The following is a 56,987-nucleotide window of genomic DNA, read 5'->3' as shown; positions in this document are numbered from 1 at the left end:
ACACGGTCCGCCAGGTACGCGAACGCAATCGGGCGCAGGCTGCGGGCCGCCGCCCTGGCACGATTTACGACCTCGTTGCGCGGCGGGATGTTCCGCTGCGCATGCTGCAATACCGACCGCATCATGACATCCTCCTTTGACGCTTGCATTCAGCGTGCGGATCGTGCGTTCGATCCGCACGCCGATCCATGAGGACAATTCTAGGTCAATCTATCTAATATTTGAATTTGATAAATTTCATCTATGCGATAGGAAAAAATAAACGGGGCCGCAAGGCCCCGTTCATCGTGCCGTCACGCATGCATGCCGCGGTGCGCTCAGTTCATCGTCGCCGGCATGTCGAGCTTCGCGACGCCCGGGAGATCGCACGCAGCGATCGCCTCGCTGATCGCATCGATCGCGGGCATCCGCGTGAAGCTCTTGCGCCACACCAGCACGACGCGGCGATCCGGCACCGGCTCGTTGAACGGCACGTACGACAGCAGCTCGGCGTCGGGGCCGTTCGCACGCGGGCCGATCTCGGCGACCGACATCCGCGGCAGCACCGTGATGCCGACGCCGCTCGCGACCATGTGGCGAATCGTCTCGAGCGACGAGCCCTCGAAGGTCTTCTGGATGCCGTCGGCCGTCTGCGAGAAGCGCATCAGCTCCGGGCACACGCCCAGCACGTGATCGCGGAAGCAGTGGCCGTTGCCGAGCAGCAGCATGGTTTCCTGCTTCAGATCCTCGGCGTCGATCTCGTCGCGCTTCTCCCACGGGTGTCCTGCCGGCAGCGCGACGACGAACGGCTCGTCGTACAGCGGCCGCACCATCAGGCCGGTTTCGGGGAACGGCAGCGCCATGATCGCGGCGTCGATCTCGCCCTGCTTCAGCAGTTCGAGCAGCTTCAGCGTGTAATTCTCCTGCAGCATCAGCGGCATCTGCGGCACGCGCTGGATCATCTGCTTGACGAGCGTCGGCAGCAGGTACGGCCCGATCGTGTAGATCACACCGAGACGGAACGGGCCGACGAGCGGGTCCTTGCCCTGCTTCGCGATCTCCTTGATCGCGAAGGTCTGCTCGAGCACGCGCTGCGCCTGCGTGACGATCTGGTCGCCGATCGGCGTCACGCTCACTTCGCTCGCGCCGCGCTCGAAAATCTGCACGTTGAGCTCGTCTTCCAGCTTCTTGATCGCCACCGACAGCGTCGGCTGGCTCACGAAGCATGCTTCGGCCGCGCGACCGAAATGCCGCTCGCGCGCGACCGCGACGATGTACTTCAGTTCAGTCAGGGTCATTGTGGGTCAATCAGGGATATGCATGCGATAGGTTTAATTTATACACCCGTTGGCACCGGTTCGCCAAGTTTCTCTGCATCGCGATACGCTGATTACGCGCTGAATGGCGGTTTTAAATCCGACCCCGAAGGCGCGAATCAAGCCTTCAGATACTGCTCCCGTGCGCCGAGCCAGCGCGCGAGATGCTGCGTGACCACCTCGGGATACGCGGCGATCAGTCGCGCCGCCGCGTCGCGGGCCGGATCGATCAGCCAGCCGTCCGTCTCGAGGTTCGCGAAGCGCAGCATCGCCGCGCCGGACTGGCGCGCGCCGAGGAATTCGCCGGGGCCGCGGATCTCGAGGTCGCGCCGCGCGATCTCGAAGCCGTCGGTTGTCTCGCGCATCGTCTTCAGCCGCTCGCGGCCGGTGAGCGACAGCGGGCCCGTGTACAGCAGCACGCACACCGACGCCGCGGTGCCGCGCCCGACGCGGCCGCGCAGCTGGTGCAGCTGCGCGAGGCCGAAACGTTCCGCGTGCTCGATCACCATCAGCGACGCGTTCGGCACGTCGACGCCGACCTCGATCACGGTCGTCGCGACGAGCAGCTGCACGTCGTTGCGCGTGAAGGCTTCCATCACGGCCGCCTTGTCGGCCGGCGCCAGCCGCCCGTGCACGAGCCCGACCTTCAGCTCGGGCAGGGCGGCGGCCAGCGTCTCGTAGGTCTCGACGGCCGTCTGCAGCTGCAGCGTCTCGCTCTCCTCGATCAGCGGACACACCCAGTACACCTGGCGGCCGGTCAGCGCGGCCTCGCGCACGCGGGCGATCACCTCCTCGCGCCGCGCGTCGCCGACGAGGCGCGTCAGCACCGGCGTGCGGCCCGGCGGCAGCTCGTCGATCGTCGACACCTCGAGATCCGCGTAATAGGTCATCGCGAGCGTGCGCGGAATCGGCGTGGCCGACATCATCAGCTGGTGCGGCTGGAAATCGCGCGCGCCGTTGGCCGCGTTCGCGGCCTTCGCGCGCAGCGCGAGACGCTGCTCGACGCCGAAGCGGTGCTGCTCGTCGACGATCACGAGGCCGAGCCGCGCGAATTCGACGGTGTCCTGGATGATCGCGTGCGTGCCGATCACGAGCTGCGCGGTGCCGAGCGCCGCGGCCTCGATCGCCGTGCGCTTCTCCTTCGCCTTCAGGCTGCCCGCCAGCCACGCCACCGTGACGCCGAGCGGCTCGAGCCACGCGCGCAGCTTGCGCGCGTGCTGTTCCGCAAGAATCTCGGTCGGCGCCATCAGCGCGGCCTGGTAGCCGGCGTCGATCGCCTGCACCGCGGCCAGCGCCGCGACGACCGTCTTGCCGCTGCCGACGTCGCCCTGCAGCAGCCGCTGCATCGGGTGCGCGAGCGTGAGGTCGTGCGCGATCTCGTCGACGACGCGCGACTGCGCGCCGGTCAGCGTGAACGGCAGCGCTGCGTAGAGGCGCGTCGTCAGCGCGTCGGCATCGGCGGCGGCGCGGCGCGGCATGGCGGGCGCCGCGCGCGTGCGGCGCTCCTCGTGCGCGCGCTTGAGCGACAGCTGCTGCGCGAGCAGTTCCTCGAACTTGATGCGCGTCCACGCCGGATGCGAGCCGTCCATCAGCGCGGCTTCGTCGGAATCGACGCGCGGGTGGTGCAGGATGCGCACCGCCTGCTCGAGCGACGGCACGTCGAGCGGCTTCAGGTAGTCACGCTGGATCTCGGGCGGCAGCAGCTCGGGCAGCGGCGTGCGCTCGACCGCGTTCTCGATCGCCTTGCGCAGATAGGCCTGCGACACGCCGGCCGTGCTCGGATAGACGGGCGTGAGCACCTGCGGCAGCGGCGCATCGGCTTCGACGACGCGCACCGCCGGATGCACCATCTCCATCCCGAAGAAGCCGCCGCGCACGTCGCCGCGCACGCGCAGCCGCTGGCCGACGGCCATCTGCTTGACCTGCGAGCCGTAGAAATTGAGAAAGCGCAGCACGAGCTGCTCGCCGTCGTCGTCCTGGATCTTCACGACGAGCTGGCGCCGCGGCCGGTACGCGACCTCGTTGTCGAACACGACGCCTTCGGTCTGCGCGATGCCGCCCGGCAGCAGTTCGCCGATCGGCGTGAGCGTGGTTTCGTCCTCGTAGCGCATCGGCAGGTGCAGCACGAGGTCGATCGAGCGCGTGAGGCCGAGCTTCGCGAGCTTGTCGACGGTCTTCACGGGTTTGTCGGCGGCCGGCTTCTTCTTGCGCTTTGCGCCGGCTGCACCCGACGCCCCTGCCGCGCCCGCTTCGTCGCCGCCCGCGCCCGTTTCGAGGTCGGGTGCGGCGGCGGCCGGCTGCGCGAGCCGCCCGTCCGCGCCGCGCTTCGGGCCCGCGCGACGCGGCGCGGCGCGCTCCACGGAACCGCGCTCTCCCGCGCTTCGCGCGGGTAACGCGGCATCGTCCGCGTCGAACGGATCGGCGGAATCGGCAACGGCGGCGGCGGAACGGCGTGGTGACACAGGCATCGGATCGTCTGGGTGCTTCGCAAGGCAAGTACAATAGCGGCTTTCACGTCGTCCGAACGAACGACGCCGGCCAGGCCGCGCATCCCGCCATCATAGCGGCTCGCGCGCCCCATTCATGCGTTTCCGCCCTGTCGGCGGCGCCCGCCGGCCGTTTCGAACCAGCCCGCATGTTCACGCTTTCCGATTTCGATTTCAATCTGCCGCCCGAGCTGATTGCGCAAACCGCGCTGCCCGACCGCACCGCGAGCCGCCTGCTCGAGGTCGATGGCACCGTCGAGCCCGCGCGCCTCGTCGACCGCCGCTTCGCCGAGCTGCCGTCGTGCATCGCGCCCGGCGACCTGCTCGTGTTCAACGATACCAAGGTGCTGAAGGCGCGGTTCTTCGGCCAGAAGGCCAGCGGCGGCAAGATCGAGGTGCTGATCGAGCGCGTGACCGGCACGCACACGGCGCTCGCGCAGATCCGCGCGAGCAAGTCGCCGGGCGCCGGCACGACGCTGCGCCTCGCCGACGCGTTCGACGTGACGGTCGGCGAGCGCGTCGAGCCGTTCTTCACGCTGCACTTCCCGGCGCCGTGCCTCACGCTGATCGAGCAGCACGGCCGCCTGCCGCTGCCGCCGTACATCGAGCACGACGCCGACGCGACCGACGAGACGCGCTACCAGACCGTCTACGCGAGCAACCCGGGCGCGGTCGCCGCGCCGACGGCCGGGCTCCATTTCGACCAGCCGCTGCTCGACAGGCTCGACGCGATGGGCGTCGAGCGCGCGACGCTGACGCTGCACGTGGGCGCCGGCACGTTCCAGCCGGTGCGCGTCGAGAACATCGCCGAGCACCGGATGCACAGCGAGTGGTACGACCTGCCGCAGTCGCTCGTCGACCGGATCGCCGCGACCCGCGCGCGCGGCGGCAACGTGATCGCGGTCGGCACGACGTCGATGCGCGCGCTCGAAGCCGCGGCGCGCAGCGCCGACGAAGCGGGCCGCCCGCTCGCGGCGGCGCAGGCCGAGACCGACATCTTCATCACGCCCGGCTACCGCTTCCGGGTCGTCGACCGGCTCGTCACGAACTTCCACCTGCCGAAGTCGACGCTGCTGATGCTGGTGTCCGCGTTCGCGGGCGTCGAGACGATCCGCGCCGCGTACCGGCACGCGATCGACGAACGCTACCGCTTCTTCAGCTACGGCGACGCGATGCTGCTCACGCGGCGCGACACGCCGGAGGCGCCGCGCGCGTAAGCGCGGCCATGCGCGGCATCGCGTACGGCCGCCGCGGCGCCGATCGGGGACGGGCTCCGCCCGGCCGCACCGCGCGCGACGATGACGCGCACTCGTTTTTTCCGTCGCCGGCACCCCGGCGGCGCTTTTCAACATGCGCCGGACTGTTTTCCGGTGGCAAGGAGCATGACGCGATGACCGAAGGTTCATCCCACGATACGCACGCCCAAGTGCAGGACCGCCCCGCCAACGGGCTCGAATTCGAACTGCTGACGACCGACGGCCATGCACGCCGCGGCCGCGTGAAGCTCAACCATGGCGTGGTCGAGACGCCGATCTTCATGCCGGTCGGCACTTACGGCACCGTGAAGGCGATCCAGCCGCGCGAGCTGCACGAGATCAAGGCCCAGATCATCCTCGGCAACACGTTCCACCTGTGGCTGCGCCCGGGCCTCGACACGATCGACGCGCACGGCGGCCTGCACGGCTTCATGGGCTGGAACAAGCCGATCCTGACCGACTCGGGCGGCTTCCAGGTGTTCTCGCTCGGCGACCTGCGCAAGATCACCGAGGACGGCGTGACGTTCGCCTCGCCGATCAACGGCGACAAGCTGTTCCTGTCGCCGGAAGTGTCGATGCAGATCCAGAAGGTGCTGAACTCCGACATCGTGATGCAGTTCGACGAATGCACGCCGTACGCGACCAACGGCGTGCCGACCACGCACAAGGAAGCGGCCGAGTCGATGCGCATGTCGCTGCGCTGGGCGAAGCGCTCGCTCGACGAGTTCGACCGGCTCGGCAACCCGAATGCCCTCTTCGGGATCGTCCAGGGCGGGATGTTCGAGGACCTGCGCGACGAATCGCTCGCGGGCCTGTCGGCGCTCGGCTTCCACGGCCTCGCGATCGGCGGGCTGTCGGTCGGCGAGCCGAAGGAAGACATGATGCGGGTGCTGCAGCACGTCGGCCCGAAGCTGCCGGCCAACAAGCCGCACTACCTGATGGGCGTCGGCACGCCGGAGGACCTGGTCGAGGGCGTCGCGAACGGCATCGACATGTTCGACTGCGTGATGCCGACCCGCAACGCGCGCAACGGCTGGCTCTTCACGCGCTTCGGCGACGTGAAGATCCGCAACGCGACGCACAAGAATGCGCTGAAGCCGCTCGACGCGAGCTGCGCCTGCTACACGTGCCGGAACTTCTCGCGCGGCTATCTGCATCACCTGCACCGCGTCGGCGAAATCCTCGGTGCGCAGCTCAACACGATCCACAACCTGCACTACTACCTGCAGCTGATGAGCGAGATTCGCGACGCGATCGAGACCCATACGTTCGACGCGTTCCGCCAGCGCTTCGCGGAGGATCGCGCGAGAGGGGTCGACTGACGGGCCGGCGGCCCGCACCGCGGCCCGTCACACAGGACGTGTACTAAATAATGCGTTCCGGGTGCCGGTCACGACCGCCAAACATTACAATTGCCTTTCCAAACGAGTCGCAATGGTGTCGTTTCGCGCTTAACGGCTTGATCCGCAAGCGCATTTGCTGCGCCGTTTGCGCATGGGGCCGGTGGTAGAATAACCGGCTTATTTTTCGATCTTCCCCTACGGAGAGACCAACGTGCCGTTCATTTCCAATGCCTTCGCGCAAGGTGCCGGTGGCGCCGAATCGAGCCTGATGAGCTTCCTGCCGCTCATCCTGATGTTCGCGGTGCTCTACTTCATCATGATTCGTCCGCAGATGAAGCGCCAGAAGGAACACCGCAACATGCTCGCGGCCATGGCGAAGGGCGACGAAGTCGTCACGAGCGGCGGCCTCGTCGGCAAGGTGACGAAGGTCACCGAAGGCTACATCGGCATCGAAATCGCCGAAGGCACCGAAATCACCGTGCAGAAGGCTGCCGTCACGACCATTCTGCCGAAGGGCACGATCAAGTCGCTGTAAGGCTTTCACCGAGCGTCCGGCTCCCCGCGCCGTGCCCGCCTGAGAGAGCGGGCCGCCGCGGCGCCGGACGCGACGCTTTCACGCCAACCACCCGTTCGGCCCCCTCATGAATCGTTACCCACTCTGGAAATATGTCGTGATGGTCGTGGCGCTCGCCATCGGCCTTCTGTACACATTGCCCAACTTCTTCGGCGAAGCGCCGGCGGTGCAGGTGTCGAGCGGCAAGGCCACGGTCAAGCTCGACTCGACCACGCTGACCCAGGTCGAATCCGCGCTCGCGTCCGCGCAGATCAAGCCGGACGACGTCACCTTCGAGAACACGGCGTCCAACGCGAACATCCGCGTGCGCCTGAAGGACACCGATACGCAGCTGCGCGTCAAGGACCTGCTGCAGAAGTCGCTGAACGCCGATCCGAACGATCCGCAGTTCGTCGTCGCACTGAACCTGCAGAGCGCGTCGCCGCGCTGGCTGACCGCGCTGCACGCACTGCCGATGTATCTCGGCCTCGACCTGCGCGGCGGTGTCCACTTCCTGCTCCAGGTCGACATGACGGGCGCGCTCACGAAGAAGCTCGACTCCGACGCGACCGACGCACGCACGCTGCTGCGTGACAAGAACATCCGCGACGGCGGCGTGAGCCGCGTCGACCAGTCCGTCGTCGTCAACTTCAGCGACGCGCAGACGGCCGAAGACGCCCGCAAGGTGCTCGCCGCGTCGGTCACCGAACTGCAATGGGCGACCCAGCCCGGCGGCGGCGGCACGCAGGTCGTCGGCACGTTCACGCCGGCCGTGCAGAAGGCCGTCGAGGACGCCGCGCTCAAGCAGAACCTGACCACCCTCCACAACCGCGTGAACGAACTCGGCGTGTCCGAGCCGATCCTGCAGCAGCAGGGCAGCGACCGCATCGTCGTCGAACTGCCTGGCGTGCAGGACACCGCGAAGGCGAAGGACATCATCGGCCGCACCGCGACGCTCGAGGCGCGCCTCGCCGATCCGATCAACACGCACCCGAACCCGAACGACCCGGTGCCGCCGGGCGAGGAGCTGTTCACGCAGGGCAACCAGGCGCCCGTGCTGCTGAAGAAGGACGTGATCTTCACCGGCGACCGCATCATCGATGCGTCGGCCGGCTTCGACGAACACCAGCGTCCGTCGGTCAACATCCGCCTCGATTCGGCGGGCGGCCGCTCGGTGCGCGCGGTGTCGCGCGAGAACATCGGCAAGCCGATGGCGATGGTGCTGTTCGAGAAGGGCAAGGGCGAAGTGCTGACGGTCGCGACGATCCAGTCCGAACTCGGCGACCGCTTCCAGATCACGGGCCAGCCGACGCCGCAGGCCGCGGCCGACCTCGCGCTGCTGCTGCGCGCCGGTTCGCTCGCCGCGCCGATGGACATCATCGAGGAACGCACGATCGGCCCGAGCCTCGGCGCCGACAACATCAAGATGGGCGTCCACTCGGTGATCTGGGGCTTCTGCGCGATCGCCGTGTTCATGATCGCGTACTACATGCTGTTCGGCGTGGTCTCGGTGATCGGCCTGTCGGTGAACCTGCTGCTGCTCGTCGCCGTGCTGTCGCTGATGCAGGCGACGCTGACGCTGCCGGGTATCGCGGCAATCGCGCTCGCGCTCGGCATGGCGATCGACTCGAACGTGCTGATCAACGAGCGCGTGCGTGAAGAACTGCGCGCGGGCCAGCCGCCGCAGCTCGCGATCCAGTCCGGTTACGCGCATGCGTGGGCGACGATTCTCGACTCGAACGTCACGACGCTGATTGCCGGCCTCGCGCTGCTCGCGTTCGGCTCGGGCCCGGTTCGCGCGTTCGCGATCGTGCACTGCCTCGGTATCCTGACGTCGATGTTCTCCGCGGTGTTCTTCTCGCGCGGGATCGTCAACCTCTGGTACGGCGGCCGCAAGAAGCTGAAGTCGCTCGCGATCGGCCAGGTGTGGAAGCCGGAAGGCGCCGCGGCCGGCGCATCGTTCGCCGATGTGGACGAATCGACCGACACCGCGCGCGCCGCGAAGCTCGCCGCGCCCGCGAAGGGCAACGCGCCGCGCACCGGCAAGCCGCAGCTGCGCAACCGCGCGCAGCAAGGCGTGTCGCCGAAGAAACCGGGCTCGACCCAATAAGGCCCCGGAGAAGATCATGGAATTTTTCCGCATCCGTAAAGACATTCCGTTCATGCGGCACGCGCTGGTGTTCAACGTGATCTCGCTGGTCACGTTCCTCGCCGCCGTGTTCTTCCTGTTCCACCGCGGGCTGCACCTGTCCGTCGAATTCACCGGCGGGACGGTGATCGAGGTGCAGTACCAGCAGGCCGCGGAACTCGAACCCGTGCGCGCGACGCTCGGCAAGCTCGGCTACGCCGACGCGCAGGTGCAGAACTTCGGCACGTCGCGCAACGTGCTGATCCGCCTGCAGTTGAAGGAAGGCCTGACGTCCGCGCAGCAGAGCGACCAGGTGATGGGCGCGCTGAAGGCGCAGAGCCCCGACGTGTCGCTGCAACGCGTCGAGTTCGTCGGCCCGCAGGTCGGCCGGGAACTCGCGACCGACGGCCTGCTCGCGCTCGCGTGCGTCGTGATCGGCATCGTGATCTACCTGTCGTTCCGCTTCGAGTGGAAATATGCAGTCGCCGGCATCATCGCCAACCTGCACGACGTCGTGATCATTCTCGGCTTCTTCGCGTTCTTCCAGTGGGAGTTCTCGCTGGCGGTGCTCGCGGCGATCCTCGCGGTGCTCGGCTACTCGGTCAACGAGTCGGTCGTCATCTTCGACCGGATCCGCGAGACGTTCCGCCGCGAACGCAGGATGAGCGTGCAGGAAGTGATCAACCATGCGATCACGACCACGATGTCGCGCACGATCATCACGCACACGTCGACGGAAATGATGGTGCTGTCGATGTTCTTCTTCGGCGGCCCGACGCTGCACTACTTCGCGCTCGCGCTGACGGTCGGCATCATGTTCGGCATCTACTCGTCGGTGTTCGTCGCGGGCTCGCTCGCGATGTGGCTCGGCATCAAGCGCGAAGACCTGATCAAGGACAAGAAGACCGCGCACGACCCGGACGATCCGAACGCGGGCGCGCAGGTTTAAGCGCCGCGCCGTTTCGGCTGATCCCGGAAGGCCGGTCCCTCGCGGACCGGCCTTTTTTCATGCGCGAGCCGCTCCCCTCTTCCCCCGGGCGCGATGGCGCGGGCCGTCGGCTACAATCGCGTCACCATCCCGCCCGCCACTCGTCGAAGCCGCGGTCCTCATGATGCCTGCCACGCGTGTCGTTCGTCGCATCGTCGCCTGGAGTACCGGTGCAGCCGCCGCGGCTGCGTTCGTTGCATGCGCATCGGCCGCCCGCGCGCAATCCGCGTCCGCGCCGACCGCCTCCCCGCCCGCCTCCCCGCCTGCCGCCGCATCGCAACCCTCGCCCTGCCCGCCCGACTGGGAACCGCAGCTCTGCGAACTGAAGGCCGCGGTCGAAGTGCTGAAGAGGCAGCACCTGACCGACGTCGACCTCGGCGCATTGCTCGACGCCACCGTGCACGACGGGATCAGGACGCTGCCGTACGCGCGCTTCTTCAACGCGAAGGAGCGCCAGCAGCAGCTCGACGACGAGCGCCGCGCGCGCGACGGCACGCCGGGCATCGGCATCGTGTTCGAGACGCGGCCCGACGGGCTGCACATCATCGACGTGATCCCCGACGCGCCCGCCGAGCAGGCCGGCGTGCGGCCCGACGATCTCGTCGTCGCGATGAACGACACGAGCGTCGTCGGCCTCGACAGCAGCGAGGTCGTGAAACTCGCGCAGGGCGACGCGGGCGTGCCGCTGAAGCTCACGGTCCGGCGCGGCCCGAACCATGCAACGCTCACCTTTGCGCCGGTCCGCGCGATCGTCAGGCCGCACCCGGCGACCGCCAGGCGGCTCGCCGGCGACATCCTGTACACGCGGCTGTCGAGCTTCCCGGAGCCGGCGGTCGGCAACACCATCGACGCGGTGCAGGCCGCGCGCCGCGCGGGGCCGCCGGTGACAGGCGTGATCCTCGACCTGCGCATCAACGGCGGCGGCGCGCTCAATGCGGCGATCGGCATCACCGCGCTGTTCGCCGGGCGCGACCGCACCGCGATGGTGACGCTCGAGCGCGACGGCACGAAGCGCCGCCGCTTCACGACCAGCTGGCCCGACTACGAACTGCCGGTCATGCACGGCCAGGATCCGCTCGCGCCGCTGCAGGCCGACGACTGGTGGCGCACCGTGCCGCTCGTCGTGCTCGTGGACGGACAGAGCGCGTCGGCCGCCGAAGCGACCGCGGCGGCCCTGAAGGATCTCGGCCGCGCGCGGCTGCTCGGGATGCCGACCTACGGGAAGGGGCTCGCGCAGACCGGCGTCGACCTGATCGACGGCACGCGCCTGAATTTCACGTTCGCGCGCAACCTGCGGCCGAACGGCTGCCCGATGGACGGCTACGGCGTCGTGCCTGACTGGCTCGTGCCGCCGCGCCGCGACTCGGACGTCGACGGCGTGCTGCTGTGGTACCGCGAAGTCGATCTCGCCCGCGCGCCATATGCGGACCGGCAGGCGCCCGATCCGTTCGCGCCGGTACGCAAGGCGCGGCAGACACTGCGCGAGCAGCGCGTGCGGGCCAAAGTCGATACGGCGAAGAGCGCGGCGCTGCCGCAGCGCGAATTCGGCACGGCTGCCGACTGGCAGCTCCGGCAGGCGCTCAATGCGCTCGCCGGCCGGCCCGTGCAGACCATCAACGCGCCCGCGCGACTGATGCCGGCGCCGCCGGTATGCGCGCGCGGCGACGACTGACGCGCCGCCGCGCGCCCGATCACCGGAACCCGAACCGCCGGCGCAACACGACCAGCGCCGCGAGGCTCAGCACGGCCGCGAACATCAGGTAGAAGCTCGGCGAGGTCTTCATCCCGGTCGCGCGGATCAGCCACGCGATGATGAACGGCCCGAAGCCGCCGAAGATCGTCACCGCGACGTTATACGCGAGCGACATCCCGGTCGTGCGCGTCTGCACCGGAAACACTTCGGACAGCAGGCCCGGCAGCGCCGCGAAATAGCCGGTCATCAGGACCGCGAGCAGCACCTGCAGCGCGATCAGCGTGCCGAAGCCCGGATGCGCGACCAGGTACGCGAACGCCGGATAGATCAGCACGAGAATACCGACCGCCGGCGCGAGCATCACGCGCACGCGGCCGTAGCGATCCGACCAGTGGCCGACGAGCGGCGCGAACGCCATCTGTATCACGCCGACGACGAGGATCGCCGCGAACGCGGCGGACGGCGCGAGGCCGAGCTGCTTCACGCCGTAGGTCGGCATGAACAGCACGAGATAGGTCGCGACGGTGCCGAGCACCACCACGCCCATCGCGGCGACGAGCCGCGCCTTGTGCGACGCGAACGTGTCGCGCAACGGGCTCGCGGTGCTTTCGGCCGCGAGGAATTCGGGCGTCTCGTCGACCTTCGAGCGGATGTAGTACGCGACGGGCCCGAGCAGCAGCCCGAAGAAGAACGGGATGCGCCAGCCCCACGCGGCCATCTGGCCGGCCGTGAGCTGCGCGTTCAGCACGGTGCCGAAGCCGGCCGCGAGCAGCGTCGTGAGGCCCTGGCTCGCGACCTGCCAGCTCGCGAAGAAGCCGCGCCGACCCGGCACGTGCTCGGCCAGGAACGCGGTCGCGCTGCCGAATTCGCCGCCGGCCGAGAAGCCCTGCATCAGCCGGGCGGCGACGAGGATCAGCGGTGCCGCGACGCCGATCGTCTGGTACGTCGGCAGCACCGCGATGACCAGCGTGCCGGCCATCATCAGCAGGATCGACAACGTGAGCGCGGCCTTGCGGCCCGCGCGGTCGGCGTACGCGCCGAGCACGATCGCGCCGAGCGGGCGCATGAAGAACGACACGCCGAACGTGCCGAGCGTGAGCAGCAGCGACACGGTGTCGTTGCCGGCCGGAAAGAACAGCTTCGAGATCGTCACCGCGAAGAAGCCGTAGACCACGAGGTCGAACCACTCGAGCGCGTTGCCGATCGACGCGGCGACCACCGCGCGCCACACGCGCGGCGACGTGGCAATGGAGCTGGACTGCGTGACGGCGTGCATCGGCGATCTCCTTGTCGTTATACGTTCTGTCCGACGCGTCCGTTCTCGCGCCGCGAGCTGTGCCGACGATTATAGGCGCGCAAAAAAAACCGCCGCGCCCCCGGAGAACGGGAGCGCGGCGGCGGACACGCGGCGACCGGCCCGGCCGGGCGCGTTACTGCTGCTTGACGGCTTCGGCCGTGATCAGCAGCTTCGTCTTCATCTTGAAGCCGTACTGCTTGCCGTAGTCGAGGCCGAAATCGTCGCGGCTGAATTCGCCGACCGCATCGACGCCGCACACTTCACGCTTGAGCATCGGATGCGGCATGCACTTGAGCGAGTCGATCTTCAGCGTGACCGGCTTCGTGATGCCATGCATCGTCAGGTTGCCGACCACCGACACCGGCTTGTCGCCGTCGAACTTGATGGTGCCCTTGTAATTCGCCTGCGGGAACTTGGCCGCGTCGAAGAACTCGGCCGTCTGCAGGTGCTCGTCGAGCTTCGCGCTGCCCGTGTGGATCGACGCGACGTCGGTCGTCACGTCGACCGTACCGGTCTTCGCCGCGCGGTCGAGCGTCACGGTGCCGCTCGACTTGTCGAACTTGCCGCGCCAGACCGACAGGCCGCCGAAGTGGTCGGCCTCGAAGCTCGGGTACGTGTGGCTCGGGTCGAACTGGTACGTCGCGCTGTCGGCGAATGCCGAGAACGACAGCGAAGCGGCCAGCGCGCCCGCGGCGATGATCAGATGCTTTTTCAAACGCTTTCTCCTTGGAACAGCGCCGCGCACTCGCGCGGCATTCGGGTGATGCGACAGCCCGCCGCTTACTTCGCGGCGACGAGATGGAACTTGATCTGCACTTCGTCGGCGACGATCGACGTGTCCTTCCACTCGCCGGTGCCGACGTTGAACGCCGAGCGCTTGATCGGCAGCACGCCGTCGAAAGTCTGCGTCGCGCCGTTCTGCGTGACCGTGACGGGCACCGTGACGGTCTCGGACTTGCCCTTGATCGTCAGCTTGCCGGTCACGTTGTACTTGTTGCCGCCGGCCGGCGCGATCGCCGACGACGCGAAGCTCGCCTGCGGATATGCCTTCGCGTCGAACCAGTCCTTGCCGGTGACCTGCTCGTTGTACATCTTGTCGCCGAGGTCGAAGCTCGCGATGTCGATCGACATTTGCGCGCTGCCCTGCGCGGCCTTCGCCGGGTCGAACTTCACCTGCGCGGAGAACTTCTTGAATGCGCCTTCGGTCGGCACGTTCATCTGCTTCGACACGGCGGACACCTTGCTCTTCGCGAGATCGACGTCGGCATGCGCCGCGGCCGACGCGACAAGTGACACCGCGGCGAACGCGGTCAGCATGGAGCGGGAGAAAGACACGTTCATGGGATCCTTCATTTGGCGGAGGGAAGCATCCGCGACAGCAGGCCGTCGCGGTCCAACAACTGGTGCTTGAGCGCCGCGAGCACGTGCATGGCGACGAGTGCAAGCAGAATGTAATTCAAAGTCACGTGCAGCGTCTTGAAGGTTTCCTTCAGCACCGGATCGGGATCGATCAGGCGCGGCAGCGGCACGATGCCGAGATAGACGACCGGGATGTTCGACGCCGAGCTGTACAGATAGCCGGTCACCGGAATCACGAGCATCAGCACGTACAGCAGCATGTGCACGCCGTGCGACGCCGCGCGCTGCCATGCCGGCGTATTGCCGGGCAGTGCCGGCGACGCGTGAGTCGCCCGCCACAGCACGCGCACGACGGCCAGCACGAACGCCGTCACGCCGATCCACTTGTGCCATGAGAAGTACTTCAGCTTGGTCGGCGTGAAGCCGGGGATGTCGGTCATCACCCAGCCGAGCGCGAAGCCGCAGACGATCAGCAGCGCGATCAGCCAGTGCAGCGCGATCGCGGTCTGCGTATAACGTACCGGCGTGGCCGGCAGCGAATTCGATGCCATCTTGGATCCTCAGTTGAGCGAACAGCTGCGTCGGCAACTTCGACCGACGCTTGTCAAGGGCGCCATGCTACCGCAACCTTTTGTCGCGCGCGGACTCTGAGGACAGGCGCGTCAGCCGGCTGCCATGTTGACGCCATGTTACCGACCGGTCACCCGATAACCGACCGTTGACACGTCGAAAAAGCCGTTTTGGTAAGATTGGCGCGGGTTCCGGCCCCGCCGACGCGTCCCCCGCCCGTCGCACAACCGCTTTTCCCATGCAACGACACGACCTGATTGCCTGCCACGAATGCGACGCACTGTTGCATAAACCGCATCTCGCGCGCCGCGAAATCGCGCGCTGCCCGCGGTGCGATGCGCTGCTTTATCGCGACAGCACCACGCAGATCGAGCGAATCAGCGCGCTTGCGGTCGCGGCGCTCGTCACGTTCGTCATCGCGCAGGCATTCCCGATCCTCGAGATGGACCTGAACGGCACCCGCGTGCAGACGACGCTGATCGGCGCGATCGACGCGCTGTGGCATCAGGACATGGAGGTCGTCGGCGTGATGGTGTTCTGTTCGACCGTGCTCTTCCCGCTCGTCGAGATGGCCGCGCTGCTTTATGTGCTGCTGCCGATCCGCCGGGGCGTCGTGCCGCCGGGCCTCAACCTGGTGCTGCGCACGATCCAGTTCGTGCGGCCGTGGGGGATGATCGAGGTGTTCATGCTTGGCATCCTCGTCACGATCGTGAAGATGGTGAGTCTCGCAAGAGTCGTTCCCGACGCGGCGCTGTTCGCGTTCGGCGCACTGACGCTGATGACCGCCGTCGTGCTGATGTTCGATCCGCGCACGCTGTGGGACATGGCCGACGACCTGCGCGCCGGGCGTCCGCCCGCGCGGCCCGACAACACCGCGCCGCTGCCGGAAGCCCCCCGCCGATGACGATGCCGACCGCCGCCCGCGAGGGCTACGCCAGCTGTCACGCATGCGGGCTCGTGCAGACGATCGACCATCCGCACGCGCATTGCGCGCGCTGCGGCAGCACGCTTCACTTCCGCACGCCGAACAGCATCATGCGCACGTGGGCGCTGCTGATCGCGGCCGCGATCCTCTATATTCCGGCGAACCTGCTGCCGATCTTGCACACGTCATCGATCGTCGGCTCGCAGGAAGACACGATCATGAGCGGCGTCATCTATTTCTGGACATCCGGCGACTGGCCGCTCGCGGTCGTCGTGTTCGTCGCCAGCGTCCTCGTGCCGATGCTCAAGCTCGGCGTGCTGACGATCCTCGTCAGCAGCGCGCAGCGGCGCGCCGCGTGGCGGCCGCTGCAGCGCACGCGCCTGTTCCGGATCGTCGAGCGGATCGGCCGCTGGTCGATGCTCGACATCTTCGTCGTGACGCTCACCGTCGCGCTCGTCCATTTCCGTTCGCTCGCCGTCATCACGGCCGGCCCCGGCGCGCTCGCGTTCGGCTCGGTCGTGATCCTGACGATGCTCGCGTCGATGCAGTTCGATCCCCGCCTGATCTGGGATCCAGTCGAAACCTCAGGGAAACACCATGAATAGTCCGCAAGGCCCGCAGCACGACGCGTCCCGGCCGCCCGATCCGGCGATCTCGACGAAAAGCGGCTGGCTGCCGTCGCTCGTCTGGCTCGTGCCGCTGATCGCCGCGCTGATCGGCATCGGCCTCGTGATCAAGTCCGTGCGCGAGCGCGGCCCGGAAATCTCGATCAGCTTCCACAGCGCGGAAGGCCTCGAGCCGGGCAAGACGCAGGTCAAGTACAAGGACGTCGAGATCGGCATGGTCAAGACGATCAAGCTGTCGAAGGACCTGTCGCGCGTGCTCGTCCAGGTGCAGCTGAAGAAGGAAGCCGAGGACTTCGCGGTCAAGGGCTCGCGCTTCTGGATCGTGCGTCCGCGCATCGGCGCGACCGGCGTGTCGGGGCTCGGCACGCTGCTGTCGGGCGCGTACATCGGCGTCGACGCCGGCCACGGGCAGGACTCGCAGAGCGACTTCACGGGCCTCGAAACCCCGCCGGCCGTGACCGGCGACCAGAAAGGCACGCAGTACGTGCTGCGCGGCGATTCGCTCGGCTCGGTCGACATCGGCTCGCCGATCTACTACCGCCGCGTGCAGGTCGGCCAGGTGGTCGGCTTCTCGCTCGACAAGGACGGCACGGGCGTCACGTTCAACGTGTTCGTCAATGCGCCGTACGACCAGTACGTCGGCGTGAACTCGCGCTGGTGGCAGGCGAGCGGCGTCGACCTGCGGCTCGATTCGAGCGGCCTGAAGCTGAACACGCAGTCGCTCGCGACAGTGATCCTCGGCGGCATCGCATTCCAGACGCCGCCGAACCAGGACAGCGGCGCGACCGCGCCGAACAACACGACCTTCCGTCTCGGCTCCGACGAGGCCGACGCGATGCGCGACCCGGACGGCCAGCCGCTGCAGGTCGTGATGAACTTCAACCAGTCGCTGCGCGGGCTCGCCGTCGGCGCACCGGTCGACTTCCGCGGCATCGTGCTTGGCGAAGTGACGAACATCGGCATCGACTTCGATCCGAAGACCAAGAACTTCCTGATGCCGGTGACGATGAACGTGTATCCGGAGCGGCTCGGCCCGCGCTTCCGCGAAACGATCGAGAGCAAGGGCGAACCGGCCCGCCGCGAGATCGTCGAGCGCCTCGTCAGGCACGGGCTGCGCGGCCAGCTGCGCACCGGCAACCTGCTGACGAGCCAGCTGTACGTCGCGCTCGACTTCTTCCCGAAGGCGCCGGCCGTGACGATCGACGCGGCACGCCAGCCGCTCGAGCTGCCGACCGTGCCGAACACGCTCGACGAGCTGCAGCTGCAGGTCGCCGACATCGCGAAGAAACTCGACAAGGTGCCGTTCGACCAGATCGGCGCGAACCTGAACAGCGCACTCGCGAACGCCGACAAGCTGTTCAAGCAGCTCGACACGCAGGTCGCGCCGGAAGCGCGCGACACGCTGTCGGCCGCGAAGCAGACCTTCTCGACCGCCGAGGCGACGCTGCAGCAGGATTCGCCGCTGCAGTCCGACGTGCGCGGCGCGCTGAAGGAGCTCACGCGCACGCTGCAATCGCTGAACGCGCTCGCCGACTATCTGGAGCGCCATCCCGAATCGCTGCTCAAGGGCAAGCCAGGAGACAAACCATGACGACACGCGTGAACGGTTTCGCGAGCGGCGCGGCGGCGGCCTTCGCCGCGCTCGCGCTCGCCGCGTGCAGCTCGCCGCCCGCGCGGTTCTATACGCTGAGCCCGGCCGACGCCGCGGCGCCCGTGCGCACCGCGCCCGCCAACCCGGCGTTCCTGATCGAAGTGCCGTCGGTCGGCGTGCCCGAACAGGTCGCGAAGAACCAGCTCGTCGTGCAGAAGAACGCCGCGCAGGTCGACGTGCTCGAACAGGAACGCTGGGCCGCGCCGCCCGCCGACGAGATTCGCCGCGCGCTGTCCGACGATCTCGCCGCGCAGCTCGGCACGATCGATGTCGCGAATTCCGCGTACCCGGCCGGCGTGCCCGTCTATCGGATCAGCGTGAACGTGCAGCGCTTCGAGTCGTGGCCCGGCAAGCGTGCGGCGATCGATGCGGTGTGGAGCGTGCGCGCGCTCGGCACGCAGGCGGTGATGACGTGCCGCACGAGCGTCGCCGAACCGGTCGCCGACGGCTACGACGCGCTCGTCGCCGGCCACCGGCGCGCGCTCGACGTGATTGCGTCGCAGGCTGCGTCCGGCGTGCGCGCGCTGGCCGCGCGGCGCGGGGCGACGGCTGCGTCGGCCCCATCCACGACCGCATCCGGCAAGGCGGCGGCCGCCGCGCCCGTCGTGCCCTGCCCGGCCAATCCGACGCCAGGCGGCGACGCCGGCGCGACCGGCAAGTCCGGCGCGTAAGCGTGCGGCGCGCGCGCCGGTGTCCGGTGCATTCGCGCATGCGACTGCATTCGGCACGCGTCGCCCGGTAGTGCTCATCGGCAGCGATCCGCGGGCGCGCGCCGCCGCGCCCGCGAACCGGCCGCCATCGCCGACAAGGCCGATGCTGCACGTCACCCATCGGCCGGACGGCAGCTTTGCACTGTTTGTCAAAATCCGCCGGAACCGGCACCACGCAGTGCGGTCGGCTTGCGTTTTCGCGCCCGATTGACGATCCTACGCACTTTCCGGCCGGCTCCCCTGTCGTGCGCGCCAGCCGGCGACGATCCGTTCGCGTCCGGCGCGATCTCCGCATCTCCCGGGGCTCGCACGCAATCCGCGTGCACCGCATCGGGGCAGCCGCATCGCGGGTCGCCGCGCATCGTCCGGCAACGCGACCCGCCTCACCGTTCTCCCCGGCGCCGCGCCGTGTTCCCGGCCGGCATCCCGAACCCGCCCGTCCAGGGCTTTCGCCAATCCGTTTATGTTTCGTTCCCTGACGACCCTGATCAAGAAGTGGCGCGCGTCGCGCAATGCGAGCCACCAGCTCGATGCGCTGCTCGCGCATGCCGACGCGCAAGCGTCGTACGCCGAGCGCAGCGAATGGCTGATCGAGCTCGCGCACTGGCTGCGCCGCAACGGCGCGATGCAGGCCACGCAGGATGCGCCGGCCGAGCGTGATGCCGACACGCGCGTGTACCCGGCGCACGCGCGGCTGCGCTACCTGTTCCACGTGCTCGATCGCAATCCCGCGTGGAAATCGCACGCGGCGCGCATCCTGCGCGGGATCCTGCGCGAATGCGACGGCATCTCGCTGCTGTGCGACGCCGGCATGCCGGTGCACTCCGGCTTCTTCGGCGCGCTGTTCGAGCGGATCGACTCGTCGCTGATTCCGCCCGCGCCGAACCGCCGCGAGCTGACGGCGCTGTTCACGCTGATGTTCCCGGCACCGGAAGACGCGCAATGGATCGATGCGCTGCCCGACGACCTGCTCGCCCGCCTCGCCGAGCTGATCTCGTTCGACGTCACCGACGAAGAACGCCACGAGCCCGGCTCGTTCTCGCGCGACCTGCTGGCCGCGCTGCACAACCTGACCTGCCAGATCAGCTCGACCGGCCTGTCGCAGACGGTGCGCAGCCGCCTGTCCGACGACGACGCGCGCAAGCCGCTCGAAGCGCAGCCGTTCTACCGCCTCACGCGCGCGATGCTCGCGGTCGAGACCGCGCACGCGGCCGCCGAGGACGGCGGCGACGCGAGCAAGCTGCTGCACGAGGTGAACTACCTGCGCGTGCTGCTCGACGAATGCCGGATCGCGGTCGATGACGTGTTCGCACACCTGTACCGCAATGGCGTGTCGGTCGACATCGTGTTCCAGGTCGAACGGATGCGCATGCGCATCCTGCGCGCGGAAACGCTGCTCAACGCGTGGATGGCACGCGACGACCTGCGCGGGATGGCGCGCCTGACGGCCGAGCTCGTCGACGCGAACCAGAACAGCCAGAGCGTCACGCACCTCGTGCGCAGCAACTTCTCGCTGTTCGCGCGCAAGCTCGTCGAGACCAACGCGGACACCGGCGAGCACTACATCTCGCGCGGCCGCGCCGAGTACCTGAAGATGCTGCGGATGGCCGCGGGCGGCGGCCTCGTCACCGTCGCGACCGTGTGCGTGAAGTTCGCGATCACGGGCGCGCACCTGCAGTCGATGCTCGAAGGGCTGCTCGCGGGCGTCAACTACGCGGCGAGCTTCATGCTGATGCACTTCCTGCACTTCACGCTCGCGACCAAGCAACCCGCGATGACCGCGCCGACGCTCGCGCGCGAGCTCGACGACACCGGTCACGAGGAAGGCGTGAAGGCGTTCGTCGCGTCGGTGATCGCGCTGATCCGCACGCAGGCCGCGGCGATCTCCGGCAACGTGCTCGTCGTGCTGCCCGTGTGCCTGCTCGTGCAGCTGTTCGCGGGCAACCTGCTGCACGCGAACCTGATCTCGCCGGACAAGGCGCACGCGACGCTGCATTCGTTCTCGCTGCTGGGCCCGACGCCGCTCTACGCGGCGCTCACGGGCGTGCTGCTGTGGGCGTCGAGCCTGCTCGCGGGCTGGGCCGACAACTGGTTCGTGCTGCACCGGGTCGGCGACGCGCTCGCGTACAACCGCCGGCTGCGGATCACGCTCGGTGCGTCGGGCGCCGCAAAGCTCGCGCACTTCTGCCGGTCGAACGTCGCGGGCGTGGTCGCCAACGTCGGTCTCGGCCTGATGCTCGGCCTGATCCCGGCGATCGTCACCGTGTTCCTGTTCCCGTTCGAAGTGCGGCACGTGACGCTGTCGGCCGGCTCGATCGGAATCGCGCTCGGCGTGCTCGGCAAGGATGCGCTGGGCACGCCAGAGCTGTGGTGGGCCTGCGCCGGCGTGCTGAGCATGGCGGTCCTCAACGTGCTCGTGAGCTTCGCGCTCGCGTTCACGATGGCCGTGCGCTCGCGCAGCCTGCGCCGCGCCAAGGTGCGCGCGCTGGTCGGCGCGATCGTCCGCACGGTGCTGTCGAAGCCGTCCGCGCTGTTCTGGCCGGCCGGTGGAACGGCCGCGCGGGCCGGCCAGCCGGGCTCGCACTGACCGTCTGACGGCGGCGCGCCGCCCGGGCGGGCGCCGCCGCGCGGGCCCTGGCGGCGCGCCGTCACGGCCGGTGCGCCCTCGGCGGCGTCCCAAATCGGACCCAACGCCGGCTCCGGCCGCCCGCGCCGCGTACAATGGTGGACTTTTGCACGTCCTCACCCGCCTTATGTCCTCGCCCACCCTGTACGAATTCTTCGCTCCCTGCCCGCGCGGCCTCGAAGCGGCGCTTGCCGCCGAGCTGGCCGAAATCGCCGGCCGCCATCTGGACGGCGCGCCGTTCACCCCGGGCGCGCAGGTGCCGGGCGGCGTGCATTTCCGCGGCGGCTGGGCCGCCGGCATGGCCGCGAACCTCCATTCGCGGATCGCGAGCCGGATCCTGCTGAAGATCGCGCACCGCCCGTACCGCAACGAACAGGACGTCTACGCGCTCGCGCTCGAGCAGCCGTGGGAACGCTGGTTCGCGTCGACGCAGACGCTGCGCGTCGACATCACCGCGATCAAGTCGCCGCTGAAGAGCCTCGAATTCGCGACGCTGCGCGTGAAGGACGCGATCTGCGACCGGATGCGCGACAAGACCGGCTCGCGGCCGAGCATCGACACCGGGGCGCCGGACGTGCGCGTGTTCGCGTTCCTGACGGCCACCGAGTGCACGCTGTACCTCGATACGTCGGGCGAGCCGCTGTTCAAGCGCGGCTGGCGTCTCGACAAGGGCGCGGCGCCGCTGCGCGAGAACCTCGCGGCCGGCATCCTGCGCCTGACGGGCTGGACGCCCGGCACGCCGCTGTACGATCCGATGTGCGGCAGCGGCACGTTCCTCGCGGAAGCCGCACAGATCGCGCTCGGCGTCGCACCGGGCGTCGAGCGCCGCTTCGGCTTCGAAAAGCTCAAGCAGTACGACATCACCGCCTGGCAGGGCCTGAAGGTCGCGGCGCTCGACGCGAAGCGCGCGGCGCGCGGCAAGCGCGATGCGCTCGGCGTGTACGGCAGCGACATCTCGGGCGACATGCTCGAGAAGGCGCGCGCGAACCTCGAACGCGCGGGCGTGCCGTCGGTATGGCTCAAGCAGGTCGACGCGCGCGGGATGGCGCCGCCGTGCGACGGCCCGGGCATCATCCTCGCGAACCCGCCGTACGGCGAGCGGATCGAGGTGCGCGGCCGCAGCGCGCGCGGCGAGGTGCGCGAGACGGGCCGCAACCGCGGCAACGACGACGCGTTCCGCCGCACGCACACCGACGCGCCGGACAGCGAGTTCTTCAACGCGCTCGGCGATGCGCTCAAGCAGCGCTTCACCGGCTGGCAGGCGTTCCTGCTGACGTCGGACCGGTCGCTGCCGGGCCAGCTGCGGCTGCGCGAATCGGCGAAGACGCCGCTGTTCAACGGCGCGCTCGAATGCCGGCTGTTCCGCTTCGACCTGATCGCCGGCAGCGTGAAGGCACGCCCGGCCGCGCCGGAAGGCGACGCCTGACGCGCGAAGCGGCCGCTGCGGCCGCCTGCTGACACCCAGACGATGCCCGGCCAATCGGCCGGGCATTTTTCTTTCCGCCGCACCCATGCGGGTGGCGCCACGCGTGCCGCTCCGCCACTGTCACGCCGCTGAGGTTTCGCACGGCTCTTGCGCCGGCGAAGCTGCCTTTTGTCAGCCCCGCCGTGACTACTGACAGCACGCTGTCAGCAGCCCCCCGTCACACTGCAATCCCGGCGCAATGCAAGGCTGGTTTCCATCAAGAACCCGAACAAGACAAGGAGCTCGTCATGACGTCCGCAACTGCAACCGCAACCGCAACGCTGGAACGCGCGATCGCGTGGTTCGACATCCCGTCCCTCGATTTCGACCGGGCGATCCGTTTCTACGAAACCGTGCTGCAAACGACGCTGCAGCGCGAAGTCATCGGCGGCGTGCCGATGGCCGTGTTCGATCACGAAGCGTCGAGCACGGGCGGCAGCATCGTGTTCGATCCGCAGCAGATGAAGCCGAGCGCGAACGGCGTGCTCGTGTACCTGAACGCCGGCGAGTCGGTCGTCGCGGCGCTCGAGCGCGCGAAACGCGCGGGCGGCGTCGTGCAGGGCTCGGTCGTCGAGCTGCCGAACAACTACGGCTACATCGGCTACCTGATCGATACCGAAGGCAACCGCGTCGGCCTGCACGCACCGAAATGCCACTGAGCGCGTCCACGATCCGGCCGGCGCGGGGCTATCATCGCGAAGTCCCCCTAGCCGCTGGAGTCGAGGTGCAGCCATGACGCGCCGTGCCGACCGCCTGTTCCAGATCGCCGAGCTGCTGCGCGGGCGGCGTCTCACGACCGCGCAGCAGCTCGCCGACTGGCTGTCGGTGTCGCCGCGCACGGTCTATCGCGACGTGCGCGACCTGCAACTGTCAGGGGTGCCGATCGAAGGCGAAGCCGGCATCGGCTACCGGCTGAACCGCAACGCGAGCCTGCCGCCGCTCACGTTCACGGCCGAGGAACTCGCGGCGCTCGCGGTCGGCGCGAGGATGCTCGAGACCTGGGGCGGCGCGCGCTTCGCGGGCGGTGCGCGGTCGGCACTCGCGAAGATCGCGTCGGCGATGCCGGCCGACAAGCGCACCGCGCTCGACCGCCTGCCGGTGTTCGCGCCGTCGTTCCACATCGACGAAACGTTCTGCGCGAAGGTCGACGCGATCCACCAGGCGGTCGACACGCACCACATCGTCAGCTTCGACTACCGCGACCGGCTCGGCGCGCACACGCAGCGCCGCGTGTGGCCGCTCGGGCTCGTCTACTGGGGCGGACGCTGGACGATCGGCGCGTGGTGCGAGCTGCGCGACGACTTCCGCACCTTCGACATCGCGCGAATGGGCGACATCACCGTGCACGAGCAGTTTCCGGACATGGAAGGCCGGCGGATCGCCGACTACATGCGAATCGCGGAAGCGCCGATGCGCTGACGCGCGCGGCGCCGAGCGACAGCTTCACCGCTTCGGCATGCGCGGGCACGTCGGCAATGGCGGCAGCAGGCGGCAAGCCCGCCCCCGCCCCGCCGCCATTCGTGCGCCGGGGCGTCCGCGCGCCGATAACGCCCGTCACTCCCCGAACACCACTGACCGCTTCGGCCGCTCGTCGACGTGCAGCGAAAACACGTCGGCGCGCGCATAGTGCCCCACGACGTCGAAGTCGTAACGCGCACGCACGAGCTCATCGGTATCGATGCGCGCGGTCACGAGCCCGGCCTCGCCGATCAGCGGCTCCGTCAGCAGGTCGCCGAGCGGCCCGACGATCACGCTGCCGCCGCGGATCAGCGGCCGCTCGGGATCCCACCCCGGCACGTCGATGCCGAGCGCACGCGGCGACGGCTGCACCTGGCACGCGCTCACGACGAAGCAGCGTCCCTCGTGCGCGATGTGCCGCATCGAGCTTTGCCACAGGTCGCGCTCGTCGACGGTCGGCGCGCACCAGATCTGCACGCCTTTCGCGTACATCGCGCAGCGCAGCAGCGGCATGTGGTTCTCCCAGCAGATCGCGGCGCCTGCGCGGCCCGCGGCCGTGTCGACCACCGGCAGCGTCGAGCCGTCGCCCTGCCCCCAGATCAGCCGCTCGGTGCCGGTCGGCATCAGCTTGCGGTGCTTCGCGACGAGCCCGTCGCGCGGATCGAAGAACAGCGCCGTGCAGTACAGCGTGCTGCCGCCGCGCTCGATCACGCCGACCACGAGGCTCGCGCCCGTGCACTGCGACAGCGCGGCCAGTTCGTCGGTTTCGGGCCCCGGCACGTCGATCGCCTGCGCGGCATAGCGCGCGTACGCGTCGCGGCCCTCGGGCAACCGGTAGCCGAGCCGCGTGCCGAAGATCTCGCCTTTCGGGTAGCCGCCGAGCACGGCCTCGGGCAGCACGACGAGCGACGCGCCGCTGTCGCGGATCGCGGTTTCGTAGCCGAGGATCGTGTCGAGCGTGGCGCGCGTGCCGGCGGGCGATGCGCCGATCTGCAGCGCGGCGATGACTGAGGTGGACATGAAGACGTCTCCAGTGAGTGGGGTGACGCCATCTTTGTCGATATCATTTCATCGATCAAATCGATACAACGATAACTGACATGAATTCAGATGATATCGCCGGACTCGACCTGAACCTGCTGAAAGTGTTCGAGGCGCTGTACGAGGAAGGCGGCGCGAGCCGCGCGGCGCTGCGGCTCGGCCTCACGCAGTCGGCCGTCAGCGCGGCGCTCGCCCGGCTGCGCGTGATCTATGCCGATCCGCTGTTCGTGCGCACCGGCCGCGGGCTCGCACCGACGCCGCGCGCGGACGAACTGAAGCCGATCCTGTCCGATGCGCTCGACCGCTGCCGCGAAAGCCTCGCGATCGCGGCCGATAGCGGCGAGCGCGTCGGCCGCACGATCTCGATCGGGCTGTCGGACGACTTCGAGATCGCACTCGGCCGCGCGCTGATCGACGCGGTCGCGCGGGAAGCCGCGGGCATCCGGCTGATCTTCCGGCAAACGCACAGCGGCATCGCCGGCGACGCACTGCTGCGGCACGGCGTCGATCTCGCGATCGCGTCGGGCGGGTTTTCGGCCAACGGCCTCAGCCGGCGCGCGGTCGCGACGGGCGGCTACGCGTGCCTGGTCGATCCGGCCGGCCGCGCGCGCTCGCCGCGCACGCTCGCGCTCGCCGATTTCCTGCAGCGCGATCACCTGCTCGTGTCGTCGGGCGGCGTGATCGGGATCGTCGACGAGGCGCTGGCCGCACTCGGCCACAAACGGCGCGTCGCGGCCTCGACCACGCACTTCGCGGCGCTGCCGTACCTGCTCGCCGGTTCCGACGCGGTGGCAACGATCCCCGCGCACGCCGCACGCGCGATCGCGCAATCGACGTCGCTGCGCGCGCTCGCGTGCCCGGTCGAGCTGCCGCGCTACCCGGTGGAGATCGGCTGGCGCACGAGCACGCAGCGCGATCCGGCGATCGTGCGCGTGCGGGACACGATCGCCGCCTGCGTCGCGACGATCGTCGCGCCGTGAAAAAACGGGGCATGATTGAACCGCTACCGGTTCGGCCCTGCCGCCGGGGCCGCTCGCCGATCGAGGCAGGCCGCACCGCCGATACCCGATACGTGTCGCGGCGAATGGGGCGCCCGTCACCGCCGTGCCCATGAAATGACCAGGGTCGGATTCGTCTGACGATGCGGCCGGCAGCGTCCGGGCGCAACCGGTAAAATGCCGAACCATGAAACCCGAAATCTGGACCCCGCATGTGACCGTCGCGGCGCTCGTCGAGCGCGCCGGCCGCTTTCTCGTGATCGAGGAAGAAACCTCGACGGGCCTGCGCATCAACCAGCCAGCCGGCCATCTCGAAGCCGGCGAGACGCTCGCCGACGCCGTGATCCGCGAGACGCTCGAGGAAACCGCGCATCCGTTCGTCCCCGACGCGCTCGTCGGCGTCTATCTCGCGCACTACGACCGCCCCGGCACCGCCGGCGCGACCTACCTGCGCTTCACGTTCTGCGGCACGGCCGGTGAGCCGCTGCCGGGCCACACGCTCGACGACGGCATCGTCCGCGCGCTGTGGATGAGCGCCGACGAACTGCGCGCGTGCAGCGAACGCCACCGCTCGCCGGCGGTGATGCGCTGCGTCGACGACTATCTCGCCGGGCGGCGGATTCCGCTCGATTTCGTGCATACGCATTCGGTCGCGCCGCGTCCGGACGCATTCGACCGTCAGGCGGTAAACAAATGAGCAAGCGCCGTGTAGTAGTGGGCATGTCGGGCGGCGTCGATTCGTCGGTGACCGCGTGGCTGCTGAAGGAACAGGGGTACGACGTGGTCGGCCTGTTCATGAAGAACTGGGAAGACGACGACGACGGCGAATACTGCTCGACGCGCCAGGACTGGATCGACGTCGTGTCGGTCGCCGACCTGATCGGCATCGACGTGGAAGCCGTGAACTTCGCGGCCGAATACAAGGACCGCGTGTTCGCCGAATTCCTGCGCGAATACTCGGCCGGCCGCACGCCGAACCCGGACGTGCTGTGCAACGCCGAGATCAAGTTCAAGGCGTTCCTCGATCACGCGATGTCGCTCGACGCGGAAATGATCGCGACCGGCCACTACGCGCGCGTACGCGAGCGCGACGGTCGCTTCGAACTGCTGAAGGCATTCGATCATACGAAAGACCAGTCGTACTTCCTGCACCGGCTGAACCAGGCGCAGCTGTCGAAGACGATGTTCCCGCTCGGCGAGATTCCGAAGACGAAGGTGCGCGAGATCGCCGCGCAGATCGGCCTGCCGAACGCGAAGAAGAAGGACTCGACCGGCATCTGCTTCATCGGCGAACGGCCGTTCCGCGACTTCCTGAACCGCTATCTTCCGACGAAGCCGGGCCCGATGAAGACGCCGGACGGCAAGGTGGTCGGCGAGCACATCGGCCTCGCGTTCTACACCTTCGGCCAGCGCAAGGGCATCGGCCTCGGCGGCAGCAAGGACGGCAGCGGCGAGCCGTGGTTCGTCGCCGCGAAGGACATCGCGTCGAACACGCTGTACGTCGTGCAGGGCCACGACCATCCGTGGCTGCTGTCGCGCGAGCTCGTCGCCGGCAACGTGAGCTGGGTCGCGGGCGAGCCGCCGGCCGACGGCTTCTCGTGCGGCGCGAAGACGCGCTACCGGCAGGCCGATGCCGCATGCTCGTTCGGCCGGGCCGCGCTCGGCCAGGCCGACGAAGGACGCTTCTCGCTCACGTTCGACGACGCGCAATGGGCGGTCACGCCCGGCCAGTCGGCCGTGCTGTACGAGGGCGAGATCTGCCTCGGCGGCGGCATCATCGAGTTCGCGGCCACCGGCCAGCCCGGCCAGACGGCGCCGGTACCGGCGGCAGCCCACGCGGGCGCGCTCGCCGAAGCACGCTGACATCCATTCGGTTTAGACTTGCGGCACGCCGCGCCCGGCGGAACACGATTCCGCCGCGGCCGCGGCGCGCCGCCCTCGCAGCGTACGCATGGCGGCATTTCAAGATGCTTACGGAGCCCCCATGCTTTCACGACGCTACCTCGCGATGTGGTGTGCCGTCCTGCTGCTCGTTGCGGCGGCCGCACTCGCGTCGATCCACGTGCTTCCCTGGCTGTGGATCATCCTCCCCGTCGCCCTCGTCGCACTCGGCCTGTACGACCTGAAGCAAGACCGCCACGCGATCCTGCGCAACTACCCGCTCTGGGGCCATTTCCGCTTCCTGTTCGAATTCATCCGCCCCGAGATCCGCCAGTATTTCGTCGAGGACGACACCGACGAGAAGCCGTTCTCGCGCGCCCAGCGCAGCCTCGTCTACCAGCGCGCGAAGAACGTCGCCGACAACCGCCCGTACGGCACCGAACTGAACGTGAAGGCCGTCGCGCACGAATGGATCAGCCACTCGCTCGCGCCGACGAAGCTGCCGAACCACGACTTCCGCATCCGGGTCGGCGCGAACCGCGCGCAACCATACGACATCTCGATCTTCAACATCTCGGCGATGAGCTTCGGCTCGCTGTCCGCGAACGCGATCCGCTCGCTGAACCTCGGCGCGAAGAAAGGCGGGTTCGCGCACGACACGGGCGAAGGCTCGCTGTCGAAATATCACCGCGAGAACGGCGGTGACATCATCTGGGAAATCGCGTCCGGCTACTTCGGCTGCCGCAACGAGGACGGCACGTTCAACCCGGACAAGTTCGCGAAGCAGGCCGCCGATCCGCAGGTCAAGATGATCGAGGTCAAGCTGTCGCAAGGCGCGAAGCCCGGCCACGGCGGCGTGCTGCCGGCCGCGAAGATCACGCCGGAGATCGCCGAGACGCGCGGCGTGCCGATGGGCAAGGACTGCATCTCGCCCGCGACGCACTCGGAATTCTCGACGCCGCGCGGGCTGCTCGAATTCGTCGAGCGGCTGCGCACGCTGTCGGGCGGCAAGCCGACCGGCTTCAAGCTGTGCATCGGCCATCCGTGGGAATTCTTCGGGATCGCGAAGGCGATGACCGAGACGGGCATCGTGCCCGACTTCATCGTCGTCGACGGCGCGGAAGGCGGCACCGGCGCGGCGCCGCTCGAATTCACCGACCATGTCGGCGTGCCGCTGCAGGAAGGGCTGCTGCTGGTCCACAACACGCTCGTCGGGATCGGCGTGCGCGACCGCGTGAAGCTCGGCGCGAGCGGCAAGATCATCACCGCGTTCGACATCGCGCGCACGCTCGCGATCGGCGCGGACTGGGCGAACTCGGCGCGCGGCTTCATGTTCGCGGTCGGCTGCATCCAGGCGCAGCACTGCCACACCGACCGCTGCCCGACCGGCGTCGCCACCCAGGATCCGGTGCGCCAGCGCGCCCTCGTCGTGCCGGACAAGGCCGAGCGCGTGTACAACTTCCACCGCAATACGCTGCATGCGCTGCAGGAACTCGTGCAGGCGGCCGGCCTCGGCCATCCGTCCGAGCTGCGCGCGCATCACATCGTGCAGCGCGTCGCGCCGCACGAGGTACGGCTGATGTCGCAGCTGCTGAAGTACCTGAAGCCCGGCGCGCTGCTCGACGGCCAGACCTGCGGCTATACGCTGTACGACAAGTGGTGGCCGATCGCGCGCAGCGATTCGTTCGTGCTCGGCGAGACCGTTTACACGTCGATCGAGTAACGCGTGATACGCGCGACCGCCCGTCGCCCGGGCGATCCGCCAAAAAGAAAAGCGCCTCGCGGGGCGCTTTTCGTTTGTTTGCACGATCCGCGGCCGGCAGCCGGTCAGACTTGCGGCAGCGTGTCGGCGAACGTCTGCCGCTGCGACAGCTTCACGAAATGCTTGTCGAGGTTCGGATGGCGGTCGCGCCAGTCGAGTTCGGGCATCCGGAAGTCGAGGTAGCCGAGCGCGCAGCCGAGCGCGATGTCGGCGAGCGTGTAATGATTACCGACGCACCACGTCTTGCCGCCGAGGCCCTGCGACATCGCGACGAGGGCGTCGTCGATCTTGCGCTGCTGGCGCGCGATCCAGCTCGCGCTGCGCTGTGCTTCTTCACGCAACGTGTGTTCGAGACGGATCGCCACGGCCGCGTCGAGCACGCCGTCGCCCAGCGCTTCCCAGCAACGCACCTCGACGCGCTCGCGCCCCGACGGCGGAATCAGCTTGCCGACCGGCGACAGCGTATCGACGTATTCGCAGATCACGCGGGAATCGAACACCGCGGCCCCATCCTCCATCACGAGACACGGGACCTTGCCGAGCGGATTCGATGCATGAATGTCCGTCTCCGGCGCCCACACGTTCTCGAGCTCCAGCTTGTAGTCGATCTTCTTTTCAGCAAGCACGATCCGCGCCTTTCGGACGTACGGGCTGCTGAGCGAACCGATTAATTTCATCATCTGCCTTTTTAAGGGAACCGCCGAGAGTATAAGTTGTCGCCGATCATAACCGGCCGGCGCGGCCGGGTAGGAAATCGCCCGTCCGGCCTGTGGATGGTTTGCAACAGCCGTCGCCGAGCCCCGTCCGGCGCTGCTTGCGGCCGCGGCTTTCACGCGCCGCGTCCGGCGGCGCTACAATCGCACGATGAATGCGCCCCTCGATACCGCCATCGCCGTCGACGTCTACCGCCAGCGCCGCGAACGCGTGCTTGCCGCACTGCGTGCCGCGGGCGGCGGCGTCGCCATCGTCCCCACCGCGCCGGAAATGCTGCGCAACCGCGATACGGCCTTCCCGTACCGGCACGACAGCTATTTCCATTACCTGACGGGCTTCACCGAGCCGGATGCCGTGCTCGTGCTGAGCGCGGCCGGCTCGCACGGCGCGCCGGAATCGGTCCTGTTCTGCCGCGCGAAGAATGCCGACCGCGAGATCTGGGAAGGTTTCCATTACGGGCCCGAGGCCGCGCGCGATGCGTTCGGCTTCGACGCGGCCTACGCAGTCGACGTGATCGACACCGAAATGCCGCGGCTGCTCGCCGATGCGGGCACCGTGCACTACCGGTTCGGCGCATCGGCCGAATTCGACCGCCAGCTCGCCGGCTGGATCGATGCGGTGCGCGCGCAGGCGCGCGCGGGCGTCGCCGCGCCGGACGCGCTGCTCGACCTCACGCCGCTGCTCGACGACATGCGGCTCGTGAAGGACGAACACGAGCTCGCGATCATGATGCGCGCCGCGCACATCTCCGCGCTCGCCCATCGCCGCGCGATGCAGGTGTGCCGCCCGGGAATCCGCGAATACGAACTCGAGGCCGAGCTGCTGTACACGTTCCGCAAGCATGGCGCGCAGGCGCCCGCGTACGGCTCGATCGTCGCGGCCGGCGCGAACGCATGCGTGTTGCACTACCCGGCCGGCAACGCGGCCGCGCGGGACGGCGACCTGATCCTGATCGATGCGGCGTGCGAACTCGACGGCTACGCGTCGGACATCACGCGCACGTTCCCGGCCAACGGGCGCTTCTCGCCCGCGCAGCGCACGCTGTACGACATCGTGCTCGCCGCGCAGCAGGCCGCGATCGACGCGACGCGCGCGGGCGTGCCGTTCGAGGCGCCGCACGACGCGGCCGTGCGTGTGCTGGCGCAGGGGCTGCTCGATGCCGGCATCATCCCGAAAACGCGCTTCTCGAGCGTCGACGACGTGATCGCCGAGCGCGCGTACGCACGCTTCTACATGCACCGCACCGGCCACTGGCTCGGCATGGACGTGCACGATTGCGGCGACTACCGCGAGCGGCTCGCCGAGCGCGACGCCAACGGCGCGCTGCCGTGGCGCACGCTGAAACCCGGCATGACGCTCACCGTCGAGCCGGGCCTGTACGTGCGGGCCGCCGACGACGTGCCGTCCGAATACTGGAACATCGGCATCCGCATCGAGGACGACGCGATCGTGCGCGAGCACGGTTGCGAGCTGATCACGCGCGACGTGCCGGTGGCGGCCGCCGAGATCGAGGCACTGATGCGCGCGAGCGCGCCGCACGGCGCCTGAGCGTGCCGCAGGCTGCCATCGCGCGTCGGCGGGCGCGCCGTTGACCCGCCGTTGACCGTTACTCCGTTTCACGAACACTGATGACGACCGCTTCCTCCCCGGCCACGCCGGACTACGACCTCGCCATCGTCGGCGCGGGCCCCGTCGGGCTCGCGCTCGCCGGCTGGCTCGCACGGCGCAGCGCGACGCAGCACGCGTCGATCGCGCTGATCGACGCGCGCGAGCCGGCCGCGAGCGCGAACGATCCGCGCGCGATCGCCGTGTCGCACGGCAGCCGCGTGCTGCTCGACACGCTCGCGTGGCCCGGCGACGCGACGCCGATCGAACACATCCACGTGTCGCAGCGCGGCCATTTCGGCCGCACGCTGATCGACCGCGACGAGCACGACCTCGCCGCGCTCGGCTACGTGGTGCGCTACGGCTCGATCGTGCAGGCGCTCGCGCAGGCGGTGCGCGGCACGCGCGTCGACTGGCTCACGTCGACCACCGCCCGCGCGCCGCAACAGGACGCCGACGGCGTCACGCTGACGCTCGACGGCCCGCAAGGCGAGCGCACGCTGCGCGCGCGCATCGTCATCAACGCGGAAGGCGGGCTGTTCCACGAGCAGCAGGCCGATACCGGCAACCATCGCCGCGACTACGGTCAGACCGCGATCGTCGGCACGGTCACGGTCTCGGCGCCGCGCCCGAACGTCGCGTGGGAACGCTTCACGCACCAAGGCCCACTCGCGCTGCTGCCGCTCGGCGGCCCGCGCCAGGCCGAGTATTCGCTCGTGTGGTGCTGCACGCCCGACGAGGCGGCCCGCCGCGCCGCCCTGCCCGACGACGCGTTCCTGCGCGAACTCGGCGCGGCATTCGGCGAGCGCATGGGTCAGTTCGTCGCGATCGCGGGACGCGCATCGTTCCCGCTCGGCCTGAACGCGGCGCAGACGCTCGTCAGCGGACGCATCGCGATCGTCGGCAACGCCGCGCAAACGCTGCACCCGGTCGCCGGCCAGGGGCTCAACCTCGGGCTGCGCGATGCGCATACGCTCGTCGACACGCTGTCCACGCAGGGCTTCGAAGCAACCGCGCTCGCGACCTTCAACGCGCGGCGCGCGCTCGACCGGCGCTTCACGATCGGCGCGACCGACACGCTCGCGCGCCTGTTCACGGTCGACACCGGCCCGCTTCCGCTGCTGCGCGGCGCGGCGCTCACCGCACTCGAATTCGTGCCGCCGCTCAAGAAGGCGATCGCGCGCCAGATGATGTTCGGCCAGCGCAACTGACGCGCGGCGCGCCGCGCATTGCGCGCCGTCGGGCCGCGCAAACCGGGTCAAATCGGCGGGGCATGGGAATACGGTAAAATGCGCGTTTTCCCACCGCCCTTTTTTGCCCGCGACGCCCGGCGCTCGCGGGTGGTGCCATTGCAATGCCCGTTATCGGCTCTCACGTTTTGCGTAACAATCTGTTCGTCGCCCCGATGGCCGGGGTGACGGATCGTCCGTTCCGCCAGCTGTGCAAGCGGCTGGGGGCCGGATACGCCGTGTCCGAGATGGTCGCGTCCAACGCGCAGCTGTGGAAAAGCGCGAAGACGATGCGACGGGCGAACCACGCAGGCGAAGTCGAGCCGATCGCGGTGCAGATCGCCGGCGCCGATCCGGCGATGATGGCCGAAGCGGCCCGCTACAACGTCGACAACGGCGCGCAGATCATCGACATCAACATGGGCTGCCCGGCGAAGAAGGTCTGCAACGTCGCCGCCGGCTCCGCGCTGTTGCAGAACGAGCCGCTCGTGCAGCGGATCGTCGAGGCCGTCGTCGCGGCGGTCGGCACGGGGCCGGATGCGGTGCCCGTCACGCTGAAGATCCGCACCGGCTGGGACCGCGAGCACAAGAACGCGATCACGGTCGCGCGCCTCGCCGAGGCGGCCGGCGTCTCGATGCTGACCGTGCACGGCCGCACGCGCGCCGACCTGTACCGCGGCGATGCCGAATACGACACCATCGCGGCCGTGAAGGCGGCCGTGCGCATCCCGGTCGTCGCGAACGGCGACATCACGTCGCCGGCGAAAGCGAAGGCCGTGCTCGACGCAACCGGCGCCGATGCGCTGATGATCGGTCGCGCCGCGCAAGGCCGGCCGTGGCTGTTCCGCGAAATCGATCATTTCCTGCAAACCGGCGAGCTGCTGCCCCCGCCGCGGATCGACGAGATCCAGCACGTGATGAACGAACACCTGGAAGACCATTACGCGTTCTACGGTGAATTCACGGGCGTCCGTACTGCGCGCAAGCACATCGGCTGGTACACTCGCGGCCTTTCCGGTGCCAACGGGTTCCGGCACCGGATGAACACGCTTGATTCCACCCGCGAGCAGCTCGCCGCCGTCAATGCATTCTTCGAGGCGCAAAAGGCGCTGTCGGACCACCTCGTCTACGTCGATGACGAAGAGGAAAACGGCCAGGGCGAGTCGGACGACCATAACCAGTTAGCAGCATGAGCAAGCACAACATCGAACAATGTGTCCGCGAGAGCCTGGACGTGTATTTCCGGGATCTAGACGGCTCCAATCCGCACGACGTCTATGAAATGGTGATGTCCTGCGTCGAAAAGCCGATGCTCGAGGTCGTGCTCGTACAGGCCGGCGGCAACCAGTCGCTCGCCGCGGAGTACCTCGGCATCAATCGCAATACGCTGCGCAAGAAGCTGCAGCAGCACGGCCTGCTGTAGGCGGCCGTCCCGTCCCCGTTTCCCTGGCTATTGGTGGTTCCATCATGATCAAGCAAGCGCTCATTTCCGTTTCCGACAAGACCGGCATCGTCGACTTCGCGAAGTCGCTGTCCGACCTCGGCGTCAAGCTGCTGTCGACCGGCGGCACCGCGAAACTCCTGGCCGATGCGGGCCTGCCCGTTACCGAAGTGGCCGATTACACGGGCTTTCCGGAAATGCTCGATGGGCGCGTGAAGACGCTCCACCCGAAAGTGCACGGCGGCATCCTCGCCCGCCGCGACCTGCCCGAGCACATGCAGGCGCTGGAGCAGCACGGCATCCCGACGATCGACCTGCTGGTCGTGAACCTGTATCCGTTCGTCGCGACGATCGCGAAGGACGACTGCACGCTCGCCGACGCGATCGAGAACATCGACATCGGCGGCCCGACGATGCTGCGCTCGGCCGCGAAGAACCACCGCGACGTGACGGTCGTCGTCGATCCGGCCGACTACGCGGTCGTGCTCGACGAAATGAAGGCGAACGGCAACGCGATCGGCTACGCGACCAACTTCCGCCTCGCGACGAAGGTGTTCGCGCACACCGCCCAATACGACGGTGCGATCACGAACTACCTGACGAGCCTGACCGACGAGCTGCAGCACGCGTCGCGCAGCGCGTACCCGGCGACGCTGAACATGGCGTTCGACAAGGTGCAGGACCTGCGCTACGGCGAGAACCCGCACCAGAGCGCCGCGTTCTACCGCGACCTCGCGGCACCGGCCGGCGCACTGGCGAACTACCGCCAGCTGCAGGGCAAGGAACTGTCGTACAACAACATCGCGGATTCGGACGCGGCGTGGGAATGCGTGAAGACGTTCGACGCGCCGGCCTGCGTGATCATCAAGCATGCGAACCCGTGCGGCGTCGCGGTCGGCAACGACTCGGCCGACGCGTACGCGAAGGCATTCCAGACCGACCCGACGTCGGCGTTCGGCGGCATCATCGCGTTCAACCGCGAAGTCGACGAGACGGCCGCGCAGGCGGTGGCGAAGCAGTTCGTCGAAGTGCTGATCGCGCCGTCGTTCACGGACGCCGCGAAGCAGGTGTTCGCCGCGAAGCAGAACGTGCGTCTGCTCGAGATCGCGCTGGGCGACGGCCATAACGCATTCGACCTGAAGCGCGTGGGCGGCGGCCTGCTCGTGCAGTCGCTCGATTCGAAGAACGTGCAGCCGAGCGAACTGCGCGTCGTCACGAAACGCCAGCCGACCGCGAAGGAAATGGACGACCTGCTGTTCGCATGGCGCGTCGCGAAGTACGTGAAGTCGAACGCGATCGTGTTCTGCGGCAACGGCATGACGCTCGGCGTCGGCGCAGGCCAGATGAGCCGCGTCGATTCCGCGCGCATCGCCAGCATCAAGGCGCAGAACGCCGGCCTCACGCTGGCCGGCTCGGCCGTCGCGTCGGATGCGTTCTTCCCGTTCCGCGACGGTCTCGACGTCGTTGTCGCGGCAGGCGCGACCTGCGTGATCCAGCCGGGCGGCTCGATGCGCGACGACGAAGTGATCGCGGCAGCCGACGAGCACGGCATCGCGATGATCCTGACGGGCGTGCGTCACTTCCGTCACTGATCGCATGCGGCCCGCACGGCCGCCGCACGCAAACCCGGCGGCATCGCACCCGCCGGGTTTTTTGTTGCGCGGCGCCGGCGCACGCGACCGCGCGGCCGGCGCCGCGCACCATTCGTTGTAGTATCGCTGCATCAGGTTTTTCTCCTCACTCATGCGAATTCTCGGCATCGACCCTGGCCTGCGCGTCACCGGCTTCGGCATCATCGACGTCAGCGGCCACCGGCTCGCCTATGTCGCAAGCGGCGTGATCCGCACGCCGACGGCCGACCTCGCCACCCGGCTCGGCACGATCTTCCAGGGCGTGTCGACGCTCGTGCGCGAACACGCGCCCGACCAGGCCGCGATCGAACAGGTGTTCGTCAACGTGAACCCGCAATCGACGCTGCTGCTCGGCCAAGCGCGCGGCGCCGCGATCTGCGGGCTCGTCTCCGGCGGCCTGCCGGTCGCCGAATACACCGCGCTGCAACTGAAGCAGGCCGTCGTCGGTTACGGCCGCGCAACCAAGTCGCAGATGCAGGAGATGGTCACGCGGCTGCTCAATCTCACCGGCCAGCCCGGCAGCGACGCAGCCGACGCGCTCGGGATGGCGATCTGCCATGCGCACAGCGGCAACACGCTCGGCACGATCAGCGGCCTCGCGCCGGCGCTCGCGAAGAAGGGGCTGCGTGTGCGGCGTGGGCGGCTCGTCGGTTGATACGACGGCACGCAACCGCCCGGCGCGGCGCGCAGCCGCTCGCGTCGCGCGCATTGCACCTGCCACCGCCCTGCCCGCCTGCTCGACCCGCGTCGCGCACGCGCGGCGCATCGCCCCGACCTGACGGCCAAGCCATCGGCATCGCGCCGCACCTGCGCTACACTCGCGCTTTCTTCCTCGCATCCCGCCATCCATGATCGGTCGCATCGCCGGCATCCTGCTCGAAAAGAACCCGCCTCACCTGCTCGTCGACTGCAACGGCGTCGGCTACGAAATCGACGTGCCGATGAGCACCTTCTACAACCTGCCGCAAACGGGCGAGCGCGTCGTGCTGCTCACGCAGCAGATCGTGCGAGAAGATGCGCACCTGCTGTACGGCTTCCTGACGCCGCAGGAGCGCACGACCTTCCGCGAACTGCTGAAGATCACCGGCATCGGCGCGCGCATGGCGCTCGCCGTGCTGTCCGGCATGAGCGTGCAGGAGCTCGCGCAGGCGGTGACGATGCAGGACGCCGCGCGCCTCACGCGCCTGCCCGGCATCGGCAAGAAGACCGCCGAGCGCCTGCTGCTCGAGCTGAAGGGCAAGCTCGGCGCCGATCTCGGTGCGCTCGCCGGCGCCGCGTCGCCGTCCGACCACGCGACCGACATCCTCAACGCGCTGCTCGCGCTCGGCTATTCCGAAAAGGAAGGCCTCGCCGCGATCAAGAACGTGCCGGCCGGCACCGGCGTGTCCGAAGGCATCAAGCTCGCGCTCAAGGCGCTGTCGAAGGTGTAACGGCGGCCCGGGCAGGCGCCCGAACCGGCTGTCGGAGCCAGTGTTGCGCCACCGCGCGGCGCGCGCCAGTCGGCCGTTCGGCCAGTTCGGCCGCGTGACGGTGCGCGGTACAATGGCCGCATGATTGAAACCGACAAACTCGCCGCCGAGCGGATCATCGCCGCCACGCCCGCCTCGTCGCACGAGGAGGTGTTCGAACGCGCGCTGCGGCCGCGCCACCTCGACGACTACGTCGGCCAGGAAAAGGTGCGCGGCCAGCTCGAGATCTTCATCGAGGCCGCGAAGCGCCGCTCCGAGCCGCTCGACCACGTGCTGCTGTTCGGGCCGCCGGGCCTCGGCAAGACCACCCTCGCGCACATCATCGCGCGCGAGATGGGCGTAAACCTGCGCCAGACGTCGGGCCCCGTGCTCGAGCGCGCGGGCGACCTCGCCGCGCTGCTGACCAACCTCGAAGCGAACGACGTGCTGTTCATCGACGAGATCCACCGGCTGTCGCCGGTCGTCGAGGAAATCCTGTATCCGGCGCTCGAGGATTACCAGATCGACATCATGATCGGCGAGGGGCCGGCCGCGCGCAGCGTGAAGCTCGACCTGCAGCCGTTCACGCTGGTCGGCGCGACCACGCGCGCGGGGATGCTGACCAACCCGCTGCGCGATCGCTTCGGGATCGTCGCGCGCCTCGAGTTCTACGATGCCGACCAGCTGTCGCGCATCGTGCGGCGCTCGGCGTCGCTGCTGAACGCGCAGATCGATCCGAACGGCGCGCTGGAGATCGCGAAGCGCTCGCGCGGCACGCCGCGGATCGCGAACCGGCTGCTGCGCCGCGTGCGCGACTATGCGGAAGTGAAGGCCGACGGCCAGATCACCGCGGCCGTCGCCGACGCCGCGCTCGCGATGCTCGACGTCGACCCGGTCGGCTTCGACCTGATGGACCGCAAGCTGCTCGAGGCGATCCTGCACAAGTTCGACGGCGGCCCGGTCGGCATCGACAACCTCGCGGCGGCGATCGGCGAGGAACGCGACACGATCGAGGACGTGCTCGAACCGTACCTGATCCAGCAGGGCTTCCTGCAACGCACGCCGCGCGGGCGCGTCGCGACGCTGCTCACGTACCGCCACTTCGGGCTCTCGGCGCCCAATGCCGGCAACGCCGAACGCGGGATGTGGGACACCCCCGACGGGAAGTAGCGCGCCGCCCGCGCCAAGCCAGCCATGACCACGCCGCCCAGCCCGCATCCCGCCGCCCCCGCACCGGGCCCGCGCTGGGCCGAGCCGATCCGCAAGCGGCTCGTGGCCGGCATCACGCACCTGACGGCAGGCGGCGGCGGTCCGTCGATCGATCTTTCGTCGCCGCCCGGAGATCCGGGACTGTTCGGCCCCAACGCCATCTGCTGGCGCGTGCATGCCGATTTCACGTCGATGATGACGGGCGGCATCGCCGCGCTGCTGCTGCAGGCGCTTCATCCGCTCGCGCTCGCGGGCGTCTGGGATCACTCGTCGTTTCGCACCGACATCCTCGGCCGCTTGCGGCGCACCGCCACGTTCATCACGGGCACGACGTTCGGCAGCCGCGCCGACGCACTCGCGCTGATCGAGCGCGTGAAAGCGATCCACGCGCGCATATCGGGTACCGCGCCCGACGGCCGGCCGTATCGAGCCGACGATCCGGCGTTGCTGACCTGGGTGCACGTCGCCGAAGTATCGAGCTTCCTCGCCGCGCATTTGCGCTATGTGAATCCGTCGCTGTCGGGCGAGTTGCAGGACGGCTATTACGCTGAAACGGCATTGATCGCCGAGCTGCTCGGTGCCCGGGATGTGCCTCGTTCACGTGCCGAGGTAGCGGCCTATTTCGCGCGCATGCAGCCCGAACTCGAAGCCGGGCCGCACACCTTCGACGTCATGGACATCCTGCTGAATGTGCCGGTCGCGACGCCCGCGCTGCGGCCGGCCGCGTCGCTGATCATGCATGCGGGGATCGACCTGCTGCCGCCCTGGGCGCAGCGCATGCTCGGTGTGTCGACGTTCGCACCGCTGCGACGCGCGGTGGTCCGGCCCGGTGTCCGGGCAGTCGCCCCCGTGCTGCGCTGGGCGCTCGTGAACGGCGCGTCGAAACGCGCACGCCGCCGCGCAACCGCGACACCGCCCGACGGCAACCCGCCCTCTTGACAGCACCTCGGATCATTTCGATTGACTGCCAGTCGCGTCCACGAACCCGGTGATCGACGGCAAGACGGGCGCCGATCTCGGGCGCGTGGATGCGATCAACGGCGGGAAGAAGTACAGCAAGGGGGAATTCGACAAGCTGCGTCAGCCGATCACGGCCGACGAGCCCGGCAAGATCGCGTACGCGCTCGACGACAAGACGCGCCACGCACTGCCGCGGCAAGCCTGACGGGGAAGGCGGCCCCCGGCCGGTCACGCCGGGCGGGGCCGGTACGATCGGTCAGAGCACCTTGCGATACCCGTCGTCGTCGCTCGCGGCGTCCAGATGCGACACGTCGGCCCAATGCACGACCTGCGCGCGGCCGTCGACGTAATCGACGACGTTGATGCTCGTGTTGAGCAGCTGATAGCTGCGCGGTGCAGACAGGTCGAGACCGTTTGCAAAGCGGTACACGCAGTCGAGCACGCCACCGTGCGCGACACACGCGATCCGGCCGCCGGGATGCGCGGCGACGATCGGCTCGAGCGCATGCAGCACGCGATGATAAAACTCGCGCTGCGACTCGCCGCCGTCAGGCGCGAAGCCCGGGTCGCGGGTCTGCCACGCGGCGTAGGCATCCGGAAACAGCGTCTCGATCTCGGTGCTGTCATGCCCCTGGAACACGCCGTACGCGCGTTCGCGCAGCCCTTCGCGCAACTGCAGCGGCAACCCGAGCGCATCGGCAAAGGGTTGCGCGGTCTGCTGCGCGCGCATCAGGTCGCTCGAATAGATCGCGTCGATCCGCTGCCCGTCACGCGCTTCCCGCGCAAGCCGGACGGCCAGCCGCTGCGCCTGCGCGAGCCCCGTGTCGGCCAGCGGAATGTCGATATGGCCCTGGATGCGCTTGATGCGGTTCCAGGCCGTCTCGCCATGGCGAATGAACAGGATCTGCGTGGTGGCCATCGCGGCGCGTCTCCGGGAAAGAATCAGGGCCGCACTTGCAGCCAGAACGTCACGGGGCCGTCGTTGACGAGCGACACCTGCATGTCGGCGCCGAACTCGCCCGTCTCGACGACCGGATGGCGCTCGCGCGCGGCCGCGACGAAATAGTCGAACAGGCGCGCGCCTTCGTCGGGCGGCGCGGCCGGCGTGAAGCTCGGCCGCAGCCCGCTGTTGGTATCGGCCGCGAGCGTGAACTGCGACACGAGCAGCAGGCCGCCGGTAGCGCCCGCGCCATCGATGTTCGACACCGGCAGGTTCATCTTGCCGGCCGCGTCGCTGAACACGCGATAGCCGAGCAGCTTCGCGAGCAGCTTGTCGGCCGCGGCCTCGGTGTCGCCGCGCTCCGCGCAGACGAGCGCGAGCAGGCCTGCGCCGATCTCGCCCGTCGTGCGCTCGCCGACGCGCACGTCGGCGCGCTTCACGCGCTGGATCAGCGCGATCATGCGGTCAACGTGACGCGCGCGAAGCGGCGCTTGCCGACCTGGACGACGAACTCGCCGGCTTCGACCTTCAGGCCCTTGTCGGACACGGCCGCGCCGTCGATCTTCACGCCGCCCTGCTCGATGTTGCGCAGCGCCTCGCTCGTCGACGGCACGAGGCCGGCCTGCTTCAGCAACTGGCCGATCGCGAGCGGCGCGCCCGCGAGCGTGACCGACGGGATGTCGTCCGGCACGCCGCCCTTCGCGCGGTGGTTGAAGTCCTCGAGCGCACGCTCGGCGTCGGCCTGCGAGTGGAAGCGCGCGACGATTTCCTGCGCGAGCAGCACCTTGAAGTCGCGCGGATTGCGGCCGCCTTCGGCGTCGCGCTTGAAGCCGGCGATCTCGTCGAGGCTGCGGAACGACAGCAGTTCGAAGTAACGCCACATCAGCGTGTCCGAGATGCTCATCAGCTTGCCGAACATGTCGGTCGGCTTCTCGCTGATGCCGACGTAGTTGCCCTTCGACTTCGACATCTTCTCGACGCCGTCGAGCCCTTCGAGCAGCGGCATCGTCAGGATGCACTGCTGTTCCTGGCCGTACTGCTTCTGCAGTTCGCGGCCGACCAGCAGGTTGAACTTCTGGTCGGTGCCGCCGAGCTCGAGGTCGGCGTTCAGCGCGACCGAGTCGTAGCCCTGCATCAGCGGGTACAGGAATTCGTGGATCGAGATCGGCACGCCGCCCTGGAAGCGCTTCGTGAAGTCCTCGCGCTCGAGGATCCGCGCGACCGTGTAGCGCGACGCAAGCTTGATCATCCCGTCCGCGCCGAGCGGCATCGACCATTCGCTGTTGTAGCGGATCTCGGTTTTTTCGCGGTCGAGCACGAGCGCGGCCTGTTCGAAGTAGGTCTTCGCGTTCGATTCGATCTGTTCGCGCGTGAGCGGCGGACGCGTCGCGTTGCGGCCCGACGGATCGCCGATCAGCGACGTGAAATCGCCGATCAGGAAGATCACGGTGTGACCGAGGTCCTGCAGCTGACGCATCTTGTTCAGCACGACCGTATGGCCGATGTGGATGTCGGGCGCCGTCGGGTCGAGGCCGAGCTTGATGCGCAGCGGCGTGCCGGTGGCCGCGCTGCGCGCGAGCTTCTGCGCGAACTCTTCCTCGATCAGCAATTCGTCGACGCCGCGCTTCGTGACGGCGAGCGCATGGCGGACTTCGTCGGTGATCGGGAAAACAGGCTTGGAACTGGGTTCGGTGCTCATCGGTGCCAGGAAGAATGTCGCAAAGACAGGGATTTTCCCATAACTTGCGCGTGCATCGCTTAACGACGCGTCAGGTTGCGCGGATAATCGGGCGCAAGGCGCGTGGCACCGGCCCGCGCCGCTCGATCCAGGAGAACCCAACGTGCCGCAACGACATCCGCAACCCGCCCATCCGGCCGACGGCATCTACTTCGGGCTGATGTCGGGAACCAGCATGGACGGCGTCGACGGCGTCGCCGTGCGTTTCGAGACGGGCCGCGCGCCGGTCGTGCTCGCGGAGGCATTCGTCGGCTTCGCGCAATCGCTGCGCGACGCGCTGTTCGCGCTGCAGCAGCCTGGCGACGACGAGATCGACCGCGAATCGGTCGCGGCGAACGCGCTCGTCGCACGCTACGCGGTGTGCTGTCACGAGCTGCAGCGCACGGCCGGGCTGTCGCGCGACGAGATCCGCGCGATCGGCGTGCACGGCCAGACGGTCCGGCACCGTCCCGAGCGCGGCTACACGCGCCAGCTCAACAATCCGGCGCTGCTCGCGGAGCTTGCCCATATCGACGTGATCGCCGATTTCCGCAGCCGCGACGTCGCATCGGGCGGCCACGGCGCGCCGCTCGCGCCGGCGTTCCATGCGACGGTGTTCGGCGCGCCGGGCGAGACGCGAATCGTCTGCAACCTCGGCGGCATCAGCAACATCACGATCCTGCCCGGCGAGGGTGGCGACGTGCGCGGCTTCGACTGCGGGCCCGCGAACGCGTTGCTCGACGCATGGGCGACGCGCCACCTCGGCAAGCCGTACGACGACGGCGGCAAGTTCGCCGCGCGCGGCACCGTGCACGCGTCACTGCTCGACGCGCTGCTCGACGAGCCCTACTTCGCCGCACCGCCGCCGAAGAGCACCGGCCGCGACCTGTTCAATCCCGCGTGGCTCGACACCAAGCTCGCCGGATTCGCGCAGGTCGCGCCGGAAGACGTGCAGGCGACGCTGACGGCGCTCACCGCCGTCTCGATTGCCCGCGAGATCGCACGGCACGCGGCCGGCTGCAAGGCCGTGTTCGTCTGCGGCGGCGGCGCCCGCAACCCGGTGCTGCTCGCCGCGCTCGCGGATGCGTTGCGCGAGGCCGGCGTGCCGGCGACGGTCAATACGACCGCCGCGCTCGGCGTGCCGCCGCAGCAGGTCGAGGCGCTCGCGTTCGCGTGGCTCGCGTATCGCTTCGCCGCGCGCCAGCCCGGCAATCTCGCGAGCGTGACCGGTGCCGCGGGTGAGCGCGTGCTCGGCGCGCTCTATCCGCGCTAGATACGCAATGCACGGTCCGCGCGGCACACACCGCGTACGGACATGAAAAACGGGGCATGAAGCCCCGTTTTTCATTCCGGCGAAACGGACAGGATCCGTCGTGCGCTCAGACCGAGAACGACGAGCCGCACCCGCAGGTGGTCGTGGCGTTCGGGTTCTTGATCACGAACTGGGCGCCGTTGAGGTCGTCCTTGTAGTCGATCTCGGCGCCGACCAGGTACTGGTAGCTCATCGAGTCGATCAGGAGCTGGACGCCGTTCTTGTTCATCACGGTGTCGTCCTCGTTGACTTCCTCGTCGAACGTGAAGCCATACTGGAAGCCCGAGCAGCCGCCGCCCTGCACGAACACGCGCAGCTTCAGTTCGGGGTTGCCCTCTTCGTCGATCAGTTGCTTGACCTTGTCGGCCGCGGCGTCGGTGAAGACGAACGGCAGCGGCATATCGGTGGTCGTTGCTGCGGATTCGGTAACAGCGTTCATGCGAACTCTCCAAAAAGCTTTAGCCGCTATTGTAGGGCCGATCAGAAGATCGTGCTGATGTCCATGAAATCAATAGGTTCTTGTTGATTTCAACGCGGGGTCCCGCACGCGGGTGGCCGCCGCGCGGGCATAAAAAAAACCGCCAGCGCGAAAGCTGGCGGTTTTTCCGGCGGACGCCGCCCGGAAGCGGCGCGGCCATGAAGCGGAATTAACGCTTCGAGAACTGCTTTGCGCGACGTGCCTTGCGCAGACCAACCTTCTTACGCTCGACTTCACGTGCATCGCGCGTGACGAAGCCTGCGTTCGACAGCGACGGCTTCAGCGTCGCATCGTAGTCGATCAGTGCACGGGTGATGCCGTGGCGCACTGCACCTGCCTGACCCGTTTCGCCGCCGCCATTGACGTTGACCTTGATGTCGAACGTCTGGCCGTGGTTCGTGAGTTCCAGCGGTTGACGCACGATCATCAGCGACGTTTCGCGCGAGAAGTAGTCAGCGATGGGCTTGCCGTTGACGATGATATCGCCCTTGCCAGCCTTGATGAAGACACGTGCGACAGCGCTCTTGCGGCGGCCCGTACCGTAGTTCCAGTTACCGATCATGTGGGCTCCCCTTAGATCTCGAGCGCCTTCGGCTGTTGCGCCGAATGCGGATGCGTGGCTTCAGCGTAGACCTTCAGCTTCTTGATCATCGCGTAGCCGAGCGGGCCCTTCGGCAGCATGCCCTTGACCGCTTTCTCGAGCGCACGGCCCGGGAAGCGTTCCTGCATCTTGCCGAACGTCGTTTCATAGATGCCGCCCGGGTAACCCGAGTGACGGTAGTACTTCTTGTCCAGCGTCTTGTTGCCCGTGACCTTCAACTTGCTCGCGTTGATGATGATGATGAAATCACCAGTGTCGACGTGCGGGGTGAACTCAGGCTTGTGCTTGCCGCGCAGACGGCGTGCCACTTCGCTGGCAACACGGCCGAGAACCTTATCCGTCGCGTCAATCACGTACCATTCGCGCGTCACCTCATGGGCTTTTGCGGAAAACGTCTTCATGATCGATCCAAAAAAAATGCTTTGCCCGATGTGTTCTTCCTGCTTGTCTGTGTGCGCTTCGTGGCGCGGTGCAGGCTCTCCCTGTTCTTTTTCCGTGGGCATGAATGCGGAAAAGCCCTGAATTATAAAGGAAATGCCGCGGCGCGGTCAAAGAGAATCCACGTCCCGTGCCGGCGGCGCCCGAAATGGGCCAGAATCCGGTCGTGCCCCAACACGCCAGGCGAACCGAGCGCCCGGGGAGGCACCCATCGACGCGCGGCACCTGACCTTGCCGCGCCAGACCGGCCGACAACGGAAAAACAACAAACAAGCATGATGAAACAACGACTTACGCCCTTTCTCGCGGCCGCATTGCTGGCCGCCGCCGCGCCCGCCGGCGCCGCCCGGACCGGCTGCGAGGCCAAGCTCGACGCACTCGACGCCCGCATCGCCGACGCCCGCGGCACCCATGCCGAAGATCGCATCGCCCGCCTGCGCGCGGTACGCGAACGCGTGCGCCACTTCTGCGCGCGCGGCCACGGCCATGCATCGGCCGCAAGCGCGCCGGCCCCTGCCGCCCGAGCCGCGGACACGCTGCCTGGCGCGGCGTCGCGGCCGGCCGCACGGCAGCCCACGTAACCGGTGTCAACGATGGGTGTCGGCGCGCGCAAACTGCACGCCAATGTTTGCACGGGACGAAAAAAAGCCCGAACGGCTGGTTCGGGCTTAATCCACCTTAGGAGGAGGGTGGAGGAGACATGCGGAGGTTGCCGCAGCGCGACAACCAATGAGGCTCATTATACGAATGCGTCGCCGGCTTCACAAGAAAATTTGCATTGCGAAATCTCGCACCATAATACGGAATAAGATGCCTCTCTCGAGACCGAACGCATTTCTTCTTTAAAATCAATAACCTGATCAACCAGACCACGACCAGGAACCCGCAGCGTCTAGAGTAAAACCCCTAAAGACGGCAGGGAAAATCGGCGTTCGGCGCCCCGCCGGGCGCCGCTCACGCCGGCACGGCGTTTCGCGTCGTGCAGCGCATCAGCCGACCGTTGCGCAGCGGGCTACAATGCCGGATCGAATCCGAATCAGGCAACGCTGGAGTGCAAGCATGGAATGCAAAGTAAGCTGGATGGGTCAGGACGGCATGGCGTTTTCCGCGCAGACCGGAAGCGGGCACCTCGTCGCGATGGACGGCGCGCCGGAAGGCGGCGGCCATAACCTCGCGCCGCGCCCGATGGAAATGGTGCTGGTCGGCACCGGCGGCTGCACCGCGTACGACGTCGTGCTGATCCTGAAGAAGAGCCGCCAGGAAGTCACCGGCTGCTCGGTCACGCTGAAGGCCGAACGCGCGAGCGAAGATCCGAAGGTGTTCACCAAGGTCCACTTCCACTTCACCGTCACGGGCCACAACCTGAACCCGGCCACGGTCGAGCGCGCGATCAACCTGTCGCACGACAAGTACTGCTCGGCGTCGATCATGATCGCGAAGACGGCCGAACTCACGCATTCGTTCGACATCGTCGCGGACTGACCCCGCGGCAGCCATGGATGAAAAAAAGGGCCGGCGCTCCCGATGGAGCGCCGGCCCTTTCGCATTCGAGCGGCAAAGCAGGCCGATAAGCCGGATTCTGTGCACGCCGCATGCCGAAGCACGCAGCGCGTGGCAGCCATTCCTCTAGGCGCGCCATTGCTGACGCGCTCAAGCTTCCTACCCGCAGACGAGACGGGGGCCCCGTCCTGCATCCGAAAATGCGCGCCTGCCTACTTGGAATTGCTCCGGGTGGAGGTTACCGTGCCGGCGAACGTCGCCGTCGCCGCGGTGCGCTCTTACCGCACCGTTTCACCCTTACCTGATCCCGGCTTGCGCCGGGCCATCGGCGGTTTGCTTTCTGTTGCCCTGTTCCGCGTGTCGCCACGGATGGCCGTTAGCCATCACCCTGCCCTGTGGAGTCCGGACTTTCCTCGCCCCCGCCTGCCCGAAGGCGACGAGGCCGCGACTGCCTGGCCTGCTTTGCGACGCGCATTCTAGCACTGTGCGCCGCCGCCGGCAGCACGCGAGCGGCGGCCGCTGCGGAAAACCGCCGGATCGTCATAGAACCCGGGTGCGGCATTCGCATCGCACCAGCCCGGCACGCCAAGCACCGGCAGCGGTGCGAAATCGCGGCTCGTCAGGTCGCGGGTCGCGAGCTCGCCGGCGATCCGCGCGTCGACATGCGCGGCACGCCGCGCGTCGGGCCACGCAAAATAGTCGTCACTCACTTCGACGATCCACGTGTGCGCGGTGCAGGACTTGTAAGGCGCGACGAGCTTCTCGAGCAGCGCATGGCCGACGAGCCGCGCCTCGCAGCGCGTGCCCCACGCGTCGCGCGCCGCCACCAGCAGCTGCGGCCAGTTGAAGCCGCGCAGCGCGTCGGCGAGCGTGCGCTCGGCCGTCACGAACAGCGCGGCGTTCTCGTCGAACAGCGTGAGCGCATCGCGCAGCGTGCCGCGCACGGGCCCGACGCCGCCCGCGGCGTCGATCGCCGCGGCCTGGCGTGCGTTCAACGCGGCCTTGGTGCGCGGATACGCGAACCAGACGAGCGCATTGAAGAAGTCGTGAAGATTGTGGCGGGTCGGGACGCCGCCCGTGCCGGCGATATGGGTTTCGTATGCGACGCCGGGCGGCAGCTCGGCCTGCGGCACGAAGCGCAGCGGCCTGCCGCGGCCGCTGACGCGCGCGCCGTCGTGCATCGCGCCGTTCAATGCATCGAGCAGCGCGGCCTCGCCCGCGAGCGCGGCCGCCTGCAGCATACGGCCGGGCGCCGCGTAAGGCGCAAGCCACGGCGCGGACCAGTCGATCCGCGCAAACTCCGCCGCCGCGCCGCCGGCCGCCTGGCCGGCCCCGCGCGGCGGCGCGCAGCTCACGCGAACTTCCAGCCGATCGTTTCGCCGGCGCGCAGCGGCACGACCGGCGTATCGCCCGCGAAGACCTCGCGCGGCAGCTCCCAGGTCTCGCGACGCAGCGTGATCGTCTCGGTGCTGTGCGGCAGCCCGTAGAAATCGGCGCCGAAGCGGCTCGCGAAATTTTCCAGCTTGTCGAGCGCGCCGGCCTGGTCAAACGCCTCCGCATACAGCTCGAGCGCGTGCAGCGCCGTGTAGCAGCCCGCGCAGCCGCACGCGGTTTCCTTCGCGCCGCGCGCGTGCGGCGCACTGTCGGTACCGAGGAAGAAGCGCGGGTTGCCCGACGTCGCGGCCTCGACGAGCGCGACGCGGTGCGTTTCGCGCTTCAGCACCGGCAGGCAGTAGTAATGCGGGCGAATCCCGCCGACGAACAGCGCGTTGCGGCTGTACAGCAGGTGCTGCGGGGTGAGCGTCGCGCCGAGCAGGCCCGGCGCCGCGTCGGCGTCGCGCACGTAGTCGGCCGCGTCCTTCGTCGTGATGTGCTCGAACACGACCTTCAGGCCGGGGAAATCGCGGCGCAGCGGCGTCATCACGCGATCGATGAACACCTTCTCGCGATCGAACATGTCGATCGCCGGATCGGTCACCTCGCCGTGCACGAGCAGCGGCATGCCGGTTTCCTGCATGACCTCGAGCGTCTTCGCACACTTCGCGAGATCGCTGACGCCGTGGTCGGAGTTCGTCGTCGCGCCGGCCGGATACAGCTTCACGCCGTGCACGAAGCTGCTGTCGCGCGCGCGGCGGATTTCGTCGGGCGACGTGTTGTCGGTCAGGTACAGCGTCATCAGCGGCTCGAACGTCATCCCGGCCGGCAGCGCGGCCAGGATCCGCTCGCGATAGGCCTGCGCGTGCGCGGTGGTCGTGACGGGCGGCTTCAGGTTCGGCATGACGATCGCGCGGCCGAACTGGCGCGCGGTGTGCGGCAGCACCGCGGCCAGCATGTCGCCGTCGCGCAGGTGCAGGTGCAGGTCGTCGGGACGGGCGAGCGTGAGCGTCGCCGGAGAGGAAGCGTTCGAGGCAGTCATAGGAGGCGTCGTGAGGAACGGGCTGGCCTTCTGCGGGGCCGGAACGCGCGTGCGCGGGCCGACTGACGGCAAACCGCAACACAAGGCCTTCGGCCGGCGGAATCCGCTTTTTACCGCTCGAGGCTCGGTGATATGCTAGAAGTCATATTGTACCGGGGTTCACCCGGTTGGTTACCCTGCTTCCGCCCCCCGCCCCAAGTAAAATGTGCCAACTCCTAGGAATGAACTGCGCCGCGCCGACGGACGTCACATTCTCCTTCACAGGTTTCGCGGCCCGGGGCGGCCTCACCGATCATCATGCCGACGGCTGGGGGATCGCGTTCTTCGAGGACAAGGCCTGCCGCCTCTTCATCGACCAGCAGGCGTCGGCCACGTCGCCGATCGCCGAAATGGTGAAGCGCTACCCGATCAAGTCCAAGAACACGATCGCGCACATCCGCAAGGCCACGCAGGGCCACATCCTGCTCGAGAACAGCCACCCGTTCATGCGCGAGCTGTGGGGGCGGCACTGGATCTTCGCGCATAACGGCGATCTGCAGGACTACGAACCCGATCTCGACGGCAGCGTCTACCATCCGGTCGGCACGACCGACAGCGAGAAGGCGTTCTGCGTGCTGATGCAGGGGCTGCGCGAAGCGTTCCCCGGCGCGCAGCCGCCGTTGCCGGAGCTGTTCGAGCGCGTCGGCGAGCTGACGCGCGGCATCACCGATCACGGCGTGTTCAACTTCCTGATGTCGAACGGCCAGGCGCTCTTCGCGCACTGCTCGACGCGGCTGCACTACCTCGTGCGGCGCTGGCCGTTCTCGACCGCGCATCTGGTCGACGAAGACCTGTCGATCGACTTCGCGAAATACACGACACCCGAGGATCGCGTCGCGGTGATCGCCACGCAGCCGCTGACCGACAACGAAATCTGGACCTCGTTCGAACCGGGCGAGTTGATCATGTTCCAGTGCGGCGACGTCGCCGCGCGGATGCAGATTCCCGTGCCCGAGCGTGTGCTCGAGAAGCTGCGCAACCCGGCACTCGACGCATCGGCATCCGCGCCGTGCGGCGGCGTGCGTCGCGAGGCGCTGGCGGCCGGCGCCGCGGACGACACCGACGACCCGATCGATTTCTGAGCCACGCGCGCTCGCGCCCTTTCCCGCTTCCCTTGCCGTCGCCACGCGATGACGCGATGGCCGGTCATGCCCGTCCGGCTTGCGCGGTTGTCCACGCCGGCATCCGGGCCGTGCGCACTCGCGGAAAATCGCGCCGTTCTTCAGCCCGCGGTCCGGTTTTCGTTTCATCCGAGCCACAATTCCAGGTACCGAACCGGCCTCACGCAACATTCACTTGATTTTATTAATGTTCAAGTGAAAATAATACATACGCCGAATACATAAATACCAGATGGCATAATTACATAATCCGGAATTCACATTTTATCGCGACAATTTTCCGAGAACAGTGCGTCAGGCCACCGACAAGCGGCTCAAAAACCACTTCCTTAAAAATCCACCAAACCCTTGTACAGCAAGGCTTTCAGTTCGATTAATCACTCAATCAAAAAATACAGAATGAAATCGGCATTATCGCCACATTCTTTATTTTTTTGATAATAGACCGCCACCCCGATTAGTAGACTCCCTCCATCCCCGGTGTAATGGATCACGATTGGCGCGACATCGGCAAATGCGGCAATGACCGCCGCACGCCCATTCGAGCCAAATTCCCGCCGCGGAATGCGCCTTCACCGCGCCGCGGTGGATACCACTTCAAAACAAGAAAGAGGGCTTGTCGTGAATCACTCATTTCGATCGATATGGAGCGAAGCCGCCGGCTGCTGGGTCGCGGTTGCGGAAACGACCCGGGCGCGCGGCAAGCGTTCAGGCAGCGAATCGGGCACAAGCCGCCGTGCCGGCCGCACGGCGGCCCGTCGCTCGTCGCTGCACGTCGCCGCGCTCGGTGCCGCACTGGCCGCGCTGTCGGCCGGCTCCGCGTACGCATCGACCTGCGGCGACGGTTCGGCGGTCGCGAGCGGTGGCAACTGCGCGCTCGGCAGCTTCAGCCCGACCGTGAACGACAACCTGGCCGGTGCCACGGCCGTGTCCGGCGGCGACACGGTCGGCGTGGCGGGTGCATGGACCGGCGCCGCCGCCGACCCCGGCTATACGCTCACGCCGATAGGCAATACGTCCATCGTGTCGGGCAACCCGAACCAGCCGGTGCTGTCGCTCGGCGGCAAGACGCAGAGCATCAGCACGCCCGACTCGATCACCGGCACCCACACGTCGATCGCCACCTACAGCTCGTCCGCGTTCGCCGCGTCGACGGCCGGCGCGACCAACGTGCCCGTCTACCATGACGTGAACGGCAGCCAGTACGTGAACCTGCGGATCGGCACCGTCGACAACACCGGCGGCACGCTGAACATGTCGATCGGCAATCCGGCGAACGCGCCCGATGCGGCCGGCAATGCGATCTCGATCGCACCGAAGCAGACCGACCTGACCTTCGCGGACGGCACCGGCACGGCAAGGAGCGTCGTCAACTGGAATTCGCGCAACCGGATCTGGCTCGGCACCGGCGACTATCTCGCGAGCGGCGGCCCCGTCGGCAACGTCCAGCTCGACGTGCCGACCTATGCGGGCACCTTCACCGCGTTCGACGGCAGCACGTGGACCGTCGGCGACGCCGCGTCGCTCGCCGCGTACAACGACTTCCTCGTGCGTTCGGTCCAGAGCGGCGCGCTCGGCTCGCAGGCCGCGTACGACACCGCGTTCGGCCAGGCCGTCACGTTCACGCAGCAAACTTTCCAGTACGCGAACAACGTGTCCGCCGGCGACAAGAACACGCTGCCGATCGATCACCTGTCGGCGATGCACGGCACGGGCGCGAACGCGATGCTGCAGATCGGCAAGGACGGCCAGATCGACTTCCGCGGCACCAACACGATCGCGTCGAGCTCGGCCGTCCTCGCGGAAAACGGCGCGCACTTCGTCAACGACGGCCGCCTGTCGGGCGACTTCACGCTGGTGCGCCTGCTGAGCGGTGCGAGCGGCGTCAACAACGGCGTGATCTCGTCCGGCTACGCGTCCGGCGACAACGTCGACACGCGCAGCAGCACGCCGCCCGACAACTTCGGGTTCCACGCGTACACCGAGGGCAACGGCGTATACGCAAGCGGCACGGGCACGACGTTCGTGAACAACGGCGTGATGAACGTCGGCGCATGGACGCTCGACGGCAACCGCCCCGACCTGCAGAACTACGCGGTGGCCGTGACGAACGGCGCGCGCGCGTCGAACGCCGGCACGATCAACGTCGGCGTCAACGCAACGACGCTCGACAGCCAGGTGATCGGCGGTTTCGCGGCCGGCGGTACCTTCACGAACGCGGCCGGCGGCACGATCCATCTCGGCCGCGCGGCCCAGTACGGGCCGGGGGCGGCGTCGAACGACGTCGCGCTGTCCGCGCACGCGTATGGGATCCTGCTCGGCGCATCGGGCACCGCCAGCAACCTCGGCTCGATCGTCATCGGCTCGCAGACGCAAAACGGCGCGGGGATGGCGAGCCTCGGCTCGTCGTCCGGCACGTTGCGCAACGCGGGCGCGATCGTCGTGAACGGCGCGGCGCCCGGCACGCCGCTCGCGAACGTCGGCATGCTCGCGGCCAACACGGCTGCCATCGTGACCAACACGGGCACGATCACGCTGAACGGCGTAAACGGCATCGGCATCATGGTGGTCGGCACCGGCTCGACCGCGACGGCCGCGACGTCGACCGGCACGATCAACGTGGCCGGCGGCCTCGATCCGGCTTCGGACACGCGCAACTACGGCGTATGGGCCGAAGGGCCGCGAGCAAAGGCCACGGTCGACGGTGCGCTCAACCTGACGGGCAACGGCGCGATCGGCGTCCATGCGCGCTCCGGCGCGACCATCCACGTCGGCACGAACGCGGTGCCCCACTTCATGTCGGGCACGAACCAGATCGGCTTCCATGCGTACGGCGCGGGCTCGAAGATCACCGTCGCCGCGCAGCACCTGAGCGTCGATACCGACGATTCGACGCTGTTCCGGATCGCGGGCGGCGCGGCCTATGCGGGCACGTCGTCGGTCGGCACGCTGACGACGGACGTGAACGGCCAGGGCGCGCGCGGCGTGCTCGCGACCGGCCCCGGCACGACGCTGTCGACCGGCGACGCCGTCTACAACGTCAACGGCACGAACGGCATCGCGGTGGCGATCGAGGGTGGTGCACAGGGCGCGATCGACGCCGGCGCGACGATCAACCTGAATGCGGCCGGCGCGATCGCGGGCGTCGTCGACGGCCAGGCACACGACCTCGCGGGCGCGAATGCCGGCGCGCCGGTCGCGACGACGCTGACCAACGATGCCGCGGTCGCCTCGTCGACCGCGGGCGTAACGGGTTTCGTCGTGCGGAACCTCGGCACACTCGAGAACCGCGACACGGTGCAGCTGACCGGCGCCGGCTCGACGGGCGTCGTGGTCGGCGCGCTCGGCACGGTCGACAACGCGTCGACGCTCCGCGTATCGAACGGCACCGGCGCGCTCGTGCAGGGCGCGTCGGCGACGCTCGCCAACGCGGGCACGATCGAGGCCGACGACGGCGTCGCGGGCGTGCACCTGACCGGCGCGGGCGCGTCGGTCGCGCTGTCTGGCACGGGCACCGTCGTCGCGAACGGCAGCGCCGACGGCGTGCTGATCGACTCGTCCGTGTCGGACGGCGGGATCGCGGCCGGCGCGACGTCGATCGCGGCGGGCGGTACCGGCAAGGGCATCGACAACCTCGGCACGAACACGACGATCGTGCTGTCGGGCACGCGGATCGGCACGACCGGCAACGGCGCCGACGGGCTATCGTCGACGGGCGCGGGCGCGCGCATCGCGACCGATGCGGCGACCGTCGTGCGCACCGCCGGCGACAACGCACGCGGCCTCGTGGTGACGGGCGCGGATTCGACGCTCGCGGCCGACGGCACGACCGTCGCGACGACGGGCGCCGGCGCGCACGCGATCGTCGCGGGCAGCGGCGCGACCGCGTGGCTGTCGGGCGCGCAGGTCTCCACGGCGGGCGCGGCAGCCGACGGCCTCGTCGCACGGAACGGCGGCCGCATCGGCGACACGCGGTCGTCGATCGCAAGCGCGGCCGGCAACGGCGCGACCGTCGACGGCGGCGGCGTGCTCGCGCTGACCGGCACGACGCTCAAGGGTGCGACGGCCGGCGTGCTGAGCACCGACACGCTCGCGACCGGCGCGACGAGCTCGGTGCTCGTCGACGGCGGCAGCGTCGCATCCGTCGCCGGGCCGGCGTTCGCCGCGCGCGGCGGCACGGTCGACATCGCGGTGCGCAACGGCACCGTCGTGACGGCCGGTAAGGGCACGCTGCTCGACCTCGCGAGCGGCAGCACCGCGACCTTCAACGCATCGGCCGTGAATCTCGCCGGCGACATCCTGTCGGACGCGTCGAGCACCGGCAACGTGTTCCTGACGCACGGCACGACCCTGACCGGCAGGATCGACCCGGTCGCGCTGACGGTCGACGCCACGAGCACGTGGCATATGACCGCCAGTTCCGTGCTGAGCAGCCTGAACAACGGGGGCCTGGTCGCGTTCGCCGCGCCGTCCGGCGCGCCAACGGCGGCGGGCAGCTACAGGACGCTGACGACCGGCAGCTACGTCGGCAACGGCGGGACGATCGCGCTGAACACCTACCTCGGCGCCGACGCATCGCCGACCGACCGGCTGATCGTGAACGGCGGCGCCGCAAGCGGCACGACGGGGCTGAAGATCGCGAACACGGCCGGCACCGGCGCGCAGACGACGGGCGACGGGATTCCGGTAGTCGTCACGGCCAACGGCGGCACGACCACCGCATCGGCATTCCATCTCGCGGGCCCGGTGCAGGCCGGCGCGTATGAATACCGGCTCTACCGCGGCGGACAAAGCGACGCGAACGGCTGGTACCTGCGCTCGCAGCTCGACCCGACGGACCCCGGCGATCCGGTCGGCCCGACCGTCATCGACGGCGGCGGCAACGGCGGCAATCTCGCGTACCGCCCGGCCGTTGCAGGCTACGCGATGACACCGCTGCTGAACGCCGACTACGGCTTCTCGACGCTCGGCAAGCTGCACGAGCGCGTCGGCGACATCGACAACCTCGAGAAGCAGGCGCCGGGCAACCACGACGGCGTGTGGGGCCGCATCGGCGGACAGAGCCTCGACGCGAACGCGGGCCGCTTCGCGGCCGACGAGCGCACGTTCTTCGCGCAGTTCGGCAAGGACTGGACGCTCGACCGGGCACCCGCCGGCGGCAGCACGCATGCGGGCGTGACGGCGAGCATCGGCGTCGCGAACGCGAGCTTCAGCGACATCGCGCGCGCCGATACGCCAGGCCTGTCGACGTCGACGGGCTCGGTCGAGATGCACGCGCAGAGCGTGGGCGGCTACTGGACGCGCTACCTGTCCGACGGCACCTACTTCGACAGCGTCGGCCAGGTCACGCACTACGGCAACCGCTATCGCGACGGCTACGGCAACGAGGCATCGCAGCACGGCTTCGGCATCGCGCTGTCGCAGGAGGTCGGCAAGCCGTTCGGAATCGGCGGCACGCCGATTGCGGTCGAGCCGCAGGCGCAGCTGATGTATCAGTACCTGAAGCTGAACGGGTTCAACGACAACGTGTCGGCCGTGTCGGGCACGACCACCCACGCGCTGCGCGGGCGCGTCGGCGTGCGGATCTTCCGGCCGAACCTCGACGCGAACGCGGGCGGCGGCGCCGCGACGCCGTACTTCACGGCCGACGTGCTGCACGACTTCCTGTCGCCGGGCCAGACCGTCGTCGGCGGCACGCCGTTCGCGACGCACCTGGGCCGCACGTGGTACGAGCTCGGCCTTGGCGTGACCGCGGGCTTCGGCAAGTCGGGCGCGCTTTACGCGAACGTGAAATATGCGCGCAACATCGGCGGCGATTACCGGCGCGGCGTCACGGGGCAGGTCGGGTACCGCTACAGCTGGTAACGCGCGAGGCGAACCCGTCCGCCGGCGACCGGCGGCAGCCGAAAAAAAACCGCCCGGCGTTCGGCCGGGCGGTTTCCGCATTCGCGCACACGAAGCGTGCGATGCCCGAACGCTCAGTGCAGGATTTTCGCGAGAAAGTCCTTCGCGCGATCCGACTTCGGATTCGAGAAGAAATCGTCCTTGCGGTCGTCCTCGACGATCGCGCCCTTGTC

General features: G+C 68.4%; 48 protein-coding genes, 1 other RNA gene and 2 pseudogenes. 33 read left to right on the top strand and 18 right to left on the bottom strand.

Annotated elements, in window-relative coordinates; genetic code table 11:
- Window positions 1-317: 317 nt before the first annotated feature.
- Both DIE21_RS13855 and recG read right to left on the bottom strand, forming a co-directional pair.
- On the bottom strand, window positions 318-1,277 hold the full coding sequence (locus DIE21_RS13855) for a LysR substrate-binding domain-containing protein (RefSeq protein WP_124498235.1): 960 nt from the start codon (window positions 1,275-1,277) through the stop codon (window positions 318-320).
- A 137-nt stretch (window positions 1,278-1,414) separates the two neighbouring features.
- A complete protein-coding gene (recG, locus tag DIE21_RS13850) occupies window positions 1,415-3,763 on the bottom strand; it encodes an ATP-dependent DNA helicase RecG (protein WP_124498234.1) in 2,349 nt (782 codons plus the stop codon).
- Between the two features lie 167 nt (window positions 3,764-3,930).
- Between recG and queA the strand changes: the two genes are divergently transcribed.
- The 6 genes from queA to DIE21_RS13820 all read left to right on the top strand — a co-directional run bounded on the left by queA (window position 3,931) and on the right by DIE21_RS13820 (window position 11,721).
- Window positions 3,931-4,998 carry a tRNA preQ1(34) S-adenosylmethionine ribosyltransferase-isomerase QueA gene (gene queA, locus DIE21_RS13845; protein WP_124498233.1) on the top strand — a complete coding sequence of 356 codons (1,068 nt, stop codon included), beginning with the start codon at window positions 3,931-3,933 and terminating at the stop codon, window positions 4,996-4,998.
- A gap of 173 nt (window positions 4,999-5,171) precedes the next feature.
- The gene (gene tgt / locus DIE21_RS13840) at window positions 5,172-6,359 is read left to right on the top strand and encodes a tRNA guanosine(34) transglycosylase Tgt (protein ID WP_124498232.1); all 1,188 of its coding nucleotides are present in this window, start codon (window positions 5,172-5,174) and stop codon (window positions 6,357-6,359) included.
- A gap of 232 nt (window positions 6,360-6,591) precedes the next feature.
- Window positions 6,592-6,915: a preprotein translocase subunit YajC gene (yajC, locus tag DIE21_RS13835; protein ID WP_124498231.1), complete on the top strand. Its 324-nt coding sequence runs from the start codon at window positions 6,592-6,594 to the stop codon at window positions 6,913-6,915.
- A gap of 106 nt (window positions 6,916-7,021) precedes the next feature.
- Window positions 7,022-9,043 carry a protein translocase subunit SecD gene (gene secD, locus DIE21_RS13830; protein WP_124498230.1) on the top strand — a complete coding sequence of 674 codons (2,022 nt, stop codon included), beginning with the start codon at window positions 7,022-7,024 and terminating at the stop codon, window positions 9,041-9,043.
- A gap of 16 nt (window positions 9,044-9,059) precedes the next feature.
- Entirely contained in the window at window positions 9,060-10,010 is a 951-nt protein-coding gene (secF, locus tag DIE21_RS13825) for a protein translocase subunit SecF (protein ID WP_124498229.1), read from the top strand.
- Window positions 10,011-10,170: 160 nt separating this feature from the next.
- On the top strand, window positions 10,171-11,721 hold the full coding sequence (locus DIE21_RS13820) for a S41 family peptidase (RefSeq protein ID WP_124498228.1): 1,551 nt from the start codon (window positions 10,171-10,173) through the stop codon (window positions 11,719-11,721).
- A 19-nt stretch (window positions 11,722-11,740) separates the two neighbouring features.
- Here DIE21_RS13820 and DIE21_RS13815 read toward each other — a convergent pair whose 3' ends face one another.
- The 4 genes from DIE21_RS13815 to DIE21_RS13800 form a co-directional block, all read right to left on the bottom strand.
- Window positions 11,741-13,018, bottom strand: a complete 1,278-nt coding sequence (locus DIE21_RS13815; protein ID WP_124498227.1) for an MFS transporter — start codon at window positions 13,016-13,018, stop codon at window positions 11,741-11,743.
- 154 nt (window positions 13,019-13,172) lie between these two features.
- On the bottom strand, window positions 13,173-13,754 hold the full coding sequence (locus DIE21_RS13810; protein ID WP_124498226.1) for a YceI family protein: 582 nt from the start codon (window positions 13,752-13,754) through the stop codon (window positions 13,173-13,175).
- A 65-nt stretch (window positions 13,755-13,819) separates the two neighbouring features.
- Entirely contained in the window at window positions 13,820-14,380 is a 561-nt protein-coding gene (locus DIE21_RS13805) for a YceI family protein (protein WP_124498225.1), read from the bottom strand.
- Window positions 14,381-14,388: 8 nt separating this feature from the next.
- Window positions 14,389-14,949: a cytochrome b gene (locus tag DIE21_RS13800; protein ID WP_124498224.1), complete on the bottom strand. Its 561-nt coding sequence runs from the start codon at window positions 14,947-14,949 to the stop codon at window positions 14,389-14,391.
- 257 nt (window positions 14,950-15,206) lie between these two features.
- Here DIE21_RS13800 and DIE21_RS13795 point away from each other — a divergent pair, with 257 nt between their 5' ends.
- The 8 genes from DIE21_RS13795 to DIE21_RS13760 all read left to right on the top strand — a co-directional run bounded on the left by DIE21_RS13795 (window position 15,207) and on the right by DIE21_RS13760 (window position 24,390).
- The gene (locus DIE21_RS13795; RefSeq protein ID WP_124498223.1) at window positions 15,207-15,872 is read left to right on the top strand and encodes a paraquat-inducible protein A; all 666 of its coding nucleotides are present in this window, start codon (window positions 15,207-15,209) and stop codon (window positions 15,870-15,872) included.
- Window positions 15,869-16,498: a paraquat-inducible protein A gene (locus tag DIE21_RS13790; RefSeq protein ID WP_124498222.1), complete on the top strand. Its 630-nt coding sequence runs from the start codon at window positions 15,869-15,871 to the stop codon at window positions 16,496-16,498. The genes DIE21_RS13795 and DIE21_RS13790 overlap by 4 nt, the downstream gene beginning before the upstream one ends.
- Window positions 16,491-18,110, top strand: a complete 1,620-nt coding sequence (locus DIE21_RS13785; protein ID WP_124498221.1) for an intermembrane transport protein PqiB — start codon at window positions 16,491-16,493, stop codon at window positions 18,108-18,110. The genes DIE21_RS13790 and DIE21_RS13785 overlap by 8 nt, the downstream gene beginning before the upstream one ends.
- Window positions 18,107-18,841, top strand: coding sequence for a membrane integrity-associated transporter subunit PqiC (locus DIE21_RS13780; protein WP_124498220.1), 735 nt, complete (start codon window positions 18,107-18,109; stop codon window positions 18,839-18,841). Before DIE21_RS13785 ends, DIE21_RS13780 begins: the two co-directional genes overlap by 4 nt.
- Before the next feature lie 502 nt (window positions 18,842-19,343).
- The gene (locus tag DIE21_RS13775) at window positions 19,344-21,467 is read left to right on the top strand and encodes a site-specific recombinase (protein ID WP_124498219.1); all 2,124 of its coding nucleotides are present in this window, start codon (window positions 19,344-19,346) and stop codon (window positions 21,465-21,467) included.
- A gap of 166 nt (window positions 21,468-21,633) precedes the next feature.
- Window positions 21,634-22,932, top strand: coding sequence for a class I SAM-dependent RNA methyltransferase (locus DIE21_RS13770; RefSeq protein WP_124498218.1), 1,299 nt, complete (start codon window positions 21,634-21,636; stop codon window positions 22,930-22,932).
- Window positions 22,933-23,219: 287 nt separating this feature from the next.
- Complete coding sequence (locus DIE21_RS13765; RefSeq protein WP_124498217.1) at window positions 23,220-23,630, top strand: VOC family protein; 411 nt, start codon at window positions 23,220-23,222, stop codon at window positions 23,628-23,630.
- Window positions 23,631-23,703: 73 nt separating this feature from the next.
- Entirely contained in the window at window positions 23,704-24,390 is a 687-nt protein-coding gene (locus tag DIE21_RS13760) for a YafY family protein (RefSeq protein ID WP_124498216.1), read from the top strand.
- A 135-nt stretch (window positions 24,391-24,525) separates the two neighbouring features.
- Here the strand turns inward: DIE21_RS13760 and DIE21_RS13755 are convergent, their stop codons facing one another.
- Window positions 24,526-25,449 carry a carbon-nitrogen hydrolase family protein gene (locus DIE21_RS13755; RefSeq protein WP_124498215.1) on the bottom strand — a complete coding sequence of 308 codons (924 nt, stop codon included), beginning with the start codon at window positions 25,447-25,449 and terminating at the stop codon, window positions 24,526-24,528.
- 80 nt (window positions 25,450-25,529) lie between these two features.
- Between DIE21_RS13755 and DIE21_RS13750 the strand changes: the two genes are divergently transcribed.
- From DIE21_RS13750 to DIE21_RS13735, 4 genes are all read left to right on the top strand, one after another.
- Window positions 25,530-26,450 carry a LysR family transcriptional regulator gene (locus DIE21_RS13750; protein WP_124498214.1) on the top strand — a complete coding sequence of 307 codons (921 nt, stop codon included), beginning with the start codon at window positions 25,530-25,532 and terminating at the stop codon, window positions 26,448-26,450.
- A 205-nt stretch (window positions 26,451-26,655) separates the two neighbouring features.
- Window positions 26,656-27,165: an NUDIX hydrolase gene (locus tag DIE21_RS13745; RefSeq protein WP_124498213.1), complete on the top strand. Its 510-nt coding sequence runs from the start codon at window positions 26,656-26,658 to the stop codon at window positions 27,163-27,165.
- Window positions 27,162-28,331: a tRNA 2-thiouridine(34) synthase MnmA gene (mnmA, locus tag DIE21_RS13740; RefSeq protein ID WP_124498212.1), complete on the top strand. Its 1,170-nt coding sequence runs from the start codon at window positions 27,162-27,164 to the stop codon at window positions 28,329-28,331. Before DIE21_RS13745 ends, mnmA begins: the two co-directional genes overlap by 4 nt.
- Window positions 28,332-28,452: 121 nt before the next feature.
- Window positions 28,453-30,072: an FMN-binding glutamate synthase family protein gene (locus DIE21_RS13735; RefSeq protein ID WP_124498211.1), complete on the top strand. Its 1,620-nt coding sequence runs from the start codon at window positions 28,453-28,455 to the stop codon at window positions 30,070-30,072.
- Between the two features lie 104 nt (window positions 30,073-30,176).
- Here DIE21_RS13735 and DIE21_RS13730 read toward each other — a convergent pair whose 3' ends face one another.
- Window positions 30,177-30,791, bottom strand: a complete 615-nt coding sequence (locus tag DIE21_RS13730; protein ID WP_124498210.1) for a glutathione S-transferase family protein — start codon at window positions 30,789-30,791, stop codon at window positions 30,177-30,179.
- Window positions 30,792-30,975: 184 nt separating this feature from the next.
- On the opposite strand from DIE21_RS13730, the gene DIE21_RS13725 reads away from it, so the two are divergent.
- From DIE21_RS13725 to DIE21_RS13680, 10 genes and pseudogenes are all read left to right on the top strand, one after another.
- Window positions 30,976-32,373, top strand: a complete 1,398-nt coding sequence (locus DIE21_RS13725; RefSeq protein ID WP_124498209.1) for an aminopeptidase P N-terminal domain-containing protein — start codon at window positions 30,976-30,978, stop codon at window positions 32,371-32,373.
- 80 nt (window positions 32,374-32,453) lie between these two features.
- Entirely contained in the window at window positions 32,454-33,641 is a 1,188-nt protein-coding gene (locus DIE21_RS13720; RefSeq protein ID WP_124498208.1) for a UbiH/UbiF/VisC/COQ6 family ubiquinone biosynthesis hydroxylase, read from the top strand.
- A gap of 143 nt (window positions 33,642-33,784) precedes the next feature.
- On the top strand, window positions 33,785-34,852 hold the full coding sequence (dusB, locus tag DIE21_RS13715) for a tRNA dihydrouridine synthase DusB (RefSeq protein WP_124498207.1): 1,068 nt from the start codon (window positions 33,785-33,787) through the stop codon (window positions 34,850-34,852).
- Window positions 34,849-35,082: a Fis family transcriptional regulator gene (locus DIE21_RS13710; protein ID WP_006476892.1), complete on the top strand. Its 234-nt coding sequence runs from the start codon at window positions 34,849-34,851 to the stop codon at window positions 35,080-35,082. Before dusB ends, DIE21_RS13710 begins: the two co-directional genes overlap by 4 nt.
- A 44-nt stretch (window positions 35,083-35,126) precedes the next feature.
- Complete coding sequence (gene purH / locus DIE21_RS13705) at window positions 35,127-36,692, top strand: bifunctional phosphoribosylaminoimidazolecarboxamide formyltransferase/IMP cyclohydrolase (protein WP_044848279.1); 1,566 nt, start codon at window positions 35,127-35,129, stop codon at window positions 36,690-36,692.
- A gap of 151 nt (window positions 36,693-36,843) precedes the next feature.
- Complete coding sequence (gene ruvC, locus DIE21_RS13700; protein WP_124498206.1) at window positions 36,844-37,386, top strand: crossover junction endodeoxyribonuclease RuvC; 543 nt, start codon at window positions 36,844-36,846, stop codon at window positions 37,384-37,386.
- Between the two features lie 193 nt (window positions 37,387-37,579).
- Window positions 37,580-38,161, top strand: coding sequence for a Holliday junction branch migration protein RuvA (gene ruvA, locus DIE21_RS13695; protein ID WP_014898064.1), 582 nt, complete (start codon window positions 37,580-37,582; stop codon window positions 38,159-38,161).
- A gap of 120 nt (window positions 38,162-38,281) precedes the next feature.
- Complete coding sequence (ruvB, locus tag DIE21_RS13690; protein WP_124498205.1) at window positions 38,282-39,349, top strand: Holliday junction branch migration DNA helicase RuvB; 1,068 nt, start codon at window positions 38,282-38,284, stop codon at window positions 39,347-39,349.
- A gap of 24 nt (window positions 39,350-39,373) precedes the next feature.
- Window positions 39,374-40,327, top strand: a complete 954-nt coding sequence (locus DIE21_RS13685; RefSeq protein ID WP_124498204.1) for an oxygenase MpaB family protein — start codon at window positions 39,374-39,376, stop codon at window positions 40,325-40,327.
- A 31-nt stretch (window positions 40,328-40,358) separates the two neighbouring features.
- Window positions 40,359-40,553: pseudogene (locus tag DIE21_RS13680) on the top strand (chromosome partitioning protein ParB); the annotation flags it as partial.
- 51 nt (window positions 40,554-40,604) lie between these two features.
- Here the strand turns inward: DIE21_RS13680 and DIE21_RS13675 are convergent.
- Genes DIE21_RS13675 through tyrS form a run of 3 tightly spaced genes read right to left on the bottom strand, consistent with a single transcriptional unit; the run spans window position 40,605 to window position 42,987 of the window.
- Window positions 40,605-41,267 carry a histidine phosphatase family protein gene (locus DIE21_RS13675; protein ID WP_124498203.1) on the bottom strand — a complete coding sequence of 221 codons (663 nt, stop codon included), beginning with the start codon at window positions 41,265-41,267 and terminating at the stop codon, window positions 40,605-40,607.
- Window positions 41,268-41,290: 23 nt separating this feature from the next.
- Window positions 41,291-41,749, bottom strand: a complete 459-nt coding sequence (gene dtd / locus DIE21_RS13670) for a D-aminoacyl-tRNA deacylase (protein WP_124498202.1) — start codon at window positions 41,747-41,749, stop codon at window positions 41,291-41,293.
- Window positions 41,746-42,987, bottom strand: a complete 1,242-nt coding sequence (tyrS, locus tag DIE21_RS13665) for a tyrosine--tRNA ligase (RefSeq protein ID WP_124498201.1) — start codon at window positions 42,985-42,987, stop codon at window positions 41,746-41,748. Before tyrS ends, dtd begins: the two co-directional genes overlap by 4 nt.
- A 142-nt stretch (window positions 42,988-43,129) precedes the next feature.
- Here tyrS and DIE21_RS13660 point away from each other — a divergent pair, with 142 nt between their 5' ends.
- A complete protein-coding gene (locus DIE21_RS13660; RefSeq protein WP_124498200.1) occupies window positions 43,130-44,278 on the top strand; it encodes an anhydro-N-acetylmuramic acid kinase in 1,149 nt (382 codons plus the stop codon).
- Window positions 44,279-44,384: 106 nt separating this feature from the next.
- Here the strand turns inward: DIE21_RS13660 and erpA are convergent, their stop codons facing one another.
- The 3 genes from erpA to rplM form a co-directional block, all read right to left on the bottom strand.
- A complete protein-coding gene (erpA, locus tag DIE21_RS13655) occupies window positions 44,385-44,756 on the bottom strand; it encodes an iron-sulfur cluster insertion protein ErpA (protein ID WP_124498199.1) in 372 nt (123 codons plus the stop codon).
- Window positions 44,757-44,964: 208 nt separating this feature from the next.
- Window positions 44,965-45,357 (bottom strand): 30S ribosomal protein S9, encoded by a 393-nt coding sequence (gene rpsI, locus DIE21_RS13650; protein WP_011883283.1) that lies wholly within the window; start codon window positions 45,355-45,357, stop codon window positions 44,965-44,967.
- A gap of 11 nt (window positions 45,358-45,368) precedes the next feature.
- Entirely contained in the window at window positions 45,369-45,797 is a 429-nt protein-coding gene (gene rplM / locus DIE21_RS13645; protein ID WP_009687896.1) for a 50S ribosomal protein L13, read from the bottom strand.
- 312 nt (window positions 45,798-46,109) lie between these two features.
- Here rplM and DIE21_RS13640 point away from each other — a divergent pair, with 312 nt between their 5' ends.
- Both DIE21_RS13640 and DIE21_RS13630 read left to right on the top strand, forming a co-directional pair.
- Window positions 46,110-46,415, top strand: a complete 306-nt coding sequence (locus DIE21_RS13640) for a DUF1090 family protein (protein WP_124498198.1) — start codon at window positions 46,110-46,112, stop codon at window positions 46,413-46,415.
- A 436-nt stretch (window positions 46,416-46,851) separates the two neighbouring features.
- Window positions 46,852-47,316: an OsmC family protein gene (locus DIE21_RS13630; protein ID WP_124498196.1), complete on the top strand. Its 465-nt coding sequence runs from the start codon at window positions 46,852-46,854 to the stop codon at window positions 47,314-47,316.
- Between the two features lie 70 nt (window positions 47,317-47,386).
- On the opposite strand, the gene rnpB is transcribed toward DIE21_RS13630, so the two are convergent.
- The 3 genes from rnpB to pyrC form a co-directional block, all read right to left on the bottom strand.
- Window positions 47,387-47,798: RNase P RNA component class A (gene rnpB / locus DIE21_RS13625), an RNA gene on the bottom strand.
- A 12-nt stretch (window positions 47,799-47,810) separates the two neighbouring features.
- Window positions 47,811-48,689: a DUF3025 domain-containing protein gene (locus DIE21_RS13620; RefSeq protein WP_124498195.1), complete on the bottom strand. Its 879-nt coding sequence runs from the start codon at window positions 48,687-48,689 to the stop codon at window positions 47,811-47,813.
- A complete protein-coding gene (gene pyrC / locus DIE21_RS13615; RefSeq protein ID WP_124498194.1) occupies window positions 48,686-49,750 on the bottom strand; it encodes a dihydroorotase in 1,065 nt (354 codons plus the stop codon). Before pyrC ends, DIE21_RS13620 begins: the two co-directional genes overlap by 4 nt.
- A 203-nt stretch (window positions 49,751-49,953) precedes the next feature.
- Here pyrC and DIE21_RS13610 point away from each other — a divergent pair, with 203 nt between their 5' ends.
- Together DIE21_RS13610 and DIE21_RS13605 are read left to right on the top strand one after the other, a co-directional pair.
- Window positions 49,954-50,871 (top strand): class II glutamine amidotransferase, encoded by a 918-nt coding sequence (locus tag DIE21_RS13610; protein WP_124498193.1) that lies wholly within the window; start codon window positions 49,954-49,956, stop codon window positions 50,869-50,871.
- 660 nt (window positions 50,872-51,531) lie between these two features.
- Window positions 51,532-56,775, top strand: coding sequence for an autotransporter outer membrane beta-barrel domain-containing protein (locus tag DIE21_RS13605; protein WP_124498192.1), 5,244 nt, complete (start codon window positions 51,532-51,534; stop codon window positions 56,773-56,775).
- A gap of 113 nt (window positions 56,776-56,888) precedes the next feature.
- On the opposite strand, the pseudogene DIE21_RS13600 reads toward DIE21_RS13605, so the two are convergent.
- A pseudogene (locus DIE21_RS13600) lies at window positions 56,889-56,987 on the bottom strand (amino acid ABC transporter ATP-binding protein); the annotation flags it as partial.

Origin of the sequence: Burkholderia sp. Bp9140 (assembly GCF_003853425.1) — a bacterium.
In the GTDB taxonomy this organism is placed as follows: Bacteria; Pseudomonadota; Gammaproteobacteria; order Burkholderiales; family Burkholderiaceae; genus Burkholderia.
The sequence above is the reverse complement of the archived record's forward strand: the minus strand, read 5'-3'. Positions and strand labels throughout refer to the sequence as shown.

Excerpts from the sequence above, each read along its gene's own strand:
- ruvC (WP_124498206.1), top strand. The coding sequence starts at position 36,844 with ATGCGAATTCTCGGCATCGACCCTGGCCTGCGCGTCACCGGCTTCGGC.
- DIE21_RS13685 (WP_124498204.1), top strand. The coding sequence starts at position 39,374 with ATGACCACGCCGCCCAGCCCGCATCCCGCCGCCCCCGCACCGGGCCCG.
- DIE21_RS13805 (WP_124498225.1), bottom strand. The coding sequence starts at position 14,380 with ATGAACGTGTCTTTCTCCCGCTCCATGCTGACCGCGTTCGCCGCGGTG.
- secF (WP_124498229.1), top strand. The coding sequence starts at position 9,060 with ATGGAATTTTTCCGCATCCGTAAAGACATTCCGTTCATGCGGCACGCG.
- DIE21_RS13855 (WP_124498235.1), bottom strand. The coding sequence starts at position 1,277 with ATGACCCTGACTGAACTGAAGTACATCGTCGCGGTCGCGCGCGAGCGG.
- DIE21_RS13795 (WP_124498223.1), top strand. The coding sequence starts at position 15,207 with ATGCAACGACACGACCTGATTGCCTGCCACGAATGCGACGCACTGTTG.
- DIE21_RS13770 (WP_124498218.1), top strand. The coding sequence starts at position 21,634 with ATGTCCTCGCCCACCCTGTACGAATTCTTCGCTCCCTGCCCGCGCGGC.
- DIE21_RS13780 (WP_124498220.1), top strand. The coding sequence starts at position 18,107 with ATGACGACACGCGTGAACGGTTTCGCGAGCGGCGCGGCGGCGGCCTTC.
- DIE21_RS13745 (WP_124498213.1), top strand. The coding sequence starts at position 26,656 with ATGAAACCCGAAATCTGGACCCCGCATGTGACCGTCGCGGCGCTCGTC.
- DIE21_RS13775 (WP_124498219.1), top strand. The coding sequence starts at position 19,344 with ATGTTTCGTTCCCTGACGACCCTGATCAAGAAGTGGCGCGCGTCGCGC.
- DIE21_RS13820 (WP_124498228.1), top strand. The coding sequence starts at position 10,171 with ATGATGCCTGCCACGCGTGTCGTTCGTCGCATCGTCGCCTGGAGTACC.
- secD (WP_124498230.1), top strand. The coding sequence starts at position 7,022 with ATGAATCGTTACCCACTCTGGAAATATGTCGTGATGGTCGTGGCGCTC.
- erpA (WP_124498199.1), bottom strand. The coding sequence starts at position 44,756 with ATGAACGCTGTTACCGAATCCGCAGCAACGACCACCGATATGCCGCTG.
- dusB (WP_124498207.1), top strand. The coding sequence starts at position 33,785 with ATGCCCGTTATCGGCTCTCACGTTTTGCGTAACAATCTGTTCGTCGCC.
- DIE21_RS13750 (WP_124498214.1), top strand. The coding sequence starts at position 25,530 with ATGAATTCAGATGATATCGCCGGACTCGACCTGAACCTGCTGAAAGTG.
- DIE21_RS13800 (WP_124498224.1), bottom strand. The coding sequence starts at position 14,949 with ATGGCATCGAATTCGCTGCCGGCCACGCCGGTACGTTATACGCAGACC.
- DIE21_RS13630 (WP_124498196.1), top strand. The coding sequence starts at position 46,852 with ATGCCGGATCGAATCCGAATCAGGCAACGCTGGAGTGCAAGCATGGAA.
- tyrS (WP_124498201.1), bottom strand. The coding sequence starts at position 42,987 with ATGAGCACCGAACCCAGTTCCAAGCCTGTTTTCCCGATCACCGACGAA.
- DIE21_RS13725 (WP_124498209.1), top strand. The coding sequence starts at position 30,976 with ATGAATGCGCCCCTCGATACCGCCATCGCCGTCGACGTCTACCGCCAG.
- DIE21_RS13720 (WP_124498208.1), top strand. The coding sequence starts at position 32,454 with ATGACGACCGCTTCCTCCCCGGCCACGCCGGACTACGACCTCGCCATC.
- pyrC (WP_124498194.1), bottom strand. The coding sequence starts at position 49,750 with ATGACTGCCTCGAACGCTTCCTCTCCGGCGACGCTCACGCTCGCCCGT.
- recG (WP_124498234.1), bottom strand. The coding sequence starts at position 3,763 with ATGCCTGTGTCACCACGCCGTTCCGCCGCCGCCGTTGCCGATTCCGCC.
- DIE21_RS13610 (WP_124498193.1), top strand. The coding sequence starts at position 49,954 with ATGTGCCAACTCCTAGGAATGAACTGCGCCGCGCCGACGGACGTCACA.
- DIE21_RS13760 (WP_124498216.1), top strand. The coding sequence starts at position 23,704 with ATGACGCGCCGTGCCGACCGCCTGTTCCAGATCGCCGAGCTGCTGCGC.
- DIE21_RS13735 (WP_124498211.1), top strand. The coding sequence starts at position 28,453 with ATGCTTTCACGACGCTACCTCGCGATGTGGTGTGCCGTCCTGCTGCTC.
- DIE21_RS13675 (WP_124498203.1), bottom strand. The coding sequence starts at position 41,267 with ATGGCCACCACGCAGATCCTGTTCATTCGCCATGGCGAGACGGCCTGG.
- tgt (WP_124498232.1), top strand. The coding sequence starts at position 5,172 with ATGACCGAAGGTTCATCCCACGATACGCACGCCCAAGTGCAGGACCGC.
- rpsI (WP_011883283.1), bottom strand. The coding sequence starts at position 45,357 with ATGATCGGTAACTGGAACTACGGTACGGGCCGCCGCAAGAGCGCTGTC.
- DIE21_RS13640 (WP_124498198.1), top strand. The coding sequence starts at position 46,110 with ATGATGAAACAACGACTTACGCCCTTTCTCGCGGCCGCATTGCTGGCC.
- DIE21_RS13755 (WP_124498215.1), bottom strand. The coding sequence starts at position 25,449 with ATGTCCACCTCAGTCATCGCCGCGCTGCAGATCGGCGCATCGCCCGCC.
- DIE21_RS13765 (WP_124498217.1), top strand. The coding sequence starts at position 23,220 with ATGACGTCCGCAACTGCAACCGCAACCGCAACGCTGGAACGCGCGATC.
- mnmA (WP_124498212.1), top strand. The coding sequence starts at position 27,162 with ATGAGCAAGCGCCGTGTAGTAGTGGGCATGTCGGGCGGCGTCGATTCG.
- DIE21_RS13785 (WP_124498221.1), top strand. The coding sequence starts at position 16,491 with ATGAATAGTCCGCAAGGCCCGCAGCACGACGCGTCCCGGCCGCCCGAT.
- DIE21_RS13815 (WP_124498227.1), bottom strand. The coding sequence starts at position 13,018 with ATGCACGCCGTCACGCAGTCCAGCTCCATTGCCACGTCGCCGCGCGTG.
- ruvA (WP_014898064.1), top strand. The coding sequence starts at position 37,580 with ATGATCGGTCGCATCGCCGGCATCCTGCTCGAAAAGAACCCGCCTCAC.
- DIE21_RS13790 (WP_124498222.1), top strand. The coding sequence starts at position 15,869 with ATGACGATGCCGACCGCCGCCCGCGAGGGCTACGCCAGCTGTCACGCA.
- DIE21_RS13710 (WP_006476892.1), top strand. The coding sequence starts at position 34,849 with ATGAGCAAGCACAACATCGAACAATGTGTCCGCGAGAGCCTGGACGTG.
- ruvB (WP_124498205.1), top strand. The coding sequence starts at position 38,282 with ATGATTGAAACCGACAAACTCGCCGCCGAGCGGATCATCGCCGCCACG.
- DIE21_RS13730 (WP_124498210.1), bottom strand. The coding sequence starts at position 30,791 with ATGATGAAATTAATCGGTTCGCTCAGCAGCCCGTACGTCCGAAAGGCG.
- purH (WP_044848279.1), top strand. The coding sequence starts at position 35,127 with ATGATCAAGCAAGCGCTCATTTCCGTTTCCGACAAGACCGGCATCGTC.
- queA (WP_124498233.1), top strand. The coding sequence starts at position 3,931 with ATGTTCACGCTTTCCGATTTCGATTTCAATCTGCCGCCCGAGCTGATT.
- rplM (WP_009687896.1), bottom strand. The coding sequence starts at position 45,797 with ATGAAGACGTTTTCCGCAAAAGCCCATGAGGTGACGCGCGAATGGTAC.
- dtd (WP_124498202.1), bottom strand. The coding sequence starts at position 41,749 with ATGATCGCGCTGATCCAGCGCGTGAAGCGCGCCGACGTGCGCGTCGGC.